General features: G+C 33.5%; 67 protein-coding genes, 4 tRNA genes and 3 rRNA genes (2 of these 74 only partly in view). 42 read left to right on the forward strand and 32 right to left on the reverse strand.

Annotated elements, in window-relative coordinates:
* A protein-coding gene (locus JJ842_03365; protein ID MBO6970954.1) for a hypothetical protein crosses the window boundary here: on the forward strand, positions 1-63 show its final stretch. It extends 174 nt beyond the left edge of the window; only the last 63 of its 237 coding nucleotides appear in the window; its start codon lies off the left edge, out of view; it ends in the stop codon at positions 61-63.
* A gap of 229 nt (positions 64-292) precedes the next feature.
* A complete protein-coding gene (locus tag JJ842_03370) occupies positions 293-637 on the forward strand; it encodes a hypothetical protein (GenBank protein ID MBO6970955.1) in 345 nt (114 codons plus the stop codon).
* Positions 638-740: 103 nt separating this feature from the next.
* On the opposite strand, the gene JJ842_03375 is transcribed toward JJ842_03370, so the two are convergent.
* From JJ842_03375 to JJ842_03385, 3 genes are all read right to left on the reverse strand, one after another.
* Positions 741-1,013, reverse strand: coding sequence for a DUF4090 family protein (locus tag JJ842_03375; protein MBO6970956.1), 273 nt, complete (start codon positions 1,011-1,013; stop codon positions 741-743).
* A gap of 67 nt (positions 1,014-1,080) precedes the next feature.
* Entirely contained in the window at positions 1,081-1,530 is a 450-nt protein-coding gene (locus JJ842_03380; protein MBO6970957.1) for a peroxiredoxin, read from the reverse strand.
* Between the two features lie 315 nt (positions 1,531-1,845).
* Complete coding sequence (locus JJ842_03385) at positions 1,846-2,085, reverse strand: non-structural protein (NS2)-like protein (GenBank protein MBO6970958.1); 240 nt, start codon at positions 2,083-2,085, stop codon at positions 1,846-1,848.
* Positions 2,086-2,489: 404 nt separating this feature from the next.
* Here JJ842_03385 and JJ842_03390 point away from each other — a divergent pair, with 404 nt between their 5' ends.
* Both JJ842_03390 and JJ842_03395 read left to right on the forward strand, forming a co-directional pair.
* Entirely contained in the window at positions 2,490-2,756 is a 267-nt protein-coding gene (locus JJ842_03390) for a TatA/E family twin arginine-targeting protein translocase (protein ID MBO6970959.1), read from the forward strand.
* 4 nt (positions 2,757-2,760) lie between these two features.
* A complete protein-coding gene (locus tag JJ842_03395; GenBank protein MBO6970960.1) occupies positions 2,761-3,153 on the forward strand; it encodes a hypothetical protein in 393 nt (130 codons plus the stop codon).
* A 1-nt stretch (position 3,154) separates the two neighbouring features.
* Here JJ842_03395 and JJ842_03400 read toward each other — a convergent pair whose 3' ends face one another.
* Positions 3,155-3,472: a hypothetical protein gene (locus JJ842_03400; GenBank protein ID MBO6970961.1), complete on the reverse strand. Its 318-nt coding sequence runs from the start codon at positions 3,470-3,472 to the stop codon at positions 3,155-3,157.
* 91 nt (positions 3,473-3,563) lie between these two features.
* Here JJ842_03400 and JJ842_03405 point away from each other — a divergent pair, with 91 nt between their 5' ends.
* Positions 3,564-3,779, forward strand: a complete 216-nt coding sequence (locus JJ842_03405; protein MBO6970962.1) for a Nif11-like leader peptide family natural product precursor — start codon at positions 3,564-3,566, stop codon at positions 3,777-3,779.
* Position 3,780: 1 nt separating this feature from the next.
* Here JJ842_03405 and JJ842_03410 read toward each other — a convergent pair whose 3' ends face one another.
* Positions 3,781-4,266 (reverse strand): hypothetical protein, encoded by a 486-nt coding sequence (locus JJ842_03410; GenBank protein MBO6970963.1) that lies wholly within the window; start codon positions 4,264-4,266, stop codon positions 3,781-3,783.
* A gap of 323 nt (positions 4,267-4,589) precedes the next feature.
* Between JJ842_03410 and JJ842_03415 the strand changes: the two genes are divergently transcribed.
* Both JJ842_03415 and JJ842_03420 read left to right on the forward strand, forming a co-directional pair.
* The gene (locus tag JJ842_03415) at positions 4,590-6,119 is read left to right on the forward strand and encodes an FAD-dependent oxidoreductase (protein ID MBO6970964.1); all 1,530 of its coding nucleotides are present in this window, start codon (positions 4,590-4,592) and stop codon (positions 6,117-6,119) included.
* Between the two features lie 117 nt (positions 6,120-6,236).
* Positions 6,237-6,440 (forward strand): hypothetical protein, encoded by a 204-nt coding sequence (locus JJ842_03420; GenBank protein ID MBO6970965.1) that lies wholly within the window; start codon positions 6,237-6,239, stop codon positions 6,438-6,440.
* Between the two features lie 11 nt (positions 6,441-6,451).
* On the opposite strand, the gene JJ842_03425 is transcribed toward JJ842_03420, so the two are convergent.
* Both JJ842_03425 and JJ842_03430 read right to left on the reverse strand, forming a co-directional pair.
* The gene (locus JJ842_03425) at positions 6,452-6,742 is read right to left on the reverse strand and encodes a TIGR03894 family protein (protein ID MBO6970966.1); all 291 of its coding nucleotides are present in this window, start codon (positions 6,740-6,742) and stop codon (positions 6,452-6,454) included.
* 90 nt (positions 6,743-6,832) lie between these two features.
* Positions 6,833-7,039: a hypothetical protein gene (locus tag JJ842_03430; protein MBO6970967.1), complete on the reverse strand. Its 207-nt coding sequence runs from the start codon at positions 7,037-7,039 to the stop codon at positions 6,833-6,835.
* A 300-nt stretch (positions 7,040-7,339) separates the two neighbouring features.
* Here JJ842_03430 and JJ842_03435 point away from each other — a divergent pair, with 300 nt between their 5' ends.
* A complete protein-coding gene (locus JJ842_03435) occupies positions 7,340-7,648 on the forward strand; it encodes a hypothetical protein (GenBank protein ID MBO6970968.1) in 309 nt (102 codons plus the stop codon).
* Positions 7,649-7,925: 277 nt separating this feature from the next.
* On the opposite strand, the gene JJ842_03440 is transcribed toward JJ842_03435, so the two are convergent.
* Positions 7,926-8,066: a hypothetical protein gene (locus tag JJ842_03440; GenBank protein MBO6970969.1), complete on the reverse strand. Its 141-nt coding sequence runs from the start codon at positions 8,064-8,066 to the stop codon at positions 7,926-7,928.
* 154 nt (positions 8,067-8,220) lie between these two features.
* Between JJ842_03440 and JJ842_03445 the strand changes: the two genes are divergently transcribed.
* The gene (locus tag JJ842_03445) at positions 8,221-8,730 is read left to right on the forward strand and encodes a plastoquinol terminal oxidase (GenBank protein MBO6970970.1); all 510 of its coding nucleotides are present in this window, start codon (positions 8,221-8,223) and stop codon (positions 8,728-8,730) included.
* Here JJ842_03445 and JJ842_03450 read toward each other — a convergent pair.
* Complete coding sequence (locus JJ842_03450) at positions 8,727-9,161, reverse strand: NADH-quinone oxidoreductase (GenBank protein MBO6970971.1); 435 nt, start codon at positions 9,159-9,161, stop codon at positions 8,727-8,729. The genes JJ842_03445 and JJ842_03450 overlap by 4 nt on opposite strands.
* Before the next feature lie 963 nt (positions 9,162-10,124).
* On the opposite strand from JJ842_03450, the gene JJ842_03455 reads away from it, so the two are divergent.
* Positions 10,125-10,373, forward strand: a complete 249-nt coding sequence (locus JJ842_03455) for a DUF3104 domain-containing protein (GenBank protein ID MBO6970972.1) — start codon at positions 10,125-10,127, stop codon at positions 10,371-10,373.
* Positions 10,374-10,443: 70 nt separating this feature from the next.
* Here the strand turns inward: JJ842_03455 and JJ842_03460 are convergent, their stop codons facing one another.
* Positions 10,444-11,334, reverse strand: coding sequence for a GNAT family N-acetyltransferase (locus JJ842_03460; protein ID MBO6970973.1), 891 nt, complete (start codon positions 11,332-11,334; stop codon positions 10,444-10,446).
* 158 nt (positions 11,335-11,492) lie between these two features.
* On the opposite strand from JJ842_03460, the gene JJ842_03465 reads away from it, so the two are divergent.
* The 4 genes from JJ842_03465 to JJ842_03480 all read left to right on the forward strand — a co-directional run bounded on the left by JJ842_03465 (position 11,493) and on the right by JJ842_03480 (position 14,891).
* Entirely contained in the window at positions 11,493-12,884 is a 1,392-nt protein-coding gene (locus JJ842_03465; GenBank protein ID MBO6970974.1) for an aldehyde dehydrogenase family protein, read from the forward strand.
* Positions 12,885-12,956: 72 nt separating this feature from the next.
* The gene (locus JJ842_03470; GenBank protein MBO6970975.1) at positions 12,957-13,727 is read left to right on the forward strand and encodes a LysM peptidoglycan-binding domain-containing protein; all 771 of its coding nucleotides are present in this window, start codon (positions 12,957-12,959) and stop codon (positions 13,725-13,727) included.
* A 71-nt stretch (positions 13,728-13,798) separates the two neighbouring features.
* Complete coding sequence (locus JJ842_03475) at positions 13,799-14,008, forward strand: photosystem I reaction center subunit IV (protein ID MBO6970976.1); 210 nt, start codon at positions 13,799-13,801, stop codon at positions 14,006-14,008.
* Positions 14,009-14,012: 4 nt separating this feature from the next.
* Positions 14,013-14,891: a DNA-formamidopyrimidine glycosylase gene (locus tag JJ842_03480; GenBank protein ID MBO6970977.1), complete on the forward strand. Its 879-nt coding sequence runs from the start codon at positions 14,013-14,015 to the stop codon at positions 14,889-14,891.
* Between the two features lie 45 nt (positions 14,892-14,936).
* Here the strand turns inward: JJ842_03480 and rrf are convergent.
* The 5 genes from rrf to JJ842_03505 form a co-directional block, all read right to left on the reverse strand.
* Positions 14,937-15,053: ribosomal RNA gene (gene rrf / locus JJ842_03485) — 5S ribosomal RNA — on the reverse strand.
* A 63-nt stretch (positions 15,054-15,116) separates the two neighbouring features.
* Positions 15,117-17,992: ribosomal RNA gene (locus tag JJ842_03490) — 23S ribosomal RNA — on the reverse strand.
* Between the two features lie 255 nt (positions 17,993-18,247).
* Positions 18,248-18,320, reverse strand: a tRNA-Ala gene (locus tag JJ842_03495).
* Positions 18,321-18,332: 12 nt separating this feature from the next.
* Positions 18,333-18,406 (reverse strand) — tRNA-Ile (locus JJ842_03500).
* A 124-nt stretch (positions 18,407-18,530) separates the two neighbouring features.
* Positions 18,531-20,015: ribosomal RNA gene (locus JJ842_03505) — 16S ribosomal RNA — on the reverse strand.
* Together the 16S, 23S and 5S rRNA genes with 2 tRNA genes alongside form the textbook arrangement of a ribosomal RNA operon.
* Before the next feature lie 609 nt (positions 20,016-20,624).
* Between JJ842_03505 and JJ842_03510 the strand changes: the two genes are divergently transcribed.
* Positions 20,625-22,064 (forward strand): glycoside hydrolase 100 family protein, encoded by a 1,440-nt coding sequence (locus JJ842_03510; GenBank protein MBO6970978.1) that lies wholly within the window; start codon positions 20,625-20,627, stop codon positions 22,062-22,064.
* Positions 22,065-22,066: 2 nt separating this feature from the next.
* Here the strand turns inward: JJ842_03510 and JJ842_03515 are convergent, their stop codons facing one another.
* The gene (locus JJ842_03515; GenBank protein ID MBO6970979.1) at positions 22,067-22,549 is read right to left on the reverse strand and encodes a cytochrome b6-f complex subunit IV; all 483 of its coding nucleotides are present in this window, start codon (positions 22,547-22,549) and stop codon (positions 22,067-22,069) included.
* Between the two features lie 33 nt (positions 22,550-22,582).
* Positions 22,583-23,239, reverse strand: a complete 657-nt coding sequence (locus JJ842_03520) for a cytochrome b6 (GenBank protein ID MBO6970980.1) — start codon at positions 23,237-23,239, stop codon at positions 22,583-22,585.
* A 71-nt stretch (positions 23,240-23,310) separates the two neighbouring features.
* Here JJ842_03520 and JJ842_03525 point away from each other — a divergent pair, with 71 nt between their 5' ends.
* The 6 genes from JJ842_03525 (at position 23,311) to JJ842_03550 (ending at position 27,966) form a co-directional block, all read left to right on the forward strand.
* The gene (locus JJ842_03525) at positions 23,311-24,594 is read left to right on the forward strand and encodes a PDZ domain-containing protein (protein MBO6970981.1); all 1,284 of its coding nucleotides are present in this window, start codon (positions 23,311-23,313) and stop codon (positions 24,592-24,594) included.
* A 44-nt stretch (positions 24,595-24,638) separates the two neighbouring features.
* Positions 24,639-25,895: an HD domain-containing protein gene (locus tag JJ842_03530; GenBank protein MBO6970982.1), complete on the forward strand. Its 1,257-nt coding sequence runs from the start codon at positions 24,639-24,641 to the stop codon at positions 25,893-25,895.
* A 10-nt stretch (positions 25,896-25,905) separates the two neighbouring features.
* Positions 25,906-26,571, forward strand: coding sequence for a septum site-determining protein MinC (locus JJ842_03535; protein MBO6970983.1), 666 nt, complete (start codon positions 25,906-25,908; stop codon positions 26,569-26,571).
* A 106-nt stretch (positions 26,572-26,677) separates the two neighbouring features.
* Positions 26,678-27,493 carry a septum site-determining protein MinD gene (gene minD, locus JJ842_03540; protein MBO6970984.1) on the forward strand — a complete coding sequence of 272 codons (816 nt, stop codon included), beginning with the start codon at positions 26,678-26,680 and terminating at the stop codon, positions 27,491-27,493.
* Position 27,494: 1 nt separating this feature from the next.
* Positions 27,495-27,830 carry a cell division topological specificity factor MinE gene (gene minE, locus JJ842_03545; GenBank protein MBO6970985.1) on the forward strand — a complete coding sequence of 112 codons (336 nt, stop codon included), beginning with the start codon at positions 27,495-27,497 and terminating at the stop codon, positions 27,828-27,830.
* A 64-nt stretch (positions 27,831-27,894) separates the two neighbouring features.
* Positions 27,895-27,966 (forward strand) — tRNA-Thr (locus JJ842_03550).
* 178 nt (positions 27,967-28,144) lie between these two features.
* Here the strand turns inward: JJ842_03550 and JJ842_03555 are convergent.
* The 4 genes from JJ842_03555 to JJ842_03570 all read right to left on the reverse strand — a co-directional run bounded on the left by JJ842_03555 (position 28,145) and on the right by JJ842_03570 (position 30,248).
* Positions 28,145-28,726: an L-threonylcarbamoyladenylate synthase gene (locus JJ842_03555; GenBank protein ID MBO6970986.1), complete on the reverse strand. Its 582-nt coding sequence runs from the start codon at positions 28,724-28,726 to the stop codon at positions 28,145-28,147.
* A 23-nt stretch (positions 28,727-28,749) separates the two neighbouring features.
* The gene (gene prmC / locus JJ842_03560; protein ID MBO6970987.1) at positions 28,750-29,619 is read right to left on the reverse strand and encodes a peptide chain release factor N(5)-glutamine methyltransferase; all 870 of its coding nucleotides are present in this window, start codon (positions 29,617-29,619) and stop codon (positions 28,750-28,752) included.
* An 11-nt stretch (positions 29,620-29,630) separates the two neighbouring features.
* Entirely contained in the window at positions 29,631-29,783 is a 153-nt protein-coding gene (psbM, locus tag JJ842_03565) for a photosystem II reaction center protein PsbM (GenBank protein ID MBO6970988.1), read from the reverse strand.
* Between the two features lie 102 nt (positions 29,784-29,885).
* The gene (locus tag JJ842_03570) at positions 29,886-30,248 is read right to left on the reverse strand and encodes a (2Fe-2S)-binding protein (GenBank protein MBO6970989.1); all 363 of its coding nucleotides are present in this window, start codon (positions 30,246-30,248) and stop codon (positions 29,886-29,888) included.
* Between the two features lie 222 nt (positions 30,249-30,470).
* Between JJ842_03570 and psbB the strand changes: the two genes are divergently transcribed.
* The 7 genes from psbB (at position 30,471) to JJ842_03605 (ending at position 36,680) form a co-directional block, all read left to right on the forward strand.
* Positions 30,471-31,994 (forward strand): photosystem II chlorophyll-binding protein CP47, encoded by a 1,524-nt coding sequence (psbB, locus tag JJ842_03575; protein ID MBO6970990.1) that lies wholly within the window; start codon positions 30,471-30,473, stop codon positions 31,992-31,994.
* A gap of 23 nt (positions 31,995-32,017) precedes the next feature.
* A complete protein-coding gene (locus JJ842_03580) occupies positions 32,018-32,116 on the forward strand; it encodes a photosystem II reaction center protein T (protein MBO6970991.1) in 99 nt (32 codons plus the stop codon).
* Between the two features lie 97 nt (positions 32,117-32,213).
* Complete coding sequence (nrdR, locus tag JJ842_03585; protein MBO6970992.1) at positions 32,214-32,693, forward strand: transcriptional repressor NrdR; 480 nt, start codon at positions 32,214-32,216, stop codon at positions 32,691-32,693.
* Between the two features lie 109 nt (positions 32,694-32,802).
* Entirely contained in the window at positions 32,803-33,894 is a 1,092-nt protein-coding gene (locus JJ842_03590; protein MBO6970993.1) for a 30S ribosomal protein S1, read from the forward strand.
* 137 nt (positions 33,895-34,031) lie between these two features.
* Complete coding sequence (locus JJ842_03595) at positions 34,032-35,273, forward strand: methionine adenosyltransferase (GenBank protein ID MBO6970994.1); 1,242 nt, start codon at positions 34,032-34,034, stop codon at positions 35,271-35,273.
* Positions 35,274-35,285: 12 nt separating this feature from the next.
* On the forward strand, positions 35,286-36,515 hold the full coding sequence (locus JJ842_03600; protein MBO6970995.1) for a sugar kinase: 1,230 nt from the start codon (positions 35,286-35,288) through the stop codon (positions 36,513-36,515).
* A 92-nt stretch (positions 36,516-36,607) separates the two neighbouring features.
* Positions 36,608-36,680: transfer RNA gene (locus JJ842_03605), tRNA-Phe, on the forward strand.
* An 89-nt stretch (positions 36,681-36,769) separates the two neighbouring features.
* Here JJ842_03605 and JJ842_03610 read toward each other — a convergent pair.
* A complete protein-coding gene (locus JJ842_03610; protein ID MBO6970996.1) occupies positions 36,770-37,189 on the reverse strand; it encodes a hypothetical protein in 420 nt (139 codons plus the stop codon).
* 147 nt (positions 37,190-37,336) lie between these two features.
* Here JJ842_03610 and JJ842_03615 point away from each other — a divergent pair, with 147 nt between their 5' ends.
* From JJ842_03615 to JJ842_03625, 3 genes are all read left to right on the forward strand, one after another.
* A complete protein-coding gene (locus JJ842_03615; GenBank protein MBO6970997.1) occupies positions 37,337-37,972 on the forward strand; it encodes a VTT domain-containing protein in 636 nt (211 codons plus the stop codon).
* A gap of 117 nt (positions 37,973-38,089) precedes the next feature.
* Positions 38,090-38,269, forward strand: a complete 180-nt coding sequence (locus JJ842_03620) for a hypothetical protein (protein ID MBO6970998.1) — start codon at positions 38,090-38,092, stop codon at positions 38,267-38,269.
* Positions 38,244-38,795 carry a phycobiliprotein lyase gene (locus JJ842_03625; GenBank protein ID MBO6970999.1) on the forward strand — a complete coding sequence of 184 codons (552 nt, stop codon included), beginning with the start codon at positions 38,244-38,246 and terminating at the stop codon, positions 38,793-38,795. The genes JJ842_03620 and JJ842_03625 overlap by 26 nt, the downstream gene beginning before the upstream one ends.
* Here JJ842_03625 and JJ842_03630 read toward each other — a convergent pair.
* Positions 38,779-39,291: an R-phycoerythrin subunit beta gene (locus JJ842_03630; protein MBO6971000.1), complete on the reverse strand. Its 513-nt coding sequence runs from the start codon at positions 39,289-39,291 to the stop codon at positions 38,779-38,781. The two genes, JJ842_03625 and JJ842_03630, sit on opposite strands and share 17 nt — an antisense overlap.
* A gap of 178 nt (positions 39,292-39,469) precedes the next feature.
* On the opposite strand from JJ842_03630, the gene JJ842_03635 reads away from it, so the two are divergent.
* The 3 genes from JJ842_03635 to JJ842_03645 are packed head-to-tail and all read left to right on the forward strand — an operon-like array spanning position 39,470 to position 43,360.
* A complete protein-coding gene (locus tag JJ842_03635; GenBank protein ID MBO6971001.1) occupies positions 39,470-39,676 on the forward strand; it encodes a hypothetical protein in 207 nt (68 codons plus the stop codon).
* 22 nt (positions 39,677-39,698) lie between these two features.
* Positions 39,699-42,107, forward strand: coding sequence for a UvrD-helicase domain-containing protein (locus tag JJ842_03640; protein MBO6971002.1), 2,409 nt, complete (start codon positions 39,699-39,701; stop codon positions 42,105-42,107).
* Between the two features lie 5 nt (positions 42,108-42,112).
* Entirely contained in the window at positions 42,113-43,360 is a 1,248-nt protein-coding gene (locus JJ842_03645) for a CCA tRNA nucleotidyltransferase (GenBank protein MBO6971003.1), read from the forward strand.
* On the opposite strand, the gene selD is transcribed toward JJ842_03645, so the two are convergent.
* Positions 43,361-45,532: a selenide, water dikinase SelD gene (selD, locus tag JJ842_03650; protein ID MBO6971004.1), complete on the reverse strand. Its 2,172-nt coding sequence runs from the start codon at positions 45,530-45,532 to the stop codon at positions 43,361-43,363. It abuts the gene before it with no gap.
* Between the two features lie 10 nt (positions 45,533-45,542).
* On the opposite strand from selD, the gene mtnP reads away from it, so the two are divergent.
* Positions 45,543-46,436, forward strand: coding sequence for an S-methyl-5'-thioadenosine phosphorylase (gene mtnP, locus JJ842_03655; protein MBO6971005.1), 894 nt, complete (start codon positions 45,543-45,545; stop codon positions 46,434-46,436).
* Positions 46,437-46,478: 42 nt separating this feature from the next.
* On the opposite strand, the gene JJ842_03660 is transcribed toward mtnP, so the two are convergent.
* The 6 genes from JJ842_03660 to JJ842_03685 form a co-directional block, all read right to left on the reverse strand.
* Positions 46,479-46,676, reverse strand: a complete 198-nt coding sequence (locus tag JJ842_03660) for a photosystem II reaction center protein J (GenBank protein ID MBO6971006.1) — start codon at positions 46,674-46,676, stop codon at positions 46,479-46,481.
* 9 nt (positions 46,677-46,685) lie between these two features.
* On the reverse strand, positions 46,686-46,805 hold the full coding sequence (locus JJ842_03665; protein MBO6971007.1) for a photosystem II reaction center protein L: 120 nt from the start codon (positions 46,803-46,805) through the stop codon (positions 46,686-46,688).
* Between the two features lie 11 nt (positions 46,806-46,816).
* Positions 46,817-46,963: a cytochrome b559 subunit beta gene (locus tag JJ842_03670; protein MBO6971008.1), complete on the reverse strand. Its 147-nt coding sequence runs from the start codon at positions 46,961-46,963 to the stop codon at positions 46,817-46,819.
* A 2-nt stretch (positions 46,964-46,965) separates the two neighbouring features.
* Positions 46,966-47,214, reverse strand: coding sequence for a cytochrome b559 subunit alpha (locus JJ842_03675; protein ID MBO6971009.1), 249 nt, complete (start codon positions 47,212-47,214; stop codon positions 46,966-46,968).
* A 136-nt stretch (positions 47,215-47,350) separates the two neighbouring features.
* Positions 47,351-48,367 carry a photosynthesis system II assembly factor Ycf48 gene (locus JJ842_03680; GenBank protein MBO6971010.1) on the reverse strand — a complete coding sequence of 339 codons (1,017 nt, stop codon included), beginning with the start codon at positions 48,365-48,367 and terminating at the stop codon, positions 47,351-47,353.
* 9 nt (positions 48,368-48,376) lie between these two features.
* Complete coding sequence (locus tag JJ842_03685; GenBank protein MBO6971011.1) at positions 48,377-48,805, reverse strand: rubredoxin; 429 nt, start codon at positions 48,803-48,805, stop codon at positions 48,377-48,379.
* 76 nt (positions 48,806-48,881) lie between these two features.
* Between JJ842_03685 and JJ842_03690 the strand changes: the two genes are divergently transcribed.
* From JJ842_03690 to JJ842_03700, 3 genes are read left to right on the forward strand one after another with little or no spacing between them, the layout of a single operon-like run.
* A complete protein-coding gene (locus tag JJ842_03690; GenBank protein ID MBO6971012.1) occupies positions 48,882-49,244 on the forward strand; it encodes an NAD(P)H-quinone oxidoreductase subunit 3 in 363 nt (120 codons plus the stop codon).
* A 4-nt stretch (positions 49,245-49,248) separates the two neighbouring features.
* Positions 49,249-49,983, forward strand: coding sequence for an NADH dehydrogenase subunit K (locus tag JJ842_03695; GenBank protein ID MBO6971013.1), 735 nt, complete (start codon positions 49,249-49,251; stop codon positions 49,981-49,983).
* Positions 49,983-50,513, forward strand: a complete 531-nt coding sequence (locus JJ842_03700; protein MBO6971014.1) for an NAD(P)H-quinone oxidoreductase subunit J — start codon at positions 49,983-49,985, stop codon at positions 50,511-50,513. Before JJ842_03695 ends, JJ842_03700 begins: the two co-directional genes overlap by 1 nt.
* Here the strand turns inward: JJ842_03700 and JJ842_03705 are convergent.
* Positions 50,510-51,895: a YvcK family protein gene (locus JJ842_03705; protein MBO6971015.1), complete on the reverse strand. Its 1,386-nt coding sequence runs from the start codon at positions 51,893-51,895 to the stop codon at positions 50,510-50,512. The two genes, JJ842_03700 and JJ842_03705, sit on opposite strands and share 4 nt — an antisense overlap.
* A gap of 176 nt (positions 51,896-52,071) precedes the next feature.
* Between JJ842_03705 and JJ842_03710 the strand changes: the two genes are divergently transcribed.
* The gene (locus tag JJ842_03710) at positions 52,072-52,815 is read left to right on the forward strand and encodes an ATP-binding cassette domain-containing protein (GenBank protein MBO6971016.1); all 744 of its coding nucleotides are present in this window, start codon (positions 52,072-52,074) and stop codon (positions 52,813-52,815) included.
* Positions 52,816-52,820: 5 nt separating this feature from the next.
* Positions 52,821-53,666, forward strand: coding sequence for an MCE family protein (locus JJ842_03715; GenBank protein ID MBO6971017.1), 846 nt, complete (start codon positions 52,821-52,823; stop codon positions 53,664-53,666).
* Positions 53,667-53,672: 6 nt separating this feature from the next.
* On the opposite strand, the gene bchD is transcribed toward JJ842_03715, so the two are convergent.
* Positions 53,673-55,862 carry a magnesium chelatase ATPase subunit D gene (bchD, locus tag JJ842_03720; protein ID MBO6971018.1) on the reverse strand — a complete coding sequence of 730 codons (2,190 nt, stop codon included), beginning with the start codon at positions 55,860-55,862 and terminating at the stop codon, positions 53,673-53,675.
* Between the two features lie 48 nt (positions 55,863-55,910).
* Between bchD and folK the strand changes: the two genes are divergently transcribed.
* Together folK and JJ842_03730 are read left to right on the forward strand one after the other, a co-directional pair.
* A complete protein-coding gene (gene folK, locus JJ842_03725; protein ID MBO6971019.1) occupies positions 55,911-56,474 on the forward strand; it encodes a 2-amino-4-hydroxy-6-hydroxymethyldihydropteridine diphosphokinase in 564 nt (187 codons plus the stop codon).
* Between the two features lie 51 nt (positions 56,475-56,525).
* On the forward strand, positions 56,526-56,796 hold the start of the coding sequence (locus JJ842_03730; protein MBO6971020.1) for an NUDIX hydrolase. The gene runs 293 nt beyond the window's last position; 271 of the gene's 564 nt are visible here — the first part of the coding sequence; the start codon lies at positions 56,526-56,528; its stop codon lies off the right edge, out of view.

Here is a 56,796-nt window from a genome sequence, read left to right on the forward strand (position 1 = left end):
GAAGAGAGAGAAAAAGAAGTAAAAAAAGAACTTAAAGTACTCTCAGCCTCAAAAGATAAATAATTTATTTTTAGCGAAACTACTTTTTCCAAAGACGGTTTTTAACCGTCTTTTTTAATTCTTTTAATCTTAAGGTATCCATTAAATCCACAGATTTTAAAAATATTTTCCATAATTAATGGATGGATAGAAATAAAGAAAAAATAAGAATGTTCTTACCCTTTAGCTGGATAATTTGTGCAGCAATATCTTTTGCTTACATAAATTCACATTTAATAAATACCTAACATAGATGTCTTATCCCTCAAGAGACGTAATACTTGCATCTTCAAAAGGGTGGGTAGCATCTTTTTTAAATTTTCTTCCTGGTTTAGGATCGGGTTACTTATATCAAAGAAGATGGAAACCCTACTTTTTTACAATCACTGCTAGTACTGCATGGTTCGCTTTAGGTTTTTTTTTACAAGGAGAGTCAGAACCCTCTCAAAGTGAACAAATAATTGGAATTTCTGGTCTTTTTTTCATATCAATTGTTACAGTTATAGAAGCCAACTTAGCTTTCAAAAAAGCAAATAATAAAACAAAAGCTGAAAAAGAGAAAATAATTTCTTCTAAAAAAAAAGGATGGTTTAAATAATTCAAAAAATTAGATCAAAAAAAATATTTAACTAGTTATCAGTTTCTTAATTTAAATAAATAATTCCCATAAATGATTTTTTAGATAATTAAAAAAATTTTTTTTAGTTATAAAAAAATAAAATTTCCTTTTCTTTAAGACCTTCCCATCCCGAGTCTATTAATAATTGATTCAATGTTTCTTTATCAAAATGCTTAGAACCTGTTTTGACGCATCTATTTCTCATTGATTTTTTAACACCACTCCTTTGTCTTTTATTCTCCTCATCCATAATTCTATTGTATAGATCTAGCATTTTTTTAGGGATTGGAGTACCGTCAAGATCCACTCCATTTTGAATAGCAAGATCAACAGCCTGCATTCCCATTTTCTGCATAAATTAAAAAAAAGCTGAAACCATAATAAAACAAAAGTTATTAATCTAGAATTCTTTGCATAATAATTTATTGATTTTGAATTTCTTTAAGTACTCTAATAGCCTCTTTAATGTGTTCAGGACCATTCAATAAATCTCTAAAAATATGCCTAACTGTCCCTTTGCGATCAATAACGTAAGTTACCCTACCATCCATAAAACCTAATACTTTAGGAACTTTAAAAGTTTTCCTAAGAGAGTCATTTGTGTCGCAAAGTAGTGGATATTGTAATTTATTTTTATTAGCAAATGCCAAATGACTTGAGGTACTTCCATTACTTACTCCCCAAACTTGCGCACCTAATACTTTAAATAAGTCATATTTATCTCTAAATCCGCAAACTTCTATAGTGCAACCAGGCGTATCATCTTTTGGATAAAAAAACAAAACTAGGGGATTTTTTAATCCCTTATTTGATCTTTTAACTCCATTTTGATCCAGTAAAGAAAATTCTGGAATTTTATCTCCAATCTGCACAATAGTTCTTATAAAGTTCCATATTAGAGGTTAATATGTTTTTTTTGTGGCCGTAAAGTAAATAACTGCTATTAAAGTCAGTTTTTTTGTTTTAAAAGATACTAAAAAATTATTGAAATAAACTAGGGTAAATTTAAATAAGGTGAATTTATTAATTCAATAATATGGAATTAATAATTTATATTTCTTTATTTCTTTTTCTTTTTTTGGGAGTTATTTTTAACTTAAAAATAACTAATTTTAAAAAAGTTAAAGAAATACGAAACAAAGCGAAAGATTATTCAAAAAAGAATAATTAAATATGTATTGCAAAGATTAAAATTCAATTTTTTCATTTGGAGTAAATACTGAGCAATATTTTTTTACTAGGTCCTTTGGCTTACTAGTTGAAGAATTTGTTAATTTTAATTTTAGCTTTTCTATAGCCTCATTAGCATTAATCTCACCGAGTCGATATCTTGCACACGTATCCAATACTTTAAACATTTTTGTGGTAACGGCTTCAGCTGGATAAATTAGAAAAAAAAGGTAAAAAACTACAAATAAGTACTTCATTTGTTTAAATAGTAAATATTTAGCGAATAGTTTCAATAATTTAGAAAAAAATTAATTTAATAAAAGATTAAAGTTTAATAGAATGATCTAATTGGGTTGGATCTATGATCTCTATAAAATAATAATAAATGAAATTAAGATAAAATAAGTGATAGTAATAAATAATCTCGTTGAAAATGAGAAAATTAATAGACAAACATAAAACTTTTATAAATTGGTACCAAAAAAAATTAAAATTGAGTGATTATCAATTACTTTGGTTAGTTTTCTTTAAAGGAGTATTAATAACAATAATATTTTTCAAAATTTTTTAATATTAAAAAAGCTGTCCCGAGAATGAAATTTTCACATGATTTGACTATATTTAATAGTAGATTTCCTAATTAGTTAAACAGTTATCAGTTATGAATATTTTTGGTGTAGGTTTGCCTGAAGTTACTGTAATACTTATCTTAGCTCTTTTAATTTTTGGTCCAAAAAAGCTTCCAGAATTAGGAAAACAGCTTGGTAAAACTTTGAAAAGTCTTAAAAAAGCGTCGAATGAATTTCAAAATGAAATCGACCAAGTTATGAACGAAGAAGATAAAGATGAATCTCCTAAATCTATAGAAAGCAATCAAACCAATGAAATTAATCAAGAAAAAATAGATTCAGAAAACAGCAAAAAATAATATCTTGGATAGGCCCATAACCCCAATAGAAGAATTTGAAAGAGCATTAGATAAAGCAGCTCTTACTAAAGAAGAATATGAATTGATAGATTACATCCGCTATACAAGTGTTTTTACACAAACTAGTCTTGTTAAAGATTTAAAAAGGCCATCAAAACCTCCTCTTTTATCAGTTCTATGTCAAATTTGCAGAAAAATTGGTTCGGAGATGCCAGATCATTTCAAAAAAGTAATTGAGTGGTCAATTGAAATAAGTGATCACAATACAAAATGGGATGCTCATTTAATTTGCGCAGAAGCATTGAATATAGACAAAATCCCATTAAGTCCTATTCATGGAACAACTTTGTTTGATGTTCTTGTTGTACACAAAGAATTATTTCTTGGATTTGATTAAATTAATCATCTAAAGGAACAGAATCAGTATCTATAACTTCCGAATCAACATACTTATTTATTTTATTTTCAATCCAATTATTTATATAACTAACTAAAGGTAATGAACCTCTAAAAATAAAAATAGAGGTAGGCAAAGCGCTTAGTAAACCGACTACAGGACTTTTAAAAAGTAATCTTCCGGCTTTTATGTTAAATAAAATAATAAGCGCTGAGGGAACTATAACTTTAACTACTGTTTTGAGCGCCTCAAGCCAACCGACACGATATATCCACCATATTAAAATTATGCCAATTATATAGAGGAATAAGTAAGTCATAAAAATAGTATAATAATTATCTATTTATCTTGTTCTTGCTAAGAAAAAGATTTTATAAATTTCTTTAACATCAATCAATCAAATTCTAGTAATGAGTTTTTCTGAAATAAGAAAATTTTTAATTAAGATGCAATCTGATGAAGAATTAAAAAAGCAAGTTACAACATCTTCTACAGCAGATGATGTAGCCCTAATAGGTCAACGCTTAGGTTATGACTTTTCAGGAGATGATCTCTTAAGATTTAATGGACAAAAAGTTGATAAAGTTACAGTAAGAAAGGTAGATCATCCAGGAGAATACCACTAAATTAAGACTTAACCCATATTGCAAGCCCTCCGCCCCTGCCTCGAGCACATAACCAATTATCTTTAGTGCTAATTCCTACAAGTGAGAAAAAAGGCATTTTTTTATCTTCTGGTTTTTTTAATACCTTATTAAATATAGGAAAACTACTAATACTAATTTTCAATTCTTCAAAATAGAAAGCCAATAAAGGTCTAATCCCTTTTAATTCTGCGCTGCCTATAAAAGTTATATTTAATAATCCGAAATTAATTGAGTTTTTTATTAAATAATTTATTTGATCCTCTTTATTTTTACTTTTCAATTCGAGTCTTGCCGACAATACTTGGAGAATGGAACTGGATATATTTTTTATTTCATCTGACTCCTTTCCCCATACATACATAAACTTCCATATTCCTAACAATTCCTCATATAGAATTCCGCTACCATTTTTTTGAGAATTTTTTTCTAATAGTTTTATCTCATTAATATCAGGAAAGTGTTTCATAATAGATTTTAATCTAAGAATCAAATACTAAGATAACTTCATAAAAAATGTTCTTAGTTATAAAATCTCTCCAAAAAGATTTCTTTGTTTCAATATATTTCCAAAAAAATAATTTTTTGGCACACATAAGGAACAAGATCTCGTTAATATATTTACATAAAGTAACTAAATTAATGGATTTCATCTCTAAAAGCCAAGGATATATACCTCTTAAGGCTGTCCCTTACATTTTTTTCCTTGCTGTTGTTCTAAGTATTACAACTTCTACCAATACATTTGTCTAAAACGTATAAGTTTTACGAGAAGAGTAAAGTAGATATTTAATGGACAAATACGACGTTGTAATAATAGGTAGTGGAATAGGTGGTTTATGCTGTGGTTCAATTTTAGCTTTATCAGGCAAAACAGTACTTATATGTGAAGCACATTCCCAGCCCGGAGGTGTTGCTCACAGTTTCAAAAAAAAAGGTTACACTTTCGAATCAGGTCCTTCATTGTGGAGTGGAATAGGTAAATGGCCGACAACAAATCCCCTAGGGCAAATTCTTAAATTACTTGATGAAGAAGTTGAACTATTACAATACAAAGGTTGGCAAGTAATTGTTCCAGAAGGCAATTTTAATCTTGATGTGGGGGAAGAACCTTTTAAACAAACAATTAAAACTTTAAGAGGTGAGAAATCTGTTAAAGAATGGGAATCATTTATTTCCGGAATAAAACCTCTTAGCCAAATAATAAATGAAATACCTTTACTCTCATTTTCTCCCGAATCAATAAATTTCTTAGATCTAATAAATTTAACCTCAAAATTTTTACCTAATATCAATCAAATACCAAAAATTAATAAAGGCTTTGGGAATTTAGTTAATAATCATCTAGAGGATCCTTTTCTCAGAAATTGGGTTGATTTATTGAGCTTTTTGATAAGTGGTATGTCAATGCATGATACAAATACAGCTGCGATGGCTACTTTATTTAACGAATGGTTTGAACCAAATTCATACCTTGAATACCCCAAAGGAGGTAGTGAATCTATCGTAAAAGCCTTAATAAATGGATTTAAAAAAAATGGAGGAGAATTAATTCTTTCTTCGAGAGTAAAGACAATTAACTTCAATAAAAATTTAGCCACAGGTATAACTCTTAATAATGGTTCTAGTTATAGTTGTGAATCTGTTGTCACGAATACTGATGTTTGGAATTTTAAAAAGTTAATTCCAAATGAAATTTTAAAAAAATGGAATACAAAAGTTTTGAACCCTAATAAATGTGATTCTTTTCTTCATATACATCTAGGTTTTGATGCTGATGGTCTTGAAAATTTGCCAATACATGCGATACATGTTGATGATTGGGGAAAAGGTATAACCGCAGAAAGAAATATAGCTGTATTTTCAATCCCATCTGTTTTAGATAAAAATATGGCCCCTGAAGGAAAACATGTTCTTCATGGATATACTCCAGCAAATGAACCTTGGGAAATTTGGGAAAACTTAAATCCAAAGGAACTAGAATATAGAAATTTGAAAGAAGAAAGATGTTCAATATTCCTTAATGCAGTGCGAAAATTCATCCCTGATATAGATGAAAGGATTGAGTTAAAGATGCTAGGAACCCCAATCACTCATAAAAAATTCACCAATACCTATTGCGGTAGTTACGGTCCTGCATTATCTGCAGCAAAAGGTCTTTTCCCAGGCTGCAAAACTCCAGTGAAAAATTTATTTACTTGCGGTGCAAGTACATTTCCAGGTATTGGAATTCCAGCTGTTTCAGCAAGTGGTGCTTACGCAGCTGAAAAAATTATTGGTAAAAAAGAATTTAAAACTCTTCTTAAGAAAATCAATTTATGAATAAAGTTCTTTTTTATAATTCTACAAATTCTTAGTTAAGAAATAAGAATAAAGAAAGCAAAAACGTTCAATAATGATAATCTTTATCTGAACATAAACTTAACTTATAACTCTTATATGTTTTTCTTATCATTTCCTCAAGCCTGGCATTTAGTTGGCACTTGGTCAGAACAACTTCCAAACGAGTCAAATCTTATAGGAATGGGTCAACAAGAATTAATGATGACTTTACATTCAATATTCGTTCCTCTCTTACTTGTAATTTCATTTTACCTATTCAATAGACTTAATAAAAACGAATCAAAGAAAATTAAAGGATGATCGTTTAAGGTTTATTTAGCTGAACTTCTTCTAACTACTTTCCTGCCTGTAGAAGTATCAACTGCGCTTGAATCTTTAGCTTGTGAACTAGTTTCATCATTATCAACATCACTCTTATCCATTTCTGCGCAAACGCCTACTACCATGGCAGCCTGCATTTGATCTGGCAAATCTCCAATAGTTAATAAGGCCTTTAAAACTAATTGAAGTCGAGTTTGCCGATCTATTTCAGGTCTTAGTTTTTTTACAGTATTCCAAAGTTCTTGGGTAACTTCTTTTAAAAGTTCTCGATCAACAGCCAAATTAAATCCTTCTTGTATTTCTACTAATCTAACAAAAAATTGGATCTCGTAAAATAATATTCAATAAAAAGATTGTTAGTTAATATTTTTCTATCCTAATACAAGTTGCATTTGCTGGTGCAATTCATTCTTCTCTTGCAAAAGTTTATCTTTTTCAATCTTTTTTAGAGTAAAAGTTCTATAAAATTTTTTTTGAATCTTTATTGGAGTATTTTCAAACTTTACATTTTTGCTTATTAGAAAATTCCACTCTTTGGAATTAAAAGGGGCATAAGGAGAAGATGAAATCACTTTCATGTCTTAATAATACATCTGTACTAATAATAGTACAGTTTTACTATTATGCAACAACTCTATCGACTTTTCTTGATTTTAAAGTGTCTTTGAGAATGGATTGATTTTTTTTATCTAATTTGTAGGAATTATAAGTTTGATAAATGAATAAAAGTATCATTAGTAACTTATTGATCCCTTTTTTTAGTGTCTTAAGACTTTTCTTGCTTAAAAACCTCTTAAAATTGTTAATTTGTTGAAATTAACATTGACAAGATATATTTAGTAATCCTTCCTATAAAAAGAATAATGAATTGATCAAAAATGCTTCTTAGTAATGCAAAAAGACTCAAAATCCAAGGAATAATTAAAAGAATTGCTCAAGATAAATCAATTACATTAGAAGAGAGGATATATGTTGAGAAATTTGCACACCATAATTCGACAATTTCTCTTTGGCTGAAAAAAGCTAACAGCTTTAGAAGGAATGGTACAAAAAATGATGGGGGGATTGATAACCTCATACAATCATTTGGGATAGATGGACTAGATAAAGAAAATCATTTCAACCCAAATGAAGATGATATATCGGATTGGTTTGGCGGTGCTCCTGGTTGGCTAAGGAGAAGCTAGATGCATTGATTATTCAACTTACCCAGGCTACTTTACACAAATATATACTCAAAAAAGATATAAATATCCAAAAAACCCATGGTATAAATTTAATCGGAACTAAATAATATTTTTTTGAAAAAGCTTTCATATAGATTTTTCTTTTACATTATTTGTTCCTTACTGTTTTTGAGAATAGGTTTAATTGCTCTATTTAAAAATTAAATAATATACGGAGCCTCAAAGATATTAAATCACTTTAAGTAGATAAAAGTTAATCAGCCTTAATCATCACAATCTAAGCCACTTTCTTTTCGATGTTCCTTTTCAAATTTACTATTTTCGCCTCATCATATTCTGAATCATACCAATATTTTATAAGTCTTTCTAATTCATCAATCCTCTTTTTTGCATTTGCAATTTTTTCAGTAGTTGTCATATAAAATTTTTATCTATCCAATTAATGCATGAAAAAAAAATATTTCAATGAAAAAAACAACTTTTAGGCTATAAATATTAATTTTTAGTTAATTACTTAAATACATTATAGCCCTCGAGTAGCTGAGTAATTATACTTAAAGAAAACCAAATTCATGAAGAAATTAAATTCTTTGATTTTGAATATTACTGTTAACTTCTTAGACCTCATATACTCTGGTAGATCTTTACAAAGATTTTGGGTTTTAGAAGTAATAGCTAGATCACCTTATTTTGCATTTCTTTCAGTTCTTCATTTTAAAGAATCCCTAGGAATTAAAAATGAAAAAACAATGATTTTAATGAAAGAACATTTTTATCAAGCTATAAACGAAACGGAGCATCTTAAAGAAATGGAGAAAAGAGGAGGAGATAGGTTCTGGATTGATAGATTTTTTGCGAGACACCTTGTTCTTGTCTATTACTGGATCATGGTTTTTTATTATTTCTTCTCTCCAGCTAATGCTTATGACGTCAACATAAAAATCGAAGAGCATGCATTTGAAACTTATTCCAAATATTTAATACTTAATCCAAATGATCAAAAAATAAAAGAAATTGCTCAAGATGAATTAAATCATGTACAAGAACTTAACGAAGCTTTGTCAATGCTTACTATAGTTTAGATTAATGCTGAGAAATCTATTAGCAATATTGAGAGCATCACCGAAGAAGATATTAACCCTAGGCTAACCATCAATGAAACATAACCTTTTTTTCTAGGCAATTTATAAAAAGATATTCCAATAATTAATATCATTATTAATGAGAAAAAAATTATAATTTTTTCATTTAATAAATTGAGATGTATAACTAAATTTTTTTCTTGAAAAAATTTGAGAAATTCAGATAAAACTATTTCTTTTTCTATTTTCTTAAAATAATCAAATGAGCTTATAAAAGCCGAACTTAATAAAGATAATAAAACCAGTGCAGTAACTGGTTTTGTTAACCTGTTAAGCGTTCTGTTAAAACTTACCAATAAAATAAAAATAAATAAAGAGGTTACTAAAGGTATAAAAGGTATGAGAATTGTTGAATTTATGAAATTTCCCACGAAAATAATATGTATCTAACTTAAAATTTTATATTATTTCGACGCTTTATTTTATTAAATAAGATTTTTTAAAATCTTAAATGTAATTAGTACCTATTGCATTCTGTGTAAATTGATACCAAAATTAGATTAGTATAGAAAAATAAAATGTTAGCCATTTCTGAAATTATTATTGCAAGTGCTATCTTCCTAGGAATTGTATATTGGGAAGTTAAATTCCTATATGCCAAAACTACTGTAGCGAAATAACTTCACTCAAAACAAGAAAATTAAAAACCTAGAAAATTTAAATAAAATTTAAGAATTTAAGTTGACAAAAAAAGCTCTAAATATGAGAGAATAAACACAAATATTTAGTCCCTCTAATGAGAGAAACCAAAAATCCTAACACTAACTCAACTCAGCAGCAGCAACAGCAACAGCAGCAATCCTATTCGGACAGCAAAATTAATTCTGCAGAGAGCGAGAGGCTATATCTTGAGATGAAAGAGGCTTGGCTTTAAATTTAATTTTTGTTTGAAATAATATTCTATAAATTTGTAAAAATTTTTTTTAATTTTGAAGTAATCAATACTTTTTTATTTTCTATACCCTTTAAATTTTGTTTAACTGCAAAGTAATCTGTTGAGAAAATTAAAGCAATTAGAGAAAATTAATGGAAGGCTCGCAATGGGAGGGTTGATATATTTAGTTTTTACTAAATTAGTTTCCAACCGTGCAGACATATTAGACCAGCTTAAATCTTATTTGATTTAAGAAATGAATTAGAAGTATTATCCAGGAATATTTCTTTCTATATAAGCGTCAGTTAAAGCTAAAATTAACCCCAATAATGTTGAAAATATAACAATTTCAGTTGATTCCATTTTATTTTTGAATTACCCCTAGTTTGCTAAATAACTCAAAGTTCGGCAACAAAACTGATAACTTACTATAGTACGTATATACTATAAACTACTTATTGTGAGCTCATCAACTCCTGAGTTTCTTTTCGTCAGGCCTGGTGATTATGTTGCAATTAAAAAAGAAAATTGCGAGAATGCCAATGAAAATAATAAAAATTATTGGGTCGGTCAAGTTATCGACTGTATTGGAGGAGCTAGAAATCCAAATTCATGGACCTTGTTTCAAGTTGCCAATATTGATAATGGAGAGATCACTATAATCAACGCGGATGTTGTAGAAAAAATTTTGAAACCCTCTGAAAGTTAAGCTTATGGATAATCTAACAAACTTCCAAATTATTACAAAACAAAAGGCAAAGTGCGTGCTTTAAAGGGAATCACCCCAGCTCCAAGCAGGCAAGTCCATATACTTGATTCATTGGACAGGGAGGTTGAATGCCTTTATACATTCTGTAAGTTTTTGATATTTCCTCAAATCCCAAACTTGATAAAAGATAATTTGCATAAGGATTCAGATTAGAGCAATCCAATAAGATTTGAGCATCTAAATCACCAATTAACTCCCTTATTAATAATTCAGCAAGTGGTGGAGTATCCGCTAAAAGGGGGCCGATTCTCCAGCCTTGCTCATTATCCTCCAATACACAAGGTCTTATTCTGCCAAATCCATGGCACATCCCATTATTATCGACAATTGCGCTGACATTACCATAAGAATTTTTCAACCAGTCATTTAGAAAATGTGGTCTGGGACTAGGTTCTCTTTGATCATCATAAATTAAGACTGCTTCAACGGAAATTTTATTACCCGGGACAACTTTAAAAGAATGAAATTGATCTTTATAGAAATTTCTCAATGGCAAATCTTGAGAACCATTTAATTTCCATCGATTTGTAATGGAAGATTTTCTAAACCCCCACTTTGCGTAATCATTCAATCTATCTGGGGCAGCCTCAAGACCAATACAATCAACATTTTTCAAATATCCGAGGGCATGTTTCCACAATCTCACTCCATATCCATTATTTCGGAATTCTTTTTTAACGATAAATAAACCTATAAAACTATACGAGGAATTATATTTTATACAAGCAATAGAGCCTATAGGATTATTATCTAGACAAGCTACCCATACCCCTTGTTTATCTGTATTTCTATAAATTGATACATCATCCATTCCAGGAGAAAATCCTTCTAACCTTGCCCAGTTTGTGACTTCTGGTATTTCATTTATAGATATCAATCTAATTGAAAAATTTTCCCTCATAGAAATATACTAACCAACAAAAATTTGAATTTTTGCATGCAATATTAATAAATTTGATTATTTCTCATAAAATCATTCGCTTTAATTTAATTGCCTAAAAACCTTAGTTATCTGCAAGATTAACCTCTGATATATTTAATAATATTCAAAGGTAAAAAATGAAAGTTTCTGATAAATTTCATTTAGAAGACATTTATAAATTAAAAAATACAGTTCTCACTGGTAAAACTGAAGATATAAAATGGCGGATCCACCATATCAATATAGTTTCTAAACTTTTGGATGAAAATAAAAAAGAGATAATTAAATCACTTTTTATTGATCTCGGTAAATCTGAAATTGAAGGGCTTTCAGAAATCCTTTTAGTGAAAGAAGAAATTTCACTCATAAAAAAGAAACTCAATTCTTGGATGCGACCAAAAAAGATTGAGACACCTTTTTATTTATTTCCTTCATCCTCCCAAGTGATTTATGAACCTCTTGGGTGTGTATTAATACTTGGTCCTTATAATTATCCATTACTTTATGTTTTAAAGCCATTGGTAAATATTTTCTCAGCAGGAAATACTGCAGTTATTAAACCATCAGAGAAATGTCCTGCAACCTCAAAACTTATTAAAAAACTTACTTCCAAATATTTCCATAAAGATGTCCTAATGACAGTAGAGGGTGATAATAAACAATCCATAAAATTAATTGAACAAAATTTTGACCACATTTTTTTTACAGGAAGTACTGAAACTGGAAAATCTATAATGAAATTAGCTTCAAAAAACTTAACTCCATTAACTCTTGAATTAAGCGGAACAAATCCTGTAATTGTTTTCAAGAATGCAAATTTAGAAGTGGCTGCAAAAAGAATTGTTTGGGGCAAATTTTTTAATTCTGGTCAATCATGCATGGCTCCTAATCATATTTTTGTAGATAAAGAAATTGAAAGTATTTTTATAGAAAAATTAAAGAAATACATAGTAAGTTTTTACGGAGATAATCCAATTATTTCCGAAAACTTATCAAAATTGGAGAAAAAGCAATTTACATCAACTGTAGAAATTCTCAAACAATATAAAAAAGAAAAAAGAATTTTATTTGGGGGTACTTTTAGTAAAAAAAAGTTGAAAATATCTCCTACAATCTTGAGAACTAAATTAAATGAAACTGATATTTTGCAGAAAGAACTATTCAGTTCACTGCTTCCAATAATTGGGATCAATGATAAGGAATCAGCTTTAAAACAGATTAGTCAAACATCAAAACCCTTAGCAATCTACTTATTTGGAGGCAATAAAAGAATCCATAATCATATTTCAAAAGTAACCAGCTCAGGAACAATTTGTATAAATGATGTGATGTTACCAGTCCTTATTCCAAATTTACCTTTTGGAGGCGTTGGGCAAAGTGGTATTGGTAAATTTCATGGTGAAGAGGGGTTTCGCAATTTTTCAAATCAAAAATCTATTACTTTTAAAGGTTTTTTATTTGATTTAAATCTGCGGTATCCTCCCTACGAAAGAGTAAAGAAATTTCTAAAGTTTATTTTTCAGGTTTAAATTACTTAAATTGTTTTCAAAAACCTAGCGATTTTAAATTTAAAGATTATCTTAAAATAAATAGTGAGTTTTATGAAATTTGCATTTTTAGTAATTGCCATATTTATTAATTTTTTTAATCACTCTTTGATTAAATCAGAAGAAAAAATATTTTCAGCGAAAAATAAAATTGAGAATATTGCTAAAAAAGAATCAATTACTAAAGAAAATACCGAAATAAAAAAAATTCATATTGTAAAAAGTGGAGATACATTATCAAGTATTTCAAAATTCTATTCGATAAACAAAGATTTAATTATTAAATTGAATAACTTAAAAGATGAAAATTATATCTTCATTGGCCAAAACCTTATTATTTCTGAATCTACTGAAAATCTTACAAAACAATCTGATTTAATAAATAGTTATCATATTGTTCAAACTGGTGAGAATCTTACTGAGATATCAAACAAATATGATTTAAAAGTAATCGATCTGATAGAGATTAATAATCTCAATAATCCTGATTCAATAGAAGTTGGTCAAAAGCTCATAATAAGAAAAAAGAACACAATTAATTCAGAAAATTATGAAACAACTGAAAATAAAAAAAATAATGGCTTACTTGAGTTAGATAAAAAAATTTATGGTCCTCTAATTATCCAAAGTAAATCATATAAAGATATTAAAGGTAGAAAAGTTTTAAACGTACTAAACCAAGAAAATAAAAAACTTATTCTTTCAATCAATTGTGATACAAATGAATTAGATGTAAGAATACCTGGTAGGAAATGGATGGGAAGTAAGCCTGCTAAAGAGGAATTCGAAAACAATTTAATAAATGATTTTTGTAAAAACTTTTAATTAATATGTGTGAATAATTTGTCTAAGGATATTAATGATGAGTTATTCTACAAAAAGTTAAATTAATTGTAATGGCAATTTCAAGAGGAGATCTCGTAAGAGTAAAAAGACCAGAATCATATTGGTATAATGAAATAGGTAAAGTTGCTTCAGTTGATACCTCAGGTATTAAATATAACTGTGTAGTCAGATTCGATAAAGTAAATTACGCTGGGATAAGCGGAACTGATGGTGGAGCAAATACAAATAATTTCGCTGAAAGTGAATTAGAGAAAGCTTAAATAATTGCCTGAATTACCGGAAGTAGAAACAGTTCGCAGAGGTTTAGAGCAAAAACTGAATAATTTTATTATTAAAAAAGTAGAAGTCTGTAGGGATTCAACAGTTGCGTTTCCAACAAACAAAGAAGAATTCATTCAAGGACTGCGGAACTCACTTATTTATAAATGGGATAGAAGAGGAAAATATTTAATAGCTCAATTAAAAGAATTTCAAAATGAGAATTCTCAATTTCCTCTAGAAAATTTACAAAATAAAGGATTTCTTGTAGTTCATCTAAGAATGACTGGATATTTTAAATTCATTGAAAACGCAAGTCATCCCTGTAAACATACAAGAATAAGATTTTTCGATAAAAATAATAATGAGCTTAGGTACATTGACGTAAGAAGTTTTGGTCAAATGTGGTGGATTAATAAAGACCTATCCCTTAACAAAATAATTAAAGGATTAGGTTCATTAGGACCAGAGCCATTTTCTGAAGACTTTGATGCAAATTACCTGAAGAAAGTTATTTCAAAAAGAACAAAATCTATAAAAGCTATATTACTAGATCAAACAATAGTAGCAGGTATAGGTAATATTTATGCTGATGAAAGTTTATACACTGCTGGCATCTCTCCTTTTAGGGAAGCTCGAACAATAAAAAAGAACGAATTAATCAAGCTCAAAGAATCAATTGTAACTGTATTAAAAAAAAGTATAGGTTCTGGTGGGACGACATTTAGCGATTTTAGGGACTTAGAAGGAGAGAATGGAAATTTTGGTTTACAGACTAATGTCTATAGGAGAACTGGAAAAAAATGTCGTAAATGTGGAAATTTAATTGAAAGGCAAAAAATTACTGGAAGAAGTACACATTGGTGTCCTAAATGCCAAAAATAAAAAAGGGGTTTACTCTTACTGAGTAAACCCCTTTTAAATATTTTTACCTGGCATTGAGCTATTTTCTCAAGGGGCTACCCCCTAAATATTTTCGCCGCTGATGCGTTTCACAACCGAGTTCGAGATGGATCGGAGTGGTTCCACATCGCCATGAACACCAGGATAGTGTGAACCTTGAGAACTGCATAGAAATTATATAAATTAAAAACAATAAATTAAGTTTATTTGGTCAAGCCCTCGGTCTATTAGTACTCCTCCGCTGCACTTGTTACCAAGCTTCCACGTAGAGCCTATCAACGGGTGTTCTTCCCGTGACCTTACTGGCTTAAGCCATGGCAATACTCATCTTGAGGTGGGCTTCCCACTTAGATGCTTTCAGCGGTTATCCACTCCGCACATGGCTACCCAGCGTTTACCGTTGGCACGATAACTGGCACACCAGAGGTGCGTTCCTCCCGGTCCTCTCGTACTAGGGAGAAATCCTCTCAATATTCCTGCGCATACACCGGATATGGACCGAACTGTCTCACGACGTTCTGAACCCAGCTCGCGTACCGCTTTAATGGGCGAACAGCCCAACCCTTGGGACCGACTTCAGCCCCAGGTTGCGATGAGCCGACATCGAGGTGCCAAACCTCCCCGTCGATGTGAACTCTTGGGGGAGATCAGCCTGTTATCCCTAGAGTAACTTTTATCCGTTGAGCGACGGCCCTTCCACGCAGAACCGTCGGATCACTAAAACCGACTTTCGTCCCTGTTCGACTTGTAGGTCTCACAGTCAAGCTCCCTTCTGCTTTTGCACTCAACGACTGATTTCCAACCAGCCTGAGGGAACCTTTGTGCGCCTCCGTTACCTTTTAGGAGGCGACCGCCCCAGTCAAACTGCCCATCAGATACTGTCCGCTTCCCGGATAACGGGTAAGCGTTAGAACCCTAGCTCTAAAAGAGTGGTATCTCACCGATGACTCAATAGTACCCACAAGCACTATTTCAACGTCTCCCACCTATTCTGCGCATTCAGAGCCCGAGCACAATATCAAACTACAGTAAAGCTTCATAGGGTCTTTCTGTCCGGGTGTATGTAGTCCGCATCTTCACAGACAATTCTATTTCGCCGAGCCTCTCTCCGAGACAGCGCGCAAATCGTTACACCTTTCGTGCGGGTCGGAACTTACCCGACAAGGAATTTCGCTACCTTAGGACCGTTATAGTTACGGCCGCCGTTCACCGGGGCTTCAGTCGCCAGCTTCACTAAAAGCTAACCAGCTTCCTTAACCTTCCGGCACTGGGCAGGTGTCAGCCCCCATACATCGTCTTGCGACTTAGCGGAGACCTGTGTTTTTGGTAAACAGTCGCTTGCGCCTCTTCACTGCGACCAGCTCTCGCTGGCACCCCTTCTCCCGAAGTTACGGGGCCATTTTGCCGAGTTCCTTAGAGAGAGTTATCTCGCGCCCCTCGGTATTCTCTACCACCCCACCTGTGTCGGTTTCGGGTACTGGCATTTGTGTCTTAACGAGTATAGGGCTTTTCTTGGAAGCATGACATCACCAACTTCGCTGCCGTAGCAGCTCGTACTCACGCCTTAGCTCAAGATGTTTTCTCCATCTCTCAAAGCCTTGAACGCTTGAACCAGTAACCAACATCTGGCCTGGCTAGCCTTCTCCGTCCCCCTTCTCAAAACACATCTGGTACAGGAATATTGACCTGTTATCCATCGACTACGCCTTTCGGCCTCGCCTTAGGTCCAGACTAACCCTCCGCGGACGAGCCTGCCGGAGGAACCCTTAGGGTTTCGGGGCATGGGATTCTCACCCATGTTTTCGCTACTCAAGCCGACATTCTCACTTCTATGCCGTCCACGTCCGCTTACGCTAACGCTTCACCCTACATAGAACGCTCCCCTACCATAAATAAATTTATCCGCAGCTTCGGTATAACGCTTAGCCCCGTTCATTTTCGGCGCAGGATCGCTCGACCAGTGAGCTATTACGCACTCCTTTGAGGATGGCTGCTTCTAGGCAAACCTCCTGGTTGTCTGGGCAATCCCACCTCCTTTATCACTTAGCGTTAATTTTGGGACCTTAGCTGGCGGTCTGGGCTGTTTCCCTCTTGACTATGGAGCTTATCCCCCACAGTCTGACTGCCTAGTTACACACAGGGTATTCAGAGTTCATATCGATTTGGTACCGCTTTCGCAGCCCGCACCGAAATGGTTGCTTTACCCCCCTGCTGGAGCACTAGACGCTACGCCTCAACGTATTTCGGGGAGAACCAGCTAGCTCCTGGTTCGATTGGCATTTCACCCCTAACCACAGCTCATCCGCTGAATTTTCAACTTCAGTCGGTTCGGACCTCCACTTGGTATCACCCAAGCTTCATCCTGGCCATGGTTAGATCACCAGGGTTCGGGTCTATAAACACTGACAAACGCCCTATTAAGACTCGCTTTCGCTGTGGCTCCACCATTTCCGGTTTAACCCGCCAGTGCCTATAAGTCGCCGGCTCATTCTTCAACAGGCACACGGTCACCCGATTAGTCGGGCTCCCATTGCTTGTAAGCTCACGGTTTCATGTTCTATTTCACTCCCCTCCCGGGGTTCTTTTCACCTTTCCCTCGCGGTACTGTTTCACTATCGGTCACACAGTAGTACTTAGCCTTACGAGGTGGTCCTCGCAGATTCACACGGAATTCCACGTGCTCCGTGCTACTCGGGATACAGCTAGGTCAATTTATCTTTCGATTACGGGGCTTTCACCCTCTGTGGCACGCCATTCAAACGTTTCTTCTAGACTTATTGATCCATATTGCTGTCCCACAACCCCGATAGTCAAGACTATCGGTTTGGGCTGTTCCCCGTTCGCTCGCCGCTACTGAGGGAGTCGTTATTTACTTTCTCTTCCTCCAGCTACTAAGATGTTTCAGTTCGCTGGGTTAGCTCGCACCAACCTATATATTCAGTTGGCCGTACATGGGGTTGCCCCATTCGGAAATTCCCGGATCAAAGTGTGCTTCCAACTCCCCGAGACTTATCGCAGGTAACCACGTCCTTCATCGCCTCTGTGTGCCTAGGTATCCTCCGTGAGCCCTTTGTAGCTTGACCAATAACTTCAAAATTGAAGCATCAGCTTAATAGAATTGTTATTAATGCATTCGCACAAATAATAAATCTGCATCATTAAAGATGCTTATTGTCTTTTTAAAAAATCTATGCAGTTGTCAAGGTTCTCTGAAAACAATGAAATTAATTCAATGAGTCCAGCATCTTAATGAATTCATTAGGAAGCTAGATTCGTTCAGAATTTGATCACAACTCAAAATTTTCCTTTCTACAAATTATGGAAGAGGTGGTAATCAGTGGAGGTAAGCGGACTCGAACCGCTGACATCCTGCTTGCAAAGCAGGCGCTCTACCAACTGAGCTATACCCCCAACATAGAGATATGGGCCATCCTGGACTTGAACCAGGGACCTCACCCTTATCAGGGGTGCGCTCTAACCACCTGAGCTAATGGCCCAGGAAAATAATGGGTGTGACCTAGAAAAACTTAGAAAATGAAATTCTTAATAAATTAAGAACGTGAGATACCGATCGACCTAAGGTGACAAAATAATAATATTAAACATTTTGTTGTCTCCCTGTTAGGAGGTGATCCAGCCGCACCTTCCGGTACGGCTACCTTGTTACGACTTCACCCCAGTCATTAGCCCCACCTTCGGCGTCCTCCTCCACAAGGGTTGGAGTAACGACTTCGGGCATGGCCAACTTCCATGGTGTGACGGGCGGTGTGTACAAGGCCCGGGAACGTATTCACCGCAGTATGCTGACCTGCGATTACTAGCGATTCCTACTTCACGTAGGCGAGTTGCAGCCTACGATCTGAACTGAGCCACGGTTTATGGGATTTGCTAGCTCTCGCGAGTTTGCTGCCCTTTGTCCGTAGCATTGTAGTACGTGTGTAGCCCAGGGTGTAAGGGGCATGATGACTTGACGTCATCCACACCTTCCTCCGGTTTATCACCGGCGGTCTTTCTAGAGTGCCCAACTAAATGCTGGCAACTAAAAACGTGGGTTGCGCTCGTTGCGGGACTTAACCCAACATCTCACGACACGAGCTGACGACAGCCATGCACCACCTGTCACTGCATTCCCGAAGGCACCCTCAAATTTCTAAGAGGTTCGCAGGATGTCAAACCCTGGTAAGGTTCTTCGCGTTGCATCGAATTAAACCACATACTCCACCGCTTGTGCGGGCCCCCGTCAATTCCTTTGAGTTTCACACTTGCGTGCGTACTCCCCAGGCGGAACACTTAACGCGTTAGCTACGACACCGAAGGGGTCGATTCCCCCGACACCTAGTGTTCATCGTTTACGGCCAGGACTACAGGGGTATCTAATCCCTTTCGCTCCCCTGGCTTTCGTCCATGAGCGTCAGTAATGGCCCAGCAGAGCGCCTTCGCCACTGGTGTTCTTCCCGATATCTACGCATTTCACCGCTACACCGGGAATTCCCTCTGCCCCTACCATACTCAAGCCTTTCAGTTTCCACTGCCATGATGGAGTTAAGCTCCACGCTTTAACAGCAGACTTGAAAAGCCGCCTGCGGACGCTTTACGCCCAATAATTCCGGATAACGCTTGCCACTCCCGTATTACCGCGGCTGCTGGCACGGAATTAGCCGTGGCTTATTCCTCAAGTACCGTCATATCTTCTTCCTTGAGAAAAGAGGTTTACAGCCCAGAGGCCTTCGTCCCTCACGCGGCGTTGCTCCGTCAGGCTTTCGCCCATTGCGGAAAATTCCCCACTGCTGCCTCCCGTAGGAGTCTGGGCCGTGTCTCAGTCCCAGTGTGGCTGATCATCCTCTCAGACCAGCTACTGATCGAAGCCTTGGTGAGCCATTACCTCACCAACAAGCTAATCAGACGCGAGCTCATCCTCAGGCGAAATTCATTTCACCAGTAGGCATATGGGGTATTAGCGGTCGTTTCCAACCGTTATCCCCCTCCTGAGGGCAGATTCTCACGCGTTACTCACCCGTCCGCCACTAACCCGAAGGTTCGTTCGACTTGCATGTGTTAAGCACGCCGCCAGCGTTCATCCTGAGCCAGGATCAAACTCTCCGTTGTGTTCAAATCCTTTTGTAGATAAATCTACTCAATATGAATTGCATTCTCCAAATAAAAAGTAAGTTTAACTTATTTATTTAGGTTCAGCCTCCTTAAAAAATTAAGGATTACTTTGAGTGCACATTAAAAATATTTCAAAGTGACTTTCCAAGATCTCAGATCCGTTAGTTTTCAAAAAACTAAAAGTTAGCAATTGAAAACAATTTATATATTCTTGACGGGACCTCACACCTTTATTGCAAATACATCTCAAGATTACCAAATTTAATATCAGTAAAATTTTGACGCAATAAAAGCATCAGTTCCTAAGTTTTAAATTTTCTAGGTGCAGAGTTATACAACATGTGAATAACTCACTTCGAAGGGAAAACCCTTCTTCTGGCTGAAAATAATGATCGAAATCAAATCTCCAAAAAATTCATTCATTAACTAAAAATAAGATTTAAAGTAATCAATGAATAATGCAAAAAAGTTTTATTTTGCCCAGAAGAAAATACTAAACCATCCGACTGTAGTTTTGCAACCTTTTATACAAAAATTTTTTATTAATTTTTTATTTGTTCAAAGTCTCGTTTTACAACTAGGCTTGAATAAAGGGATATAAATGAAATGGCAGAAAGATTTAGTCAAAAAAATTTAAGGGTGAGGCCAAGTTCCGATGAGGAAAAAATTGTAACAAATGCAAAAAAACACTTCGAAAAGACTTTAGTTGAAATAGCAGGTGAGCTCGTCGGCAGTGTTGCTGCATTAGAACACCCAACAAAAAATAAAAAGTTAAATTACGGCGAAATATTTTTGAGAGACAATGTTCCCGTGATGATTTACCTTATAACCCAAAAGCGGTACGAAATTGTAAAAAGATTCCTTAGTGTATGCCTTGAATTACAAAGTACTAATTACCAAACACGTGGTGTTTTCCCTACTAGTTTTGTTGAAGAAAATGGAAAACTTATCGGGGACTATGGTCAGAGATCAATAGGAAGGATAACTTCAGCTGATGCGAGTTTATGGTGGCCCATTTTATGTTGGTATTACGTAAATAAAAGTGGTGATTATGCCTTTGGGAAAAGTCAAAGCGTTCAAAGAGGTATTCAACTTTTACTGGATCTAGTTCTGCATCCAACCTTCGAGGGCACTCCCGTACTCTTTGTCCCAGATTGCTCATTTATGATTGATAGACCCATGGATGTATGGGGGGCACCTCTTGAGGTTGAAGTTTTACTTCATGGATGTTTAAAAAGTTGTATAAATTTAATGGAATTAAGTAGAGAAGACCATGTAAGTAGACTTTTAGATCAACGACTTATTCTTACAAATCAATGGGTCAAAGATTTAGGTAGTTTTCTCTTAAAACATTATTGGGTTACTAGCCAAACAATGCAAATTTTAAGAAGAAGACCAACTGAGCAGTATGGAGATGATCAACACTTCAATGAATTTAATGTTCAACCTCAAGTAGTCCCCTCATGGCTTCAAGATTGGTTAGAGAATAGGGGAGGTTACTTGATAGGAAATATTAGAACTGGAAGACCTGACTTTCGATTTTACAGTTTAGGAAATTCTTTAGCATGTATGTTTGGAGTACTTCCTCCCACTGAACAAAGAGCTTTATTTAGATTGGTTTTGCATAACAGACAGCATTTGATGGCTCAAATGCCTATGAGGATTTGTCATCCTCATATGGATGTCGAAGAATGGCAAAATAAAACTGGATCAGATCCTAAGAATTGGCCTTGGAGCTACCACAACGGTGGACATTGGCCAAGTTTACTTTGGTTTTTTGGGACAGCTGTTCTTTTACATCAAAAAAATTACGCGTCTGATGATGTGATTCTTATGGAAGAAATGAAATCTTTAATAGAGGAATCTTATTGGTGTCAACTTAATCAATTGCCTAAACAAGAATGGGCAGAATATTTTGATGGGCCTACAGGAACTTGGGTAGGCCAACAATCAAGAACTTATCAAACTTGGACAATTGTTGGTTTTTTATTAATGAATCACTTCCTAAGGGAAAAGAATAATGACTTAGATATGTTTAGTATTTAAAATTAAAATAATCCTAAAGTTAATGATTTATCAATAGGTAAACATGCACCAATACCAAGATATATAGTTAGAAAAGTTCCAAATAAGAAAACTGACATTGCTATGGGTCTTCTAAAAGGATTTGAAAATTTATTAACGTTTTCTATAAAAGGTAAAATCATTAATCCAAGTGGAATTAATGTTTGAAGTGCAATACCTAAAAGTTTGTTAGGAACTACTCTAAGTATTTGAAAAACTGGGTAAAGGTACCATTCAGGTAGTATTTCCAAAGGGGTCGCGAACGGATTTGCTTTATCTCCTAACATTGCAGGATCTAGAACTGCTAGTCCAACCACACAAGCAATAGTGCCTAAAATAACAACAGGAAATATATATAGTAGATCATTCGGCCAAGCTGGTTCCCCGTAATAGTTATGACCCATACCTTTAGCTAATTTTGCTCTTAATTTGGGGTCAGATAGATCTGGTTTTTTTAACGTTGACATTTTGAATCTGATTTATATTTTAATTGTAGATGTTTATAAAGGACCTGAAATACCCTGTTTACGAATCATCAAAAAATGCATCAACATGAATACAGCTAATGACCATGGTAGTACAAAAGTATGAAGGCTATAAAATCTTGTAAGTGTTGATTGTCCAACACTTTCTCCACCCCTAAGAAGCTCAACCATAAAATCACCAATCACAGGTATTGCTGCTGGTACACCTGAAACGATTTTAACTGCCCAATAACCCACTTGATCCCATGGGAGAGAATATCCTGTAACTCCAAAAGCGACTGTTATAACTGCCATTACAACACCTGTAACCCAAGTCAATTCCCTTGGCCTTTTAAAACCTCCAGTAAGATAAACCCTAAATACATGAAGGATTAGCATCAAAACCATCATAGATGCACTCCATCTATGAACAGATCTTATTAACCATCCAAAACTTACATCAGTCATCAAATAACTTACTGAACTATAGGCTTGTGTGACTGTGGGCTTATAGTAAAAAGTCATTGCAAAACCTGTTGCAAATTGAATTAGGAAGCATACTAGGGTTATGCCTCCTAAACAATAAAAAATATTTACGTGAGGGGGTACGTACTTGGAAGTTACGTCGTCAGTTATGTCTTGTATTTCAAGCCTTTCTTGAAACCAGTCATAAACAGATGAAGAATTCGCCATCCAAAAAAAAATTAGCTTTGATATAAAGAGCTTACTTAAAATTCTTATACTTGGTGTTAACACTTAACCCAATGAATTCATCTTTTAACAAACTTTTAACATTCAAAATACTAATCATTGCATCAATGATATGTGTTTTTTCTGCCAATTTTTTATTCATTGAAAAAGTTGATGCTCTCAGTGATAGCAGGCAATTAGTACTTGATGCTTGGACCTTAGTAAATGAAGGTTTTTATGACCCAGAAAAGTTTGATGAAATCCAATGGAAGAGAATAAGACAAAAAACATTACAGAAACAAATTGAAACAACTGAAGAGGCTTATTCCGCAATTGAAGACATGCTAAGACCTCTAGAAGATCCTTATACAAGAATTTTACGCCCAAAAGATTATGAACTCTTGAAAGCGAGTAATTTCGGTAGTGAAATAAATGGCGTGGGACTTCAATTAGGTGAAGATGATAATAGTAACAAAGTTAAAGTTGTATCTACACTTGGCGGTTCACCAGCAGAAGAGGCGGGTATAGTTAGCGGAGATCTCATAGAGAAAGTAGATGGAATTTCATCAGAAGAGTTAGGTCTTGCAAATACTGCTTCTAAATTAAGAGGTGAATCAGGCACAAAAGTTTTAGTTGAATTATCTAAGCAATCAGGAGAACATCGAGAAGTTGATTTAGAGAGAAGATCCGTAGACCTCAGGCCAGTTAGAACTAAAAGATTAAGAGAAGATTCTCATACAATAGGGTATTTAAGGATAACTCAATTTAGCGAAAGTGTCCCTAAAAAGGTTGATGAAGCTCTTCAAGAGTTAAAAGAGAAAGAAGTTGAAGGACTTATCTTGGATCTTAGGAATAATTCTGGCGGACTAGTAAGCTCAGGTATAGCAGTTGCAGACTCACTATTAAGTGAAAGACCAGTAGTAGAGACAAAAAATCGAAATGGGATCAAAGATGCAATAATTTCCCAAAAAGAAACATCTTATGATGGCCCAATGGTAACTTTGGTAAATAAAGGGACTGCGAGTGCCAGTGAAATACTTGCGGGATCTTTACAAGATAACGGCAGATCAATTCTCATGGGAGAACAAACCTATGGGAAAGGTTTAATTCAATCCCTAAAAAGTTTAGGTGAAGAAAGCGGTCTAGCAATCACTGTCGCTAGTTATTTAACTCCTAAAGGTAATAATATCCAAGGTCAAGGGATGACACCTGATAAATTATTGGATTTTTCGGATGCAAGTGATTACGGAAGTGCTGATGATAAATGGGTGAGAAATGCAGAATTATATCTAGATTCAATATTAGAAAAAAAAGAAGTTGCAATACAATCAAGTGATTTAAACAATGAAGAAAAATGAGCCTGAATTAGCAAAGAATTGATAGATAAAAAATTTAAAACACTATGACAATTAAAAGAATTTTTCATGACCCAATTCACAAAGAAATAGTATTTAATTCTGAGAAGCCAGAGGAATTAATGATCATGGAATTAATTGATACTGTTGCTTTTCAAAGATTAAGAAGAATAAAACAATTAGGGGCCGCATCATTACTTTTCCATGGTGCAGAATCAAGTAGATTTACCCACTCAATTGGTGTTTTTTGTATCGCTAGAAAAATATATCAAAGATTAATAGAAATTAAGCCTTCATTTTGTGAGAATAAGTTTGTTCTTTATGGAGCAGCTTTGTTACACGATTTAGGGCATGGACCTCTAAGTCATACCAGTGAAGCAATATTTGATCATAATCACGAAAAATGGTCTCAAAAACTTGTTAAAAATTATTTTCCAATCAATTCAATCCTAAAAAAATATGACAAAGAATTACCTGCACAAATCGGAGAATTATTTGAATCAAATCAACTATTCAATAAACCTCTAAAAACACTTATTAGCAGTGAAATTGATTGTGATCGTCTTGATTATCTGTTACGTGATAGTTACAACACTGGGACTAAATATGGCTTAGTTGATTTAGAGAGAATTATTTCAGGCCTTACATTTTCTCCTGATGGAAATATTGCAATCAAACCAAAAGGAGTTATCGCTATTGAGCATTTCTTAGTACTTAGGAACTTGATGTATAGAACTATCTACAATCATAAAATAAACGAAATATCAACATGGATTTTAGAAAAAATAATATCTACAATAAAACAAAATTGTGAAAAAAAAATTTGGATAGATAGTTCGCTTTCTAAATTAATATTTTCTTCTGCAGAGGTTGATTTTGATGATTTCATAAAAAATGATGATATAACCTTTTTTTACCATTTGATTAGGTGGAAAGATGAATCCTTCGAGCCACTCTCAGCACTATGCAAAATGTTTATTGACAGAGATTTATTAAAGGCTTCAGACATAAGTTTTTTAAATAAAATTGAAAGACTAGAAATTCTTGCATTCGCAAGGAAATTATGCGAAACAAATAATTATGATTCAGAAGTTTTTTGCGGAATAAAAGAAAAATCTTTTAAAGGTTTTGAATCTTGCAATGCACTTAAAATATGGGATGGAACCTATCTAAACTCATTAGGGATGAAATCAGCATTAATCAATACATTAAAAACACCTCAAGAAAGCTCCTTTATTATTTACCCAGCCGTGATCAAAAATGAGATTAAAAATCAAATTGAATCAATAAAAAATAAAATATAAATTGAATTTAATCAAAATCTTTGTAAAAAACCTTGATAGAAATAGTGTGGAAGCTATATCTTTTAAAGATTTTGACAAAATTAATGAAGAAGTCAAAAAACTTTTTCAGATAAAAGGACCTTTGGAAGCAGAAATTTTCGCAATCAATGAATCAATACCTGTACATCAGTTATCAATATTCAAAAATAATTTTGATAAATTTAATAATTGTTTTTTACGTATTTACTCAAATAATAGGTATACAGTATTGGCTGGGAAATCTATAAAAATAGATTCAATTTATCTAAATGAACAAGAGATCAAAAATAAGTTGCTTCTTCGCAATTTAATCAAGAACGATAATATTTTGCATGAAGGGACCGTAAGGTCAGGTGACAGAATATCTTCAAATGGAAACCTATGCATTATAGGAGACGTTAATCCAGGAGCAATAGTTTCGGCCGAGAAAAATATTGTTGTTTGGGGCAAACTATCAGGTGTAGCGTTTGCAGGAAAAAATGGGAATTATAATGCCTCTATTTCATCTCTTTACTTAAATCCTCTTCAATTAAGAATTGCAGATGTGATAGCTATTGGACCAAATGATAAACCCAGGTATTCGTATCCCGAAATTGCTGTTATTGAAAATCAGATGATAATAATCAAACCCTACATAATTGATAATAAAATTAATTAATCAATTGAAATAATTTAATTTAAACTTATAAATTTAAGAATTACTTAATCTTTAAAATATTCAACTTTCTAAAAGTGGCTTTATTATTTGGAAAATAATTGAATCCTTGTCGAAAAATACTCGCACAATATTAATTTGTTCAGGGAAAGGTGGAGTTGGGAAAACCACTTTAACTGCAAATTTAGGCATAGCACTAGCTAACAGCGGGGCAAACACTGCCGTATTAGACGCTGATTTCGGATTAAGAAACTTAGATCTTCTTTTGGGATTAGAAAATCGTATTATCTATACTGCTCAAGATGTTCTAGATAAGAAATGTCGCCTTGAACAAGCATTGGTTAGACATAAAAAAGAGCCAAACCTTGCTCTTCTCCCTGCTGGAGATCCAAGGATGTTGGATTGGATGAAGCCTGAAGACATGAAACAAATTAGTGAGTTACTTAGTGAAAAATTTGATTTTGTTTTGGTTGATTGTCCTGCTGGAGTAGAAGATGGGTTTAAAAATGCTCTTGCGGCATGTAAAGAAGCTATTGTTGTTACCAACCCAGAATTATCCGCAGTACGCGATGCCGATAGAGTAATAGGTATTCTTAACACGTCTGAAATCGAGCCTATTCAGCTTGTAATAAATAGAGTTCGCCCTAATATGATGGCTAGTCAAGAAATGTTATCGATCGAAGATGTGCAAGGAATTCTTTCATTACCTTTACTAGGTATTGTTTTAGAAGATGAACAAGTAATAATTAGTACCAACAGAGGAGAGCCGCTAACGCTTACAGAAAGTAGATCTCCTGCAAAAAAATGTTATTTGAATGTTTCACAAAGACTTACTGGAAAAGATATCCCAATTATTGATCCCAAAAATGAAGGTAAGAGCCTTAAAGATAAATTCATGAGATTAATGCAAACAAAGGTTTTTTAAAATGATGACTCTCAGAGACCTTATTAACAAATTACTTGGCAGGGAGACGGCTAGTGCAAATACTGCCAGAGAAAGATTACAACTTGTTCTAGCTCATGACAGGGTTGATATGAGTTCTTTAACAACTGATCTCTTGGATAAAATGAGAAAAGAAATTCTTGATGTTGTTGCTAAATATGTTGAGATTGATTTCGAAGAGGTAGCAGTAAGTTTAGAAACGGAGGATAGAATGACCGCATTAGTAGCAAATTTACCGATCAAAAGAACTATTTCAGGGGAAATAAAGTTTAAAAAAAATGATAAGAATTCCAAAAGTGATAAAGATATCAAAAAGTAATAATTTTTCAAAAGCTAAAAAAATACTAAGAATTGATCCTTCTTAATTGTAAGATAGTGATTATGCCGGCTTAGCTCAGCGGTAGAGCAGCGCTTTTGTAAAGCGAAGGTCATCAGTTCAAATCTGTTAGCCGGCATTTTAGTTAATTTAATTTTTTTTAAAATTTTTTCCCGAAAATATAACAATCAAACTTACCAGAGCAATCGTAGGTAATAATCTTATTTCAAGTAAATTCCTTAGAAAATATGCAATTGGTTCAAATATCCAATAAGAAAAAGATTGAATTATTAACACAAAAAACAATAATAATAACATTAATTTAGTTCCCTAACTGATACATCGCCTGCTCTAATCAACCTCCAATAACCTTTATTCTTCCAATATATAATTGTGCTTGCTTTCCCACTACTTTTTTCCCATGGAATAGGTCCCAGAATTTCTAAAGAAGGAAAATCTGATGCAAGACCCTCAGCAGTAATTGATCCAGCTAAACCTGAAATATTTGCACTTGAAGTTAACAATGGGCCCGTTTCTTGAATAAGAGATTGCGCAGTATGTGAATTTGGAATTCTTAAACCAAGAGTAAGGTCCTGGCTTGTTAGAATTGTACTATGTTGTTTTGAAGAGGGGATAATCATTGTCAAAGCTCCAGGCCAATATTTTGAAGCTATATTTTCAAAATCTTCTCTAGCAGATTCATGGACATAATCAATTAATTGTTTGAAGTCTGAGCCCATAAGAATTAAAGGTTTATTTCTATCTCTTTTTTTAAATTCAAAGATAATTTCTGAAAATTTAGGTAAGCATCCAATTGCAGGTAAAGTGTCTGTTGGGAAAATTATCGGCAAACCGCTTTTAAGTGTCTTCAAAGCTGATTTGCAGGTTATTAAATTCATTAAAATTCTTTACCAAGAATAATTTATTTATATCTTCCAATAGTAAACCTACCAATACCTGAAAGGTCATTTACAGTTTCTACTGAATTAAATTTGTTTTTAATAAATAGTTGTTTTACTTGTGCAGCTTGATCAAAATGGTTCTCTAAAACTAGCCATCCATTTTCTTTTAAGTACAAGGGTGCTTTTTGAATAATTTCCCTAATATGCTCTAAACCATCTTCACCTCCCAATAAAGCAATTTCTGGTTCGAAATTTTTTACTTCACTAGGTAATTTTTCATAAGTATCTTTAGGAATATAAGGCGGATTTGAAATAGCAAGATCTAATTTATCTTCAAAACTATTAAAAGGGGTCCACCAGTGTCCGCAAAGAAATTTCAAATTTGATTGGCTACAGCATTTTACATAATTTTTAGTAGCTATCTCTAATACATCTTGATCGATATCAGTTGCTATTCCCTCCCATGATGGATGCGCTAATGATAAAGCGATGCTAATAGCACCTGAACCAGTTCCTAATTCAGCAAAGTATAGTTTTGGAGATTTTTTTCCAAATATTTCAGAGACGATATCAACAATTAATTCTGTCTCCGATCTAGGAATAAGTACTTTATCAGAGACTATTAATTCTAAATCCCTCCAATATGCTATTCCACAAAGATATTGAATAGGAGAGGAACTTGATAAGTGTGTATCCCAGAGAGACTCCAAGTAGTCTAAGTCTTTTTTTAAATATATTTTCCTTTCAAGATTAATCCTCAAAAGGTTGAGATCACTACCCCTTACACCGCCTAAACAATCTAGTAAAACAGCAAAAGATTGATAATCACCACCTTTAGAAAGTTGCTTTTTTTTCCAAAATAAAAAATCTTCTACAGAAATGCCAAGCATTTAAAAAGATATTAGCGTTTTGGACCAAGTCTTCCTTTACTAGAATCTGAGAAGAAGCTGGATTTTTCGCCATCTTGAGTAGAAATAAATAAACCTATAAGAAATATTGTTGGTACCCCAACAAATAAAAGACTAGCTACGAATCCGAAATTAGTGGTTTCCATTTAAGTTACAGTTCTATTAGGTATTAAGACTATAGACACATAATTTGAAATAAAGTGGAAAAATCAACAATTTTTATCAACTGATTAACAGACTTAAACAATTTAGCGAGGTAATTTTTTATTATCACTAACTTTTTTTAATTCTTCTAAATTTGATGGAGGAGATTGTGGTTTTGTCAAAATTACTGTAGATGATTTTACCAGTGTTTGGCACGCAAGCCTCCAATTTTCTGGTCTATTTTTAAGTTTTTCTTCTTCAACAGAAGTAAGGGGGCTTAAAGAATTTTTGTTTCCTCCTTCAACGGAAATAAAACAAGTACTGCATTGTCCGGCTCCTCCACAATTACCTAAAATACCTTTTAAACCATAAAGTTGCAGATTTTCTTTCATCACCAATTCCCTTAAGTTTTCACCGGGATTGCATTGAACCTCCAAATCTTCACGAATGAATCTGATAGTTGCCATTTTTTTAGTTATTTTTCTTATTTTGGCGTTTTACTTTGAGATTTGTGACCAAAATATTAACAATTTTTAGTCAAAAATTCCTTGTAAACCAAGTCCAGCAAATTGATTTAGCCGTTTTTATCAAGAAAATAAATTTATTTACAAAAATCCCTCAAAGACTAAAAAACCCTTACTATCGTGATGTTTAGCTGTTTATTCAGCATAGTTACTAGAAATTAACCGATGGGATTGCCTTGGTATCGAGTTCACACAGTAGTTATTAACGACCCAGGTCGACTACTTGCTGTGCATCTTATGCATACTGCATTATTAGCTGGCTGGGCCGGCTCTATGGCTCTTTATGAATTAGCCATTTTTGATCCTTCTGATGCTGTTCTCAATCCAATGTGGAGACAGGGAATGTACGTCATGCCTTTCATGGCAAGATTAGGTATCACAAGTAGTTGGAACGGATGGGATATCACTGGTGCAACAGGAGTTGATCCAGGATTCTGGAGTTTTGAAGGAGTTGCTGCAGCACACATAGTATTCAGTGGGTTATTGATGTTGGCTTCTATATGGCACTGGACATACTGGGACCTAGACTTATGGGAAGACTCCAGGACAGGAGAGCCTGCCTTAGACCTACCAAGGATATTTGGAATTCATCTTCTTTTAGCTGGACTTACATGTTTTGGATTTGGAGCTTTTCATTGTGCAAACGTAGGCATTTGGGTCTCTGATCCTTATGGTCTAACTGGTCACGTAGAACCCGTAGCACCATCTTGGGGAATTGAAGGATTTAATCCTTTCAATCCAGGGGGTATAGTTGCAAATCATATTGCAGCTGGACTTATGGGTATCATTGGAGGTATTTTTCACATCACCAATAGACCTGGTGAAAGACTTTATAGAGCACTAAAACTTGGAAGCCTTGAAGGAGTCTTAGCTAGTGCTCTAGCCGCTGTATTATTTGTATCTTTCGTTGTTTCAGGAACAATGTGGTACGGTTCAGCAACAACCCCAGTAGAACTTTTTGGTCCTACCAGATATCAATGGGACTCAGGCTATTTCAAAACTGAAATTAATAGAAGGGTACAAGCAGCTATAGATAATGGTGCCACTAAATCAGAGGCATATGCATCGATTCCAGAAAAACTAGCCTTCTACGATTATGTTGGGAATAGTCCAGCTAAAGGAGGATTATTTAGGGTTGGAGCTCTTGTAAATGGAGATGGATTACCAACTGGTTGGCAAGGTCACATTGCATTCCAAGACAAGGAAGGCAACGAATTAGAAGTTAGAAGAATTCCTAATTTCTTTGAAAACTTCCCTGTTATTCTTGAAGACAAAGAAGGTAATGTACGTGCCGATATTCCATTTAGAAGAGCTGAAGCAAAGTATTCTTTTGAACAGACTGGTATCACTGCAACTATCTATGGAGGTGACTTAGATGGACAAACATTTACAGATCCTGCAGTAGTTAAAAGATTAGCTAGAAAGGCTCAATTAGGAGAAGCATTCAAGTTTGACAGAGATACGTATAAATCTGACGGTGTATTCCGAAGCTCACCGAGAGCATGGTTTACATATGCACATTTATGTTTCGGATTGCTATTCTTGTTTGGCCACTGGTGGCATGCTTCAAGAACTCTTTACAGAAATTCCTTTGCTGGTATTGATGCTGAGATTGGAGACCAAGTTGAATTTGGTTTATTCAAGAAACTTGGTGACGAATCCACAAGAAGAATCCCAGGAAGGGTTTAAACTAAACTTATTTACTTAATCTTATGGAAGCTTTTGCTTACGTTCTTATTCTAACTCTCGCAGTTGTTACTTTATTCTTTGCTGTCGCCTTTAGAGACCCACCTAAATTCGACAGAAAATGAACTCAGAAAAAAAACCTCCTTAACAAGAGGTTTTTTTACTTTTCATAATTAAGATATTATTCTACTATTAGAGTTAAAGTGTAACTTATTTCACCACATGCAGTGTCCAACCTGTCAAAACACAGATAGCAGAGTTTTGGAATCTAGATCTGCTGATAGTGGTAAAAGTGTTCGAAGAAGAAGAGAGTGCTTAAATTGCAGCTTTAGATTTACAACTTATGAAAGAGTGGAAACAATGCCAGTTTCAGTTATAAAGAAAGACGGTGGCAGAGAATTATTTGATAAACAAAAATTATTTACTGGCATTTCAAGAGCATGCGAAAAGACTAACTTCAGTAGTGAAGCAATTATCAATTTCGTAGATGGAATTGAATCTCAAATCGTTCAAGATTCTAATAAAGATATTAAATCTTCTCAAATCGGAGAATTAATACTTAAAAATCTGATGAAAGAAAACGAAGTCGCTTATATAAGATACGCCTCAGTTTACAGAAAATTTAATGGGGTAAAAGATTTTATTTCAACTCTTGAATCTCTAAAGGGAAATTCAAAAAACCAATTAGCTTCAATTTCATAAAATTCAGCATCTTAAAGTGTAGAATAAATATCACAAATGTTTTTTGCTATTGGTTTGCAGGCTAGTAGCATACCTTTCTAACTACCTTAGGTAGTCTGCGATACAACAAATGAACGAAAATTCTTCCCAAACAATAAAAGAACTTTCTGAGGATCAAGAAATTAAAAATTCGTCTGAGTTAAATAAGGATTCAGCATCTCAAAATGAGGAAGATTTATCATTCGAGAAGAGCGATATACCTTCAGCAGATTCTTCCTCTAGCAGAAACAATACGGATTTTGACAACGCAGGATTCACACAAGAAGAATTTGCATCACTTTTGGGTAAGTATGACTATAACTTCAAGCCTGGCGATCTAGTTAAAGGTACCGTTTTTGCTTTAGAGCCCAAAGGGGCCATGATAGATATAGGTGCAAAAACGGCTGCTTTTATGCCTGTTCAGGAGGTTTCAATAAATAGAGTTGAAGGACTTAATGATGTTTTACAACCTTCGGAAAGTAGAGAATTTTTCATAATGAGCGAAGAAAATGAAGATGGCCAATTAGCCCTCTCCATTAGAAGAATTGAATATCAAAGAGCATGGGAAAGGGTTAGACAGCTCCAAAAAGAAGATGCAACTATATATTCTGAAGTTTTCGCAACAAATAGAGGAGGAGCTCTAGTTAGGGTTGAGGGCTTGAGAGGTTTTATTCCAGGCTCTCATATAAGTGCTCGAAAAATTAAAGATGACCTAGAAGGTGAATATTTGCCTTTAAAATTTCTTGAAGTTGATGAAGAGAGAAATAGATTAGTACTAAGCCATAGGAGAGCTTTAGTTGAGAAAAAAATGAACCGACTTGAGGTAGGAGAAGTTGTTGTTGGTTCTGTAAAAGGTATTAAACCTTATGGAGCCTTTATTGATATTGGTGGAGTTAGTGGTCTATTGCATATTTCTGAGATTAGTCATGAACATATTGAGACTCCTCATAACGTTTTAAATGTGAATGACCAAATGAAAGTCATGATAATTGACCTTGATTCAGAAAGAGGTCGAATTTCATTATCTACTAAAGCACTTGAACCTGAACCAGGAGATATGCTCACTGACCCTCAAAAAGTTTTTAGTAAAGCTGAAGAAATGGCAGCTAAATATAAACAAATGTTATTTGAACAAACTGACGATAACGAAGAGATCGCCACAGCTTCAGCTGAAACGGTATAAATTCACTTATTTATTTTGTGCATTTACATCGGAACTTAAGCCTCATTATTCTTTTACAAGTATTTTTTAATTTACAATAATTGATTTGTAACAAAGTTCTAACTTAGGATAATACCTAATTTCAAAATTATTTGTTAATGAGTGATTTCATTTTCACTTCAGAATCCGTTACTGAAGGTCATCCTGACAAAATATGTGATCAAATAAGTGACGCTGTTTTAGATGCTTTATTGACAGAAGATCCAGAAAGCAGAGTTGCATGTGAAACTGTTGTTAATACGGGTCTTTGTTTACTTACTGGAGAAATAACTTCAAAAGCAAAAGTCGATTATATAAAACTTGTTAGAAATGTAATTAAAGAAATTGGATATGAAAGCTACAGAGCAGGTGGTTTTGACGCAAATAGTTGTGCTGTTTTAGTAGCACTTGACGAGCAATCACCAGACATTTCTCAAGGAGTAAACGATGCAGATGATGTTAATGATGATTTGGAAGATAATACCGGCGCTGGCGACCAAGGCATAATGTTCGGCTATGCATGCGATGAGACGCCTGAATTAATGCCCTTACCTATTAGCTTGGCTCATAGATTAGCCATTCAACTTGCTAGAGTAAGGCATGAGGGAGTCCTTAATTATCTTCTCCCTGATGGTAAAACTCAAGTAAGCATTGATTACGAAAAAGGGGCGCCAGTTTCTATTAATACGATTTTAATTTCAACTCAACATAATTCTGAAATAGATGGGATAACAAATGAAGAAGAAATTCGTCAAAGAATAAAAGAAGATTTATGGACGCATGTTGTAATTCCTGCTACAGAAGATTTAGAAATCAAACCAAACGTTAGCAAAACAAGATTCCTAGTAAACCCCACGGGGAAATTTGTAGTAGGAGGACCTCAAGGAGATGCAGGGCTCACTGGTAGAAAAATTATTGTAGATACTTATGGTGGCTATGCAAGACACGGAGGAGGAGCATTTTCTGGTAAAGATCCCACAAAAGTAGATAGATCAGCCGCTTACGCAGCACGTTATGTAGCCAAAAGTATAGTTAAGGCAAAATTGGCAAAAAAAGCAGAAGTACAATTAAGTTATGCAATTGGAGTAGCAAAGCCAATTTCCATTCTCGTGGAAACTTTTGATACTGGCGTTATTTCACAAGCTAATTTGACTGAGCTTATTAGAGAGCACTTTGATTTAAGACCCTCAGCAATAATAAAAGAATTTAATTTAAGAAATCTACCAAAAAAAATGGGAGGTACTTTTTTTAGAAAGACTGCATCCTATGGACATTTTGGCAGAAGAGATCTTGAGCTTCCTTGGGAAAATGTAGAAGAAAAAGCAGCCAAATTAGCAGAGGCTTCCAAAATCTTTTTATAAAATATTTTTTCTATGCCTGATAATTTTTATGGAGGGTTAGATTTTGGAACCAGTGGTGCAAGAATATCAATAATTAATCTCCATAAGAGATTAGTATATTCAAATTCAGTACCTTATTCGTACAGCTTTAAGAATCCAAATTCTTGGATCAATTCTTGTGAGAGTCTCTTAGCTAGTTTACCTATTGAGGTGAAAATTAACCTTAATAAATTGGCCATCTCCGGCACCTCAGGAACTTTAACAGCATCAAATTTGCAAGGAGAGCCGCTAGGAGAAGCAATACCTTATGACCAAGCATGTAACGAAAATAAGATCCTTCTTGAATCACTAACTCTTGAAGAAGATTATCTGCGAACTCCATATAGTAGTCTTGCTAAAGCATTAAAATTAATAGATAAATATGGGACAAATATACTTTTACGACATCAATCTGATTGGATCACTGGTTGGTTTTTAAAAGATTGGAGTTATGGAGAAGAAGGTAATAATCTAAAACTTGGTTGGGATCTAAAAAAAGAATTATGGCCAAAAAGCTATCTCAATGCTTCATGGCAAAAATGCCTGCCTCAAATAATAAAAAGTGGGAAAATTATTGGAGAAGTGAATTATGATTTAGCAGAGAGATTTAACTTGAATAAGAAATTAACATTAGTCTCAGGCACCACTGACTCTAATGCAAGTGTAATAGCTGCAGGTTTAGGTAAAGAAGATGGTCTCACAGTTTTAGGAACAACTCTTGTAGTTAAAAAATTTATTGAAAACCCTATAAAAAAACAAGGAATTACAAACCATATAGTGAACGGCGAATGGATATGTGGAGGGGCATCAAACGCGGGATGTGGTATCTTATCTCAATTCTTCTCTGATTTAGAAATAAAGGAGCTCAGTCGACAAATAAATCCATCGAAAAACACTTCTTTAAATCTTTTGCCTCTTAATAGTAAAGGAGAGAGATTTCCTGTTAATAATTCTAATTTAGAGCCAATACTTGGTCCAAGGCCAGTAAGCGATTCACTTTATTTACATGCATTATTCGAGGGGCTAGCTAAGATCGAATTGAAAGGATGGGAAAAGTTAGGCGAACTAACAGGTTCGCTTCCAAAAAAAATTATTACTATTGGTGGAGGTTCAAAAAACCCACAATGGAGAAAAATAAGAGAAAAAATTATTAACATACCCATAGTTTCATGCAAAAAAACCACTTCATTTGGTACTGCCTTGTTAGCGATTAATTCAAAATAAAAGTTTTTTAGAAATATTTGATGAAGATATAAAATTTTTAATTAAAAGGGTTTCACAAACTACACATCTTAATTTAGAGTATATAGGTTAGAGCCGGGATAGCTCAGTTGGTAGAGCAGGCGACTGAAAATCGCCGTGTCCCCAGTTCAAATCTGGGTCCTGGCACCTTTAAAACCCTGTCCTAGACAGGGTTTTATACTTTTAAATCATTGAGAAATCGTTATTTTTTTGCATTTTTTTATAACTTAAAATTTTTATTTTTCGACTCTGCAGACTTGACCAATAACACCCAAAATCAGTTTATCTCCATTTGGATCTTGCCAATTAGCTAAATCATTGAAATTACTATTTGCTTCATCTATTGAGACATCAACATCTCTAAATGATTTTTCAAAACAATTTATATCCATTGTGTAGAGAATATCCTTAGTAATTTCACTTTTTGTTTTGGGAATAAATTTACTCAATACTCTTACAGAACCATCCTCATTCCTTCTTATACTTTGCCTATCCCATAACTGCTCTCCGTATTCACTTTTGGGGACTCCAACCCATTCATGAGGCAAAGCTTCTGATTTTTTTATTGAAATACAAAAGAAAACGATAATAGAAAGGACTAAATTAATGAAATTTCTAAAAAATATTGAATTAACTTTATTCTTAGAATGAGTCATGACTACTTATGGAATACAAATATTTTTAATTAGTAGGAAATATAAGATTAAAAATTTGTAAAAATTTTTATTGATTAGTATTTCTATTATAGATAGAATCAAATATTAAATTATGAATTTACTTCCAATAAATTTATTAAAAAAATAATGAATAAAATACAGAAATTTATCTCAGTAGTTTTTTTCATTTCAATATTTGTTGTATTGATTTATTTAATCCAAAATTATGGGATTGAACCTTTAAGGAACAAAATAGAAAGTATGGGGATTTGGGCTCCTTTTGGAATATTTATCCTTAGAGGAGTAAGTATTATTTTACCTGCCCTTCCAAGTTCTGCATATTCTCTACTAGCTGGTTCATTACTAGGATTTCAAAAAGGTTATATGACAATCATCTTTTCTGATATCGTTTTTTGCCAAGCTGCTTTCTTTATTGCGAGAAATTATGGTCGGGTTCCTGTACGTAATTTAGTAGGCCCAAAAGCAATGCAAAAGATTGAAAGTTTTAATCAAAACCAGCTAGAAGAAAATTTCTTTCTTATGACAGGTTTACTAATGACTGGCCTTTTTGATTTTCTAAGCTACGCAATTGGAATTGGAGGAACTCGCTGGAAAATATTTACTCCAGCATTATTAATAAGTCTTCTAATAAGTGACTCTATACTAGTAGCAGTAGGAGCTGGAGTTAGCCAGGGAGCAGGATTATTTCTAGGAATTGCTCTATTAGGAATGTTTGCTTTAGCGACTATTTCAGGATTGGCAAAAAATAAGATGCCTAAATAACAACACAGTTGATAATTCTGTAATCAAAGAAGAAAGATATGACATTTTCGCAAACAATAACTATATAAATAATGATTCATGCAAGAATAGAAATCGATTAATTTTTAAAGTTATTAGATGACTCCATTTAGACCAACTTCATATGATCGCCCTGGAGAGCAAATATCAACTACTCCCTCTGGATTAAAAGTAACTTCTGCAAAGAGATTAATGGTGGATTCAATGGTAAGAATGATACAAAAAGCAGAAAATCATTCCGTAGAAGATCAACTTGACGAAGAATCTAACAATAATTAATCAATTCATTGATAAAAGTATAGGAGAGTGGAAATCTATTAGGAGTACTCACACTTTAGCTTTTCAGGAATTTGAAAACTCAACTAGTAAAATATATATAAAAAATATCAACAAAAAAAATAAAAAAGTCGTTGAAATTTTTAAAAATTATAAATTTAGTTTAAACCTAGAGAGCATAGCCATTTCTATAAATTGGCAAGCTATTAGTGATTGGGACAATGATGATATCAGTGAGGGGGATGAAACTATTCTGATTTTTTTACCCAAAGATGAAAATTCAGGAATTGTCTTAAGAAATAAAGGTTATACAGAATCCTTTATTTCATCATCCAATTATTTTGTTGATGAACAAAATAATTTACACATTAAAAATATTTATAAATCAACAGTTTCCGAAGAAAGAATTTCCTTTTTATCCACACATGTAAGATCCAGATTTTCTACTATTAGGAATCTGGACAATAACTCAGTTATACAGACTTCCCATACTTCAGAGATAAGGAATTTAGCTAGTTTAAAAGATTAATTATTCTTTTAAATTGAAACTCTGTTTCAGATATTAATTTAGGAAGAAAGTCTTTGTTTCCACTCATATTATTAACTGTTGAATTCAAATCAGAGATAGTTGCATCTCGCATTAATTCAAAAACCCTTCTTGCATTTTTTAAAGGTACCCCAAGAGCAAGATAAGTATTTTTAAGATCCTTCAAACAACTTTTTTCTAAAACTGATTCGTCATTAGAAATTAAAAGATAAGCAACAATCCTTAGGATTATTTCTCCATCTCTTAAACAAACGGACATCTTGTTAGTTGTATTTAAAGATATTTTTGAATTAAGTGAATCTTGATTTTCGCAAATCATTGCTGTTACAGCGTCTGCTGCTATTGCATGTGAATTATTGGTTATTGAGGTTATTGCATCTAATCTTGAGTTTGCACTATTAATAAATTCTTTTATATTGCTTAAATCATTTAATTTCTTATCGACTGATAATAGTTGATTATTCCTTGAAACTGACATTCCTGAATTAAAAATTTAAAGATCGATCTTAAGAATAATATAAAGCTTGTTAAAACAATACAATTTCAAACTAAACGCAACGCTTCTTAATTAATAACTTCATTCCAAAGTGATAGTTGAAATAATTCAAATAAAAAATTTTTTTCCGCTAATATAAAACTATATTTTCAATAAAGTTTTGGATCAACAAGATTTAAAATTATCAAAGAAACTTATTTCCTCATATAAAAAGAGATTGGAAAAAGAAATTCTAGACAGAAGTATGAAATTAAAGATGCCTCAAAATAAATTTGAAGAAATAATTAATAACAATAATGAACTTATAAATTTAAAAAAAGCGTTAGAAGATCTAGAAACGGAATCTGAATCTCATAGTAAAGTCTGATTTTTGAAAAACCCTTCCAAAAGTGCCTCAAACCAACAATTTCCTTTTTAAGTCCCTAAACAATCAACAACTTAAAGCAGTAAAACATGTTTATGGACCACTATTAGTTGTAGCAGGTGCAGGTAGCGGTAAAACAAAGGCTCTTACTCACAGAATTGCAAACCTTATTGAGGGTAACTCTATAGATCCCTATAACATTCTCGCAGTCACTTTCACTAACAAAGCTGCTAAAGAAATGAAAGCAAGATTAGAGGTTCTTTTAGCCCAAGAATTAGCTTTTAATCAATTTGGTCAGCCTTGGACAACTCTCAAAGAAATTGATCAAAATCAATTAAGAACAAACGTTCACCAAGAGAGGCTTCAGAATCTTTGGATCGGTACTTTCCATTCCTTATTTTCAAGACTTCTTAGATACGATATTGAAAAATATACTGATCCAGAAGGCCTAAAATGGACAAGGCAATTTTCAATTTATGATGAAACAGATTCTCAAACATTAGTAAAAGAAATTATCAGTCAAGATATGAATCTTGACCCAAAAAGATATGATCCCAAAAAGATTAAAAGATTAATAAGTAATGCTAAAAATCAATGTTTAACTTCTAATGATCTTTTAGAAAAAGCAGATAATAATTTTGATAAAACAGTTGCAGAAGCCTACAAGAGATATAGAATTTCGCTCTCAAAAAATAATTCTTTAGACTTTGATGATCTTCTACTTTTGCCTGTTTTCTTATTGAGGCAAAATGATGTCGTCAGAGATTACTGGCACAAAAGATTTAAACATATTTTAGTTGACGAATATCAAGATACAAATAGAACACAATATGAACTTATAAAATTAATTACGGCTGGAAATACTGAACCAAAAAAATTCTTCAATTGGGAAGATCGGTCAATTTTTGTAGTTGGGGATGCTGATCAAAGCATTTATAGTTTCAGAGCAGCTGACTTCAGAATTTTAATTGGTTTTCAAGAAGATTTTAAAACTTCAATCAACGACGATACAAAATCATCTTTAATTAAATTAGAAGAAAATTATAGGTCATCTTCCAATATCCTTGATGCTGCAAACTCACTAATTGAAAACAACTCTGAAAGAATTGACAAAGTTTTAAAGGCTACCAAAGAAAAAGGGGAACTTTTAACGTTACTCAGCTGTGATGATGAAATTTCCGAGGCAGAAGCAATTACCAATAAAATAAAATCACTCAATAACTATAATCAAAACCCAATTTGGAAAAATTTTGCAATTTTATATCGAACCAGAGCTCAGTCAAGAGTATTAGAGGAATCTCTTGTAAGGTGGCGCATTCCTTATACAATTTTTGGAGGATTGCGTTTTTATGATAGAAGAGAAATTAAAGATGCATTAGCATATTTGAAAGTTCTGGTTAATTCTTCAGATAACGTTAGTCTTTTAAGAATCATAAATGTTCCTAGAAGAGGGATTGGTAAGACTACTATTCAAAAACTTAATGAACTATCTATGAGGTTAAATATCCCATTATGGGAGGTTCTTAATGATAAGCAAAGTCTTGAAGAAACAATAGGCCGATCATCAAAAGGAATTAATAAATTTACTGAAATTATGAATGATCTACTGTGTTACTTAGAAAATTCAGGTCCCGCTCAACTACTACAACTTATCTTAGAAAAAAGTGGTTATTTAAGTGACTTGCTTTCTAGCGGGACTGAAGAATCTGAAGATAGAAGAAATAACTTACAAGAACTAATTAATGCAGCTACTCAATATGAAGAAGAAACAGAAAGTGGAGATGTAGAGGGATTTCTCTCTACAGCAGCCTTAACAACTGATAATGATACGAAGAAAAATAATCCTAACTCTGTAACTCTCATGACTCTGCATAATAGTAAAGGTTTAGAATTTCAAAATGTTTTTATCACTGGGCTAGAACAAGGTCTCTTCCCTAGCCATAGATCAATAGATACTCCCTCACTTCTTGAAGAGGAAAGAAGATTATGCTATGTAGGTATTACAAGAGCTAAAGAAAGAGTTTTCTTAAGTCATGCCAGAGAAAGAAGATTATGGGGTGGAATGCGTGAAGCAACAATTCCTTCAATATTTCTTTCGGAAATACCTGAAGATTTAATGGATGGCGAATTACCACAAACTGGTGGTGCTTCAATTAGAAGAGATTGGCATCTTGATCGTTTAACTAGAGTTGATAGAAACAATCCAAATGAATTTGTTAAAAAACCAATAAATGCAGTAAGGAAATTATATTCAGGTCCCAGTAAAGGGAAAAGCTGGATAGTTGGAGATATGCTAATTCACTCAAAGTTTGGGAAAGGTGAAATCATACATATTTTTGGGAGTGGGGAAAAAATATCTTTAGCAGTAAAATTTGGTGATAAAGGAAGTAAAATTCTAGATCCCAGATTAGCTCCAATTCGTTATGTAAGTTAAAACTCATGAGCGATATCTCTGATTACATCCAAGGGGAATTAATCAAAACTCCATTTAATCTATATAACCTAATTGCTAAATATATAGAATCTAATAACAATACTAAAGTAGCTTTTGTTGGCGGTTATTTAAGAGATTTATTAATAAGTAAATTCCACAAAAAATCGTTTTCTAAACCTTTAGATATTGATCTTGTTATTGAAGGTTCCTCTATTGCTCTTGCAAAATTTATAAAAAAAAATATTGTAAATGTAGATTTATGTTTAATCAAGGAATTTAATTTATACAACACTGTAGAAATAAATATTAATGACTATAAAATTGATATTGCTTCTGCAAGAAAAGAAATTTATTCTGCTCCAGGCTTAAATCCCACAGTAAATAAAAGTACTATTAAGGAGGATCTTAAGAGGAGAGATTTCACTATAAATTCAATAGCCTTCGAGGTCTCGACAAGGAAAATCTATGATCTTTATGGAGGAATTTCTGATATAAAAAGTAAAAGATTGAACTTACTTCACAGTAAAAGTATTTCAGATGATCCAAGTAGATTAATTAGATGTGCAAAATATGCTTCAAGGTTAGATTTCCATATTTCAAATAATTCCCTCAAACAATCTCAAGAAACAGTTAGACAATGGCCATGGGAAAGTTCAGAAACTCATCATAAAATGATTTACCCTCCTGCAATAGGCATACGAATCAGGATGGAGCTAGCTGAAATATGCAAACATGATAATTTGACTAATGTAATTTCGATAATTCATAAATGGGAAATTATCTCAATCTTAAATGAAAATATTAAAGTCGATAAAAGATTTTTAAGAGGACTAAATTGGATTAAAAAGTTAAAGGGAAATCATATGCTTTACTTATTAAAAGATTCAGAAGATTTAGAAAAAGCATGTCAAAGATTTTTGGTAAATAATAGTGAGATAAAAATATTAGAAGATTATATAAATATCAAAAAGATATTAAATACAAACAAAAAAAATTTCAATCATTTTTCTCCTTCAAGTTGGACAGAATTTATTGAGGACAGAAACCTTAATGATGAGACAGTCAAATTATTAATTTGTGATGGAGGAGCATACTGGCGTAAATTGTTTAAGTGGTTATTTATTTACAAATTCATAAAATCAAAAAAAGATGGAGAAACATTAAAAAAAGAAGGATGGGAACCAGGAAAAGAGATGGGAAAGGAAATAAAAAGATTAAGATATTTGGAAATTGACAAATTAAATAGAAATTAATTACATTTTTACAACCTCTCCAACCTTGTACCATTTATCCTTTAGAACATTTTCATATTTACGATTGCAACTAATCAACAAGGGGCCACATGTTTGAGGATCTAATAGTAATGATATTCTCTCGTTAAAAGTCTCTTGATCTAATGAATTTTCGTTTAAAAAATTAATTATTCTTTTTTGCTTTTTTACTTTATAAATTTTGTCAAAAATTTCTTTATTAGATTCAAAGAAAGTACTTTTAACATCTTTTCTTATTAATTCAAATACTCCAGGATAAGCTTTAAATGCAAATAAATCTAATAAAACTTTTAGTGGCTCAAGATTATTGCTTTGCCTATATAAATTAGATGATTCAACCATTTCTTTAAGATGTCCAATAAATCCATATCCAGTAATGTCAGTCGCAGCATTAACTAATGATTCTTTAAATTGATTTTGAAAAAGATAAATTTCATCAATCAAATATTGCTGACTCTTTACTAAATTATTAATCACTTCAGAAGAACTACCTAGCATATTAATATTTTGCATTTGACCGGCAAAGTAAATCCCAACGCCGAGAGGTCTAGACATCATGAGAATATCTCCAATATTCATTCCAGATTTAAGCCATGGTTTTAATCCATTTTTTAACATCCCTTGAACTGTTAAAGAAATATCTATTCCCAATGAATAAGGTTTATTTACGAAACTTCTTGCCTCGAAAGTATGGCCTCCAAGTAATTCACCTCCATGATCCTCAACTGTTGATTTAATACCTTGAAGTGATTGAGAAAAGAGGTAACTCTGAAATTCCCTTTCAACTTTTGGTAATGAAATTAAAGCCTGCGCAGATGAAAGTTTTGCTCCGCTTGCCCACAAATCTGAGCAAGCATGCAAAGTAGTAATTTTTGCATTAAGCCAAGGATCACTTACCAAAGCAGGAAATCCATCTACACTTTGCAAGATAATATCTTGACCATTTTGATATATCTCAACTGAATCTTCAGGTGATAAGGCAAAAGAATTTAAATTAGAATTTATTAATGATTTATTCAAAACAAACTGAGGAATTTTAGCTGCACATCCTCTGCAATCATTCAATGAAATATTTTTTTCACTACTTTTCATAATTAGCCTTTTTGATCTGAACTTTGTAATAAAGTTGAGATCAATTTTATGCTTTAAAATCCAAAAAATAAAAGAAGGGCCGAAAACAAAATTGCGATAAATAGCAAAAGCCTTTGGATGATGGCTTGGAAATATATTTACTATTTGTAATCCGATCTTTTGAGGAAACCACTTTTTTAATGATCTCCCTTCTATATCTTTTTTAAGATTTTGTACTAGTGTATTTACAACTTTTACTGCAAAAACTCCCGATGCTGGTCTTTTTGCGGAACCTACAACTGCGCAATCACCGACAGCAAAGATTCCAGAGAAACTTTTTATCTGTAAATTCTGATTTGTAATTATTCTGCCATAAGAATCCGAATCTAATATTTTTTTTTGTGCCCATAACGGAGATGTATTTCCAGTACATAAAAGAATCTTGCCATAATCAAAATTAAGTTTTTCAACTATATCAATATTGGAATTCCGTAAACTTTTTAGAATTGTATTATTTATTTTTCTTGAATCACATAATAGTTTTAAAGGTCTATATCCCCATCTTTTTCTTAAAGCATATGATAATTCAATTGCAGCAAGGCCACTCCCAACAACTACAAATGGAAGTTCATTAACTGAATCAAAAATGTCCTCTTTTAGTATTGAGTCATAAGCGCTTAAAAAAGGTTTAATTGAAAAAGCATTTCGATTTTTAACTAGTGATTCAAATTCTTTTGGAATTATTGTTTGACTTCCATAATTAAGCACCAACTTTGAATAGTTAACTGAAGGTCTATTATTTAAAACAATTTTCTTTAAATTGAAATCAATATCCTTCACCTCTTCCTCTATAAAAGATACTTTTGCATTTTTTGCTAAAGATTTTATATCGATTAAACTCTCTTCTAAAGTGATTGATTTTGAAATCACCGATGGGAATATAGCTGAATAAACCAAATGAGAATCTCTAGATATAATTGAAACAGGAATTTCTGGCATTAATTTCGGAAACATTAACCATTTCTTCAATAAAGAAACATTTGAGTGTCCTCCTCCAATTAGTACCAGATGATTAAAAGCCATTTACATTACTATGAATAAAGAACATTTATTACCAATTGAAAAATCAAAATTAGGAGTGATTGGTGGAAGTGGATTTTATTCAATGGATCAACTAGAGTACTTAAGAGAATTAGAAATCAATACTCCCTATGGTAAACCTTCTGATTCAATAAAAGTATATAATCTTGGAAACCTAGAGATAGCATTTATTCCTAGACATGGCAGGTCACATAGTTTAAATCCTTCTGAAATCCCATACAAAGCTAATATTTGGGCTCTAAGATCAATAGGAGTAAGATGGATTATTGCCCCATCAGCAGTTGGTTCATTACAAGAACAGATAAGGCCACTTGATATAGTGGTTCCAGATCAATTTATAGACCGAACAAAAAATAGACCAGCAACCTTCTTTAACGAGGGGGCTGTTGCTCATGTAACGATGGGAGATCCCTTCTGCACAAATTTATCACGTATATTAAGTGAAATAGGAGAAAAAAATATTCCTGGCGGTAGACAATTACATAGAGGGGGTACCTATCTCGCAATGGAAGGTCCTGCTTTCTCAACTAGAGCAGAATCTAATTTATATAGGAGTTGGGGATGTTCAATAATTGGAATGACGAACCACACAGAAGCAAGATTAGCTAAAGAAGCTGAAATAGCTTACTCCTCATTATCTATGGTTACTGATTATGATTGCTGGCATCAAACTCATCAAGAAGTTTCTGTAGAGATGGTTTTGGATAATCTTAGATCAAATACTGAAGTGGCTAATAGAATAATATTTGAAGTAGCTAAATTAATTGAAAAAGAAAGACCAAAAAGTAAGTCTCATTTTTCATTAAAAGATGGATTGATAACCCAAAAAGAGAATATCCCAAGCTCCACGATAGAGAAACTAGGGATATTTACTGATTCTTATTAGGTTTATATTTATAAGTGATTATATGGTCAAGGTAAGGATTTGTTAGCCTCCACCTCCAACCCCTTGGTATGAACCGTAGAAAAATATACCTAAAACGAAGATAACTGCAATTCCACCTGCTGTAGCAACAAGCCATAGGGGAAGGGTTCCTTCTGTCCATCTTCTTTCCCATGCAACTGCTGGTCTACCGTCGGGAAGTCTATCTGGAATTCTTCCATCAGGTCCTTTTAATTTACTCATAGTTTTAATTTAATTGAAAAAGTAACTGGAAAATAAAATTCCCAATACAAATACTGATAGTAAGCCTAAGTAAAGGCTTGTACGATTAAGTTCAACTGGAACTTTGTTAGGATTTTCGTTTACTTGCATGATAGTTAAATTTATCGGGCTACAAATTGCATAGCAGCAATAGAACCTAGAAAAAATACTGATGGAATAGCTAGAGCATGAACTGCTAGCCAACGGACAGTAAATATAGGATAAACGCGGACTTCAGCAGCCTGCATTGGAGCTTGAGAATTAGTCATTGTTATTTTGTTCTTAAATCTAGTTGAGATTTAGCTTCATATCTTTGTGTTACGACAGGTGCCTTAGATTCAGATGATTGGAAATAACTATCTGGTCGAGGAGTTCCGAAAGCATCGTAGGCTAAGCCTGTATATACAAATAAGAAGCCTGCTATAAAGATAGCTGGTAATGTTACTGCATGAATAATCCAGTATCTAATACTGGTGATTATTTCAAAGAATGGGCGTTCACCCGTTGAACCTGCGGCCATAATCACAAATGTTTACCCTATGATCTTACAGTGTAAAATCATAAGTTCGCGAAGAAATTAACAGGTTGGTTACAGACAGTTGCTAAATCTTTCAAAAATTAATTTTTTTTTTACTATTTGCTCGAGTTATTTAAAATTAGCTATTCCATTTAAGGATATAACCACGCTCGCCAAGTACAAATCCTTTTTGATTGTTTAAAGCATCCTTATCAAGGAAAACTATTTTAATGTAGTTTGTTGGTAATTCAGAAGCAATAGGATCTTTATTCCAAGTTTTACCTTGATCTTTACTTACTATTAAAGTTCCATTACCCCCGCCAGCCCATATATCTCCATTTGGATCCCATCCCATGTCTAGATAATTGTATCCATTAAGAATGGGTATAATAGGCTTGGACCAATTTTCTAGATCATTATTATCTTGATTAAATCTAATTTCTGCTCCTCTAGAAAGCATCCATAAACTTCCTTCTGGATTAAAACCAATACTTTGAACTCTTTTGCTACTTGCTCTTTGATGAGCTATCCATGCATCACTGTCATTTTCCAAAGTAGAAAAGAAATTACCTAAACTACTTACACTGACATAATCTCCTTTATTAGTTCTTCTTAAATCTCTTACACCTCCAGAACCAGATGCATCTACAACTTTTGCATTCCATGATTCACCACTATCTGATGTTTCATAAATAGCACCTGCGGTGGTAGCCAACTCTGCAACACTAGCATCGACAGTTGTTATTAAAAATGGTTGGCCTGGTAATTTGTTACCTAGAGATAAACGTGTCCAATTCTTTCCTGCATCAAGTGTATGCATAACTAATGAAGGCTGACCTATTAACCATCCCTCTTCCCCTTTAAAATCAATATCTAGAAGACGAAAGTTCTCTTCACTTGGTAAATCTAAATTCCTTTTTTCCCAAGTTTCTCCTCCATCATTAGATTCCATAATAAGTCTATTAGAACCTACTAAGAAACCATGATTATCATCTATAAAATCAACATCTAAAGCATTAGCCTGATCTTCAAACTGAATTGTTTTCCAAGGGCTGCTTTCACTCATCTTGACACCTGTAGATGAACAACTGCTTAAAACAAAACAGAGAACTACAGATAAAAGAAGATTAGGAATACTGGTAAAAAAATTTTTCATTTAATTATATTAATGCAAAGAGTACAAAGAAAGGAACATTGCAGCAGCAAACGCCAACCCACCAAAAATTAATATATTTTTTTGGCCAGGAGGTAAACTATTAAAACCAAACCCATAAACTAAATTCTCTTCAAAACCACTAGGTTTAGATTTAGGACCTATATCCTTATAAAAGTTTTTACCGGCTCGACAAACAGGGCAAGCGAAGGTATCCCCATCTAACTCTGAAAAAGGCGTATTTTTAGGTATGTTTAATTTCTTATTTCCTTCAGACGGATCATAAATGTATCCACAACTTCTACATTCGAATCTATTTTGTTCTAAATTAACAGAAGATTGTTCAACATCTAATCCCAAAGGGTTTTCAGAAAGTTTCTCTTTCTCAAAATTTTCAACTATTTTGTTTTCCTCAGAGGCTGGTTGAATGTTCTCACTCACGGTTTATTATTATTCTTTAAGAACTTTAAAAGATTTTGCTTAATTAAGCGACTTTTATTCAAAATTAATTTTTAAGATGTTTGTATTATCTGGCTATGAATATTTTTTAGGATTCCTTCTAATCGCCGCAGCTGTTCCAGTATTAGCTCTAGTTACTAATCTCATAGTTGCCCCAAAAGGCAGAACTGGGGAAAGAAAGCTTACATATGAATCTGGAATGGAGCCTATAGGAGGAGCATGGATTCAATTTAATATTCGTTATTACATGTTTGCCCTTGTTTTCGTTATATTTGATGTAGAAACAGTATTTCTTTATCCTTGGGCTGTTGCCTTCAATAGATTAGGCTTACTAGCTTTTATTGAGGCATTAATTTTCATTGCAATACTTGTCATTGCTCTGGCATACGCATGGAGAAAAGGTGCATTAGAATGGAGTTAAAAAATTGAATCCACAATTATCCCCAAAAGCAATAAGAGAAATTAGAGAAGGTACTTGTAACCCTCTTGGTGCTCCTCAAGTCACGACAGATTTAAGCGAAAATATTATACTCACAAGTCTAGACGATCTTCACAATTGGGCTAGATTAAGTAGTCTATGGCCCTTACTATACGGAACAGCTTGTTGCTTTATAGAATTTGCTGCCTTAATCGGATCTAGATTTGATTTTGATAGATTTGGATTAGTACCAAGAAGCTCTCCAAGGCAAGCTGATTTGCTTATAGTTGCAGGAACAGTAACCATGAAGATGGCTCCCGCCTTGGTAAGACTTTATGAACAGATGCCTGAGCCAAAATATGTGATTGCTATGGGCGCTTGTACAATCACAGGAGGTATGTTTAGCGCAGACTCTACCACTGCGGTAAGAGGCGTTGATAAATTAATACCAGTTGATTTATACCTCCCTGGATGTCCACCAAGGCCTGAAGCAATTTTTGATGCTGTGATCAAATTAAGAAAGAAAGTGGGCAATGAATCAATTTTGGAGCGCACAAAGACTGAGCAAACTCACAGGTACATAACAGCAAATCATGAAATGAATCTTGTCTTCTCAGAAAATACAGGTGAATATCTAAACAAAACTTCAGATAAAGTCATTCCTTCCTCTAAACAAGAAAAAATAACTGAATCATCTGGGATCACCGAAGAAGCTAAAATTATCAACACAGAACAAGATTAATGTTAAAAGACGGTTTAGAAAAATCCTCAGATTTCTCGATAGAAAAAGGAGGATTTGTAAGTCAAAATTTATCCAAAGATGGAATCCCTAATCAATCATTAGAAAATGATCACATTGGAGTAGAGAATATTTCTGTGGAAGCTAGCAAATTATATGAAGCAGTATCAGCTTTAAGAAATTACGGTTTCAACTATCTCCAATGTCAAGGTGGCTATGATGAGGGGCCAGGTAAAAATCTTGTTAGTTTCTACCATTTTATAACTGTTGATGACTTACAAAAAATAGAAAAGATTCAAGAAGTTAGATTAAAAGTCTTCTTAAAAAGAGACTCTGATTTGTCAATTCCTAGTTTGTACAGAATTTTCAAAGGAAGCGATTGGCAAGAAAGAGAAACCTATGACATGTATGGAATTAATTTTATTGATCATCCGAATCCTAAAAGACTTTTAATGCCTGAAGACTGGAGAGGTTGGCCTTTAAGAAAAGACTATATTCAACCAGACTTTTATGAATTACAAGATGCGTATTAATTTAATTTCTTTAATTTACGATACATAAAGATAACTGCTCTCGCTAATCTTCTAGGATCATGTCTGAGAGTTGGAGTTATTCTTTTTGAGTATAAAGGTGCCTGCAAGACATAATAACCCTCAGATAATAATTTTTCTTTATTACATTGGACTGGTTCTGCTCCTCTACTTTCGTAATAGTCTACTAGTGGGGACTTTTCAAATTGAATCTGTGACAAAATAGCATTAAAAATTCGAGTATTAACTCCAAAATTTGATAGTTGTTTTTCTATCGATTTTATGTGCCTGTAAACATCAAGTCCATCTGTTTCTCCAGGCTGAGTCATCAAATTACTTATATAAATTTTAGGAGCATTACTTTGCAATAAAGCATCCACAATCTCTGGTACCAACAAATTCGGCAGCAAAGAAGTGTATAAACTCCCTGGTCCCAGAACAATTAAATCAGCCTCTTTTATGTATTCTAGAGCACTTGGAAGAGCAGGGGGATTTTCTGGTAAGTAACCAATTCTTGAAATTAATTTTTTCGATTTACTGATATTACTTTCGCCAAAAATTTTTTCACCGTCCTCTAATTCAGCCCATAACATAACATCAATATTAGTTGCAGGTAAAACTTGCCCTTGTACCGCCAGAACCTTACTAGAGGCTTGTACTGCTTTTTCTAAACTACCGGTAATAGTTGTTAAAGCTGACAAGAATAGATTTCCAAAACTATGTCCCTCTAGACCACTTCCTCCTGAAAATCTATATTGAAATAATCTAGTTAAAATAGGTTCTTCATTGGATAATGCTGCCAAACAATTCCTAATATCTCCTGGAGGTTGCACACCAAGTTGTTTTCTAAGAATTCCACTACTGCCCCCATCATCAGACACGGTTACGATTGCTGTAATATTACTGCTGTAATTTTTTAAACCTTTTAATAAAGTTGATAACCCTGTGCCACCACCAATTGCAACAATATTAGGGCCTCTATTTAATTTGCTTTTGGTTCTTAATGCATCAACTAAAAATGTACTTTTTTCTGGAACAAGTGCTTTTTGAATAGAATTAATACTTCTATTTTGTCCAATGCCTATTAATAAAATTCCAATAACAAAAATTAATGGCCCAAGTAATGAAATAGGAATGATACTAGTTAAACCTGTCATTAGCCAGAAAAATACTTCAATCAGCCAATAAAGTGGTCTTAAATTCGTCCAAATTGCCAAGCCAAATAATGAAGTCAAAAAACCTATTGCCGATGTAATCATCCATCTTTTAATTACCAGTCCTGGCAGAAGCCAACTCAAAATTCTTAAAAGTTTATTTAAAAATGCAAATTTGTACTCCTTAAAAAATTTATAGTATTTTTTTTTTGTATTTTTACGCTTATACATTAAAAACCTCTTAAATTATTCTTTTCAAATTAAAAAAATTAATATTTTTATTATAAATCAAATTAATACATCCTTTTTTTATTTCAAAATATAGGCAATATGTAATAGAAGATGACTTTTTCTTAATAAAGCTTTTGAAAAACCCAAAGCACGCAGTTAAAACAAAAAACCTCTCAATGAGCTGGGGAAAAGTTAATGTTCTTAATGAGTTAAATTTTGAACTAAATGATGGAGAAAAATTAGCTATTGTTGGCCCCTCTGGTTCTGGGAAATCAACAATTTTAAAAATATTAGCAGGCCTAATTTTACCTACCAAAGGAGAATTAAAAATTTTTGGGGAGAAACAAACATATCTACGACTGGATCAAAATAATCCTCCCGATGTAAGACTTGTTTTTCAAAATCCAGCTTTATTAGGATCTTTGACTATTGGTGAAAATGTTGGTTTTCTTCTTAATAGAAATAAAAATCTATCGAAAAAGTTAATTCAAAAAATCGTATCTGAATGTTTAGCTGAGGTAGGTTTATTTAATGTTGAAAATAAACTTCCAAATGAATTAAGTGGAGGGATGCAAAAAAGGGTAAGTTTTGCCAGAGCTTTAATTACGGATCAAACACTTAACCGAAACACTAAGCCATTATTACTTTTTGATGAGCCGACTGCAGGTCTTGATCCAATTGCCTCATCAAGAATAGAAGATTTAATTAATAACACAAATGATAAAGCCAAAGGATCATCTATTGTTGTTAGCCATGTTCTTAGTACTATAGAAAGGACTTCTGATAAAGTTTTAATGCTTTACGGAGGAAAATTTAGATGGGCAGGTTCTATTGATGAATTTAAAAAGAGTTCTGATCCCTATGTATTTCAATTTAGGAATGGGAAACTTAATGGTCCAATGCAACCCAAAGACATTTAAAAATTATGCGTAGAAGCTTACGAGATTCAATAGTTGGATTTTCCTTATTAGGTGGAATTTTAATATTTACATTTTTTTCTTTTTGGCTTAGAGGTGTAAAGTTATCACAAAAAAATTGGCACCTCTTTGCTGAATTCAACAACGCAAGTGGTTTATCAAAAAAATCTCCTGTTACTTACAGAGGAATTTTAGTAGGATCAGTAGAAGAAATCTTATTTACTAATGAATCAATTAAAGCAAAAATAGTTTTGAATAATCCTGAAATTATTCTCACAAGGCCAGTATTTGCACGAGTAGTAACTAATTCATTCCTAGGAGGAGATGTTCAGGTCGCTTTAGAGACCAGTGAAAAAATAATTCCTAAAAATATCGCAAAACCTACCTCCGAAAAATGCGATGCCAAATTAATTATTTGTCAGGGAGACACTATTACAGGTAAACAACTTTCAAGTCTTTCAAATATTACTAATAGAATCAGTCAACTTTTAAAAGAATCAAATCAAGAAAACTTAATCGAGAATATAGTTAAATCAATTGATCAATTTGATAAAACACAAGAAAATCTTGATGAATTAATTTATTTATCTAAACAAGAAATACTTAGAGTTAAACCTTTAATTAAAGAAATTACAATTATAACTAATCACTTAAATAACATTTTATCTGCCATCGATGACAAAGAAACTCTAAGTGATATTAAATTAACCATTAATGCTGCAAGATCAATAACCAGCAAAATAGATAATATGAGTGATGATTTTGAAAAATTAACAAAAGACAAAGAATTAACTAAATCTATAAGAGATTTAACTATCGGACTTTCTAAATTCCTCAACGAAATTTATCCGTAAATAATATCATAATTCGTTTATAGCACTTAAAGCCATAGCTGCGATTGTCTTATCTGTTGCTTTGGGCAGTTGCACATATTTTCCCTTCGCTGCATCTGCTAATTCTTTACCAAAACCACTTGCAATAAATTTTCTTTCAGTATCAATTATTAATAGTTTAATCCCAAGCATTGGAAATTTTGAGGCTATATCAAGAACCTCTTGTTTTAAATTGACATTATCATTCGCATTATCTTTATCTTCATTGCCATTTTGACCAAGAGATATTCCTAATGGCACATTTCCTCTTCCATCAGTGATCCCGACAACAATAACTTGACCAATATCTCCTGTAGACAATGCATTTTTTGCTACTTTTGCTGATTGTGTTAGTCCATGAGCTAAAGGCGATCCACCACCACAAGGCATTGTTTCAAGTCTTCTTTTTGCAGCGGTTATTGATCTTGTTGGTGGCAAAAGAACTTCAGCCTGATTACCTCTAAAAGGTATAAGAGCTACTTCATCTCTATTCTCATATGCCTCTGTTAAAAGTCTTATTACGGCGCCTTTAGCACTTTGCATTCTATTTAAAGCCATAGAACCACTAGCATCTACCAAGAAAATTACTAAAGCTCCCGCCTTTTTTTGAAGAAGCTTTGCTCTGAAATCATTTTCTTCAATAACTATTGATTTATTTGGATTCCTTAATCTTCTCGATTTTTGATAAGGAGCAGCAGCTCGAAGGGTAGCATCTACAGCAATTCTTTTTACTTTACCTCTCGGGATAATTGGTTTTACATATCTTCCTCTGCTGTCACTAAATATGACTGATCTACTTCCGCTATTTCCCGTTTTAGCTTTAGCTGATGAAAAAAGCAATAAATCAGGATCAACCATACATGCCTCAGGATCTAATATGAATTCTTCAGGTATTTCGGGATTAGATTCTTCTTCTCCATCAGAATTATCTTCCTCTTGTTCTTGTTCTTGCTCTTTATCATCATCATTTTCATTAGCCTCAGGCTCAGACTCTTCATTGTTTGATTGAGGTGGAGGTGGGGGACTCTGATCCTCTGGAGGGGGGGGTTGAATATCTTCATCTTCTGGAGGTATTTGCATTGCTCGTGGAAGAATAACTAACCTTACTGCTACTTTTAAGTCTTCAGAATTTACATTCTCATCGCCTCGAAGAGCTGCATTAGCCTTCGCTACTTTTACTGCAAATAATTCTGACCTATGGCCTTCTACTCCTCCTCTAAGAGCTTCATTCACTAAATAGGTTATTTGCTCTTTTGTTATCTTGACATCCTTTAACCATTGCCTTGCCAAAATTAATTGAGTAGATAAATTATCAGATTCTTCCGACCATTTTTCTGAAAATTTAATGTTATTTTCAGCGTGTGATAAAACAGATTTTGTAATCTCAACTCTTTGAGCATTATCAATAGACTGATCTGCAGAAAGAACTATCGCGAAACGATCTAAAACATGATCTCTTAAAGCACCTTCTTCAGGGTTATAAGTTGCTATTAATAGTGACTTACAAGGATGAGAGAGACTCAAACCATCTCTTTCAATATTGTTTTGCTCTCTTCCTGAAGCTTCAAGAATTAAATTTACAATGCCATCATCCAATAAATTTATATCGTCTACATAAAGAACACCTCTATGAGCCTCAGCTAAAATTCCAGGTTGAAAAACTTGTTCCCCCGTACTTAATGATGCAGCGACATCAATTGATCCAACAAGCCTGTCTTCAGTTATACCAATCGGAACTTGAATAAATGGAGCCTCTCTTACTTTTTTCGGAATTTCTTCAATTTGATTCAAATAATCACTCCCAATTACCGCCTCCAACAACTTGTTAGTACTAATATCCCATTCCTCTGGTTTATCTGGATCTAGGTTCCTACCAATAGGTCTTAATGAAGTATTACTATTCCTCATAGTTAGCTTTTCTAGTATTAATTCATTATCTAATACCTCTATAGGAGGAAGTAAAGTATGCAAACCCCTAGCTAATACTGACTTACCAGTACCTCTTCCACCAGCGATAATCACTCCCCCTAAACTAGGATCAACTGCTGCCAAAAGCAAAGATAATTTCAACAAACTATGACCTGTAATTGCCGCCAAAGGGAAAGCTCTAAAAGAATCCTTTGACTTCATTAAATCTTTTATTTCTCCTTTTTCTTGTAACTCGGGGTTCAAAATCACTTTAAAAATACCTGATATAGAATTTATCCAATAACTTTGTTTTTTGTAGTGGAATTATCAAATCTTAATATCAAAAATGGACTATGTATATCCCTCGGAGCAAATATTGATAGTAAATTCGGAAGCCCGCTTGAATCACTATTAATATGCAAACCAAAAATAGAAGAAATAATAAATGGATGGGGAAATAATTCCAACAAACAAAAAGAAGAGAAAAGAAAATTTCATGCAAACTTTTTTTGGTCTTCAATTTATGAGACATTACCTCATGGAGTTGAAAATGAACAGCCAAATTATTTAAATACTCTTTTGCTTATAAAAAGTAATTCTTTTCCAAAACCATCAAATGAAAAGGCGAAATTACTTTTAAAAGAGCTAAAAAAGCTAGAGATATTTTTCGGACGAGAAAAGACACCAAAAGGTAAGAAATGGCTATCAAGATGTCTTGATTTAGATATTCTCTGGTGGGAAGATTTTCACACAGTTGACGTGGAATTAACCTTACCTCACCCTAGATTCATGAATCGGAATTTCGTTATTACACCTCTATCTGAAATCTTAAGTAGAAGCCAAAAAATCAAAAAGATTGATGATCCAAAATGGTCTACATAAATGATTTCCAAAACCAAAAAATAACTGTTAAGCTGTTTTTATTTAAAAATTATGGGCAATAAAAACCTTATAAAAAGATCCATTTTTAAAGAAAAAATATCTGAGTTAAAATCTAAAAAATTTAGTTTCGAAATAAATAGAATTGAGCTTCCAAATGGACATGAAGGTGAATATGGGATCATTAAGCATCCTGGCGCTGCCTTAGCAGTACCTATTACAAAAGACAATAAAGTTATGATTCTTCGGCAATATAGATTTGCTGTTTCTAGGTATCTATTAGAATTCCCTGCAGGTACATTAGAAATAGGCGAAACACCTATTA

It is taken from the genome of Prochlorococcus marinus CUG1433, assembly GCA_017644425.1.
Lineage (GTDB): Bacteria > Cyanobacteriota > Cyanobacteriia > PCC-6307 > Cyanobiaceae > Prochlorococcus_A > Prochlorococcus_A marinus_U.

Coding starts and splice junctions, on each gene's coding strand:
- JJ842_03370 (MBO6970955.1), top strand. CDS start 293: ATGTCTTATCCCTCAAGAGACGTAATACTTGCATCTTCAAAAGGGTGG.
- JJ842_03375 (MBO6970956.1), bottom strand. CDS start 1,013: ATGCAGAAAATGGGAATGCAGGCTGTTGATCTTGCTATTCAAAATGGA.
- JJ842_03385 (MBO6970958.1), bottom strand. CDS start 2,085: ATGAAGTACTTATTTGTAGTTTTTTACCTTTTTTTTCTAATTTATCCA.
- JJ842_03390 (MBO6970959.1), top strand. CDS start 2,490: ATGAATATTTTTGGTGTAGGTTTGCCTGAAGTTACTGTAATACTTATC.
- JJ842_03400 (MBO6970961.1), bottom strand. CDS start 3,472: ATGACTTACTTATTCCTCTATATAATTGGCATAATTTTAATATGGTGG.
- JJ842_03405 (MBO6970962.1), top strand. CDS start 3,564: ATGAGTTTTTCTGAAATAAGAAAATTTTTAATTAAGATGCAATCTGAT.
- JJ842_03410 (MBO6970963.1), bottom strand. CDS start 4,266: ATGAAACACTTTCCTGATATTAATGAGATAAAACTATTAGAAAAAAAT.
- JJ842_03415 (MBO6970964.1), top strand. CDS start 4,590: ATGGACAAATACGACGTTGTAATAATAGGTAGTGGAATAGGTGGTTTA.
- JJ842_03420 (MBO6970965.1), top strand. CDS start 6,237: ATGTTTTTCTTATCATTTCCTCAAGCCTGGCATTTAGTTGGCACTTGG.
- JJ842_03430 (MBO6970967.1), bottom strand. CDS start 7,039: ATGAAAGTGATTTCATCTTCTCCTTATGCCCCTTTTAATTCCAAAGAG.
- JJ842_03435 (MBO6970968.1), top strand. CDS start 7,340: ATGCTTCTTAGTAATGCAAAAAGACTCAAAATCCAAGGAATAATTAAA.
- JJ842_03440 (MBO6970969.1), bottom strand. CDS start 8,066: ATGACAACTACTGAAAAAATTGCAAATGCAAAAAAGAGGATTGATGAA.
- JJ842_03445 (MBO6970970.1), top strand. CDS start 8,221: ATGAAGAAATTAAATTCTTTGATTTTGAATATTACTGTTAACTTCTTA.
- JJ842_03460 (MBO6970973.1), bottom strand. CDS start 11,334: ATGAGGGAAAATTTTTCAATTAGATTGATATCTATAAATGAAATACCA.
- JJ842_03465 (MBO6970974.1), top strand. CDS start 11,493: ATGAAAGTTTCTGATAAATTTCATTTAGAAGACATTTATAAATTAAAA.
- JJ842_03470 (MBO6970975.1), top strand. CDS start 12,957: ATGAAATTTGCATTTTTAGTAATTGCCATATTTATTAATTTTTTTAAT.
- JJ842_03475 (MBO6970976.1), top strand. CDS start 13,799: ATGGCAATTTCAAGAGGAGATCTCGTAAGAGTAAAAAGACCAGAATCA.
- JJ842_03510 (MBO6970978.1), top strand. CDS start 20,625: ATGGCAGAAAGATTTAGTCAAAAAAATTTAAGGGTGAGGCCAAGTTCC.
- JJ842_03515 (MBO6970979.1), bottom strand. CDS start 22,549: ATGTCAACGTTAAAAAAACCAGATCTATCTGACCCCAAATTAAGAGCA.
- JJ842_03520 (MBO6970980.1), bottom strand. CDS start 23,239: ATGGCGAATTCTTCATCTGTTTATGACTGGTTTCAAGAAAGGCTTGAA.
- JJ842_03525 (MBO6970981.1), top strand. CDS start 23,311: ATGAATTCATCTTTTAACAAACTTTTAACATTCAAAATACTAATCATT.
- JJ842_03530 (MBO6970982.1), top strand. CDS start 24,639: ATGACAATTAAAAGAATTTTTCATGACCCAATTCACAAAGAAATAGTA.
- minE (MBO6970985.1), top strand. CDS start 27,495: ATGATGACTCTCAGAGACCTTATTAACAAATTACTTGGCAGGGAGACG.
- JJ842_03555 (MBO6970986.1), bottom strand. CDS start 28,726: ATGAATTTAATAACCTGCAAATCAGCTTTGAAGACACTTAAAAGCGGT.
- prmC (MBO6970987.1), bottom strand. CDS start 29,619: ATGCTTGGCATTTCTGTAGAAGATTTTTTATTTTGGAAAAAAAAGCAA.
- psbM (MBO6970988.1), bottom strand. CDS start 29,783: ATGGAAACCACTAATTTCGGATTCGTAGCTAGTCTTTTATTTGTTGGG.
- JJ842_03570 (MBO6970989.1), bottom strand. CDS start 30,248: ATGGCAACTATCAGATTCATTCGTGAAGATTTGGAGGTTCAATGCAAT.
- psbB (MBO6970990.1), top strand. CDS start 30,471: ATGGGATTGCCTTGGTATCGAGTTCACACAGTAGTTATTAACGACCCA.
- JJ842_03580 (MBO6970991.1), top strand. CDS start 32,018: ATGGAAGCTTTTGCTTACGTTCTTATTCTAACTCTCGCAGTTGTTACT.
- nrdR (MBO6970992.1), top strand. CDS start 32,214: ATGCAGTGTCCAACCTGTCAAAACACAGATAGCAGAGTTTTGGAATCT.
- JJ842_03590 (MBO6970993.1), top strand. CDS start 32,803: ATGAACGAAAATTCTTCCCAAACAATAAAAGAACTTTCTGAGGATCAA.
- JJ842_03595 (MBO6970994.1), top strand. CDS start 34,032: ATGAGTGATTTCATTTTCACTTCAGAATCCGTTACTGAAGGTCATCCT.
- JJ842_03600 (MBO6970995.1), top strand. CDS start 35,286: ATGCCTGATAATTTTTATGGAGGGTTAGATTTTGGAACCAGTGGTGCA.
- JJ842_03610 (MBO6970996.1), bottom strand. CDS start 37,189: ATGACTCATTCTAAGAATAAAGTTAATTCAATATTTTTTAGAAATTTC.
- JJ842_03615 (MBO6970997.1), top strand. CDS start 37,337: ATGAATAAAATACAGAAATTTATCTCAGTAGTTTTTTTCATTTCAATA.
- JJ842_03620 (MBO6970998.1), top strand. CDS start 38,090: ATGACTCCATTTAGACCAACTTCATATGATCGCCCTGGAGAGCAAATA.
- JJ842_03630 (MBO6971000.1), bottom strand. CDS start 39,291: ATGTCAGTTTCAAGGAATAATCAACTATTATCAGTCGATAAGAAATTA.
- JJ842_03645 (MBO6971003.1), top strand. CDS start 42,113: ATGAGCGATATCTCTGATTACATCCAAGGGGAATTAATCAAAACTCCA.
- selD (MBO6971004.1), bottom strand. CDS start 45,532: ATGGCTTTTAATCATCTGGTACTAATTGGAGGAGGACACTCAAATGTT.
- mtnP (MBO6971005.1), top strand. CDS start 45,543: ATGAATAAAGAACATTTATTACCAATTGAAAAATCAAAATTAGGAGTG.
- JJ842_03660 (MBO6971006.1), bottom strand. CDS start 46,676: ATGAGTAAATTAAAAGGACCTGATGGAAGAATTCCAGATAGACTTCCC.
- JJ842_03665 (MBO6971007.1), bottom strand. CDS start 46,805: ATGCAAGTAAACGAAAATCCTAACAAAGTTCCAGTTGAACTTAATCGT.
- JJ842_03670 (MBO6971008.1), bottom strand. CDS start 46,963: ATGACTAATTCTCAAGCTCCAATGCAGGCTGCTGAAGTCCGCGTTTAT.
- JJ842_03675 (MBO6971009.1), bottom strand. CDS start 47,214: ATGGCCGCAGGTTCAACGGGTGAACGCCCATTCTTTGAAATAATCACC.
- JJ842_03680 (MBO6971010.1), bottom strand. CDS start 48,367: ATGAAAAATTTTTTTACCAGTATTCCTAATCTTCTTTTATCTGTAGTT.
- JJ842_03690 (MBO6971012.1), top strand. CDS start 48,882: ATGTTTGTATTATCTGGCTATGAATATTTTTTAGGATTCCTTCTAATC.
- JJ842_03700 (MBO6971014.1), top strand. CDS start 49,983: ATGTTAAAAGACGGTTTAGAAAAATCCTCAGATTTCTCGATAGAAAAA.
- JJ842_03705 (MBO6971015.1), bottom strand. CDS start 51,895: ATGTATAAGCGTAAAAATACAAAAAAAAAATACTATAAATTTTTTAAG.
- JJ842_03710 (MBO6971016.1), top strand. CDS start 52,072: ATGAGCTGGGGAAAAGTTAATGTTCTTAATGAGTTAAATTTTGAACTA.
- JJ842_03715 (MBO6971017.1), top strand. CDS start 52,821: ATGCGTAGAAGCTTACGAGATTCAATAGTTGGATTTTCCTTATTAGGT.